The organism is Terriglobus albidus, from assembly GCF_008000815.1.
GTDB lineage: Bacteria > Acidobacteriota > Terriglobia > Terriglobales > Acidobacteriaceae > Terriglobus > Terriglobus albidus_A.
In genome coordinates, this window is sequence record NZ_CP042806.1 from 5296463 (window position 1) to 5354133 (window position 57671).

45 protein-coding genes (1 of these 45 cut by a window edge) are annotated in these 57671 nt (G+C 57.5%); 14 read left to right on the top strand and 31 right to left on the bottom strand.

Features of this window, described 5'->3' with window-relative positions; translation table 11 throughout:
• Positions 1-99 precede the first annotated feature (99 nt).
• From FTW19_RS21250 to FTW19_RS21260, 3 genes are all read left to right on the top strand, one after another.
• The gene (locus tag FTW19_RS21250) at positions 100-876 is read left to right on the top strand and encodes an SDR family NAD(P)-dependent oxidoreductase (RefSeq protein WP_246153430.1); all 777 of its coding nucleotides are present in this window, start codon (positions 100-102) and stop codon (positions 874-876) included.
• Positions 877-1007: 131 nt separating this feature from the next.
• Positions 1008-1412 carry an OsmC family protein gene (locus FTW19_RS21255; RefSeq protein ID WP_147649553.1) on the top strand — a complete coding sequence of 135 codons (405 nt, stop codon included), beginning with the start codon at positions 1008-1010 and terminating at the stop codon, positions 1410-1412.
• A 40-nt stretch (positions 1413-1452) separates the two neighbouring features.
• Positions 1453-2397, top strand: coding sequence for a TIGR03435 family protein (locus FTW19_RS21260; RefSeq protein WP_147649554.1), 945 nt, complete (start codon positions 1453-1455; stop codon positions 2395-2397).
• A 429-nt stretch (positions 2398-2826) separates the two neighbouring features.
• Here the strand turns inward: FTW19_RS21260 and FTW19_RS21265 are convergent, their stop codons facing one another.
• On the bottom strand, positions 2827-4338 hold the full coding sequence (locus FTW19_RS21265; protein ID WP_187143094.1) for a sialate O-acetylesterase: 1512 nt from the start codon (positions 4336-4338) through the stop codon (positions 2827-2829).
• A 216-nt stretch (positions 4339-4554) separates the two neighbouring features.
• Here FTW19_RS21265 and FTW19_RS21270 point away from each other — a divergent pair, with 216 nt between their 5' ends.
• Entirely contained in the window at positions 4555-5991 is a 1437-nt protein-coding gene (locus FTW19_RS21270; RefSeq protein WP_187143095.1) for an alpha-L-fucosidase, read from the top strand.
• A gap of 175 nt (positions 5992-6166) precedes the next feature.
• On the opposite strand, the gene FTW19_RS21275 is transcribed toward FTW19_RS21270, so the two are convergent.
• From FTW19_RS21275 to FTW19_RS21285, 3 genes are all read right to left on the bottom strand, one after another.
• Positions 6167-6568: a VOC family protein gene (locus FTW19_RS21275; RefSeq protein WP_147649557.1), complete on the bottom strand. Its 402-nt coding sequence runs from the start codon at positions 6566-6568 to the stop codon at positions 6167-6169.
• 255 nt (positions 6569-6823) lie between these two features.
• Positions 6824-9010 carry a TIM-barrel domain-containing protein gene (locus tag FTW19_RS21280; protein ID WP_187143096.1) on the bottom strand — a complete coding sequence of 729 codons (2187 nt, stop codon included), beginning with the start codon at positions 9008-9010 and terminating at the stop codon, positions 6824-6826.
• Between the two features lie 59 nt (positions 9011-9069).
• Positions 9070-12555 (bottom strand): carboxypeptidase regulatory-like domain-containing protein, encoded by a 3486-nt coding sequence (locus FTW19_RS21285; protein WP_147649559.1) that lies wholly within the window; start codon positions 12553-12555, stop codon positions 9070-9072.
• Between the two features lie 167 nt (positions 12556-12722).
• Here FTW19_RS21285 and FTW19_RS21290 point away from each other — a divergent pair, with 167 nt between their 5' ends.
• The 3 genes from FTW19_RS21290 to FTW19_RS21300 all read left to right on the top strand — a co-directional run bounded on the left by FTW19_RS21290 (position 12723) and on the right by FTW19_RS21300 (position 17090).
• Positions 12723-13409, top strand: coding sequence for a GDSL-type esterase/lipase family protein (locus tag FTW19_RS21290; protein WP_187143097.1), 687 nt, complete (start codon positions 12723-12725; stop codon positions 13407-13409).
• A 180-nt stretch (positions 13410-13589) separates the two neighbouring features.
• Positions 13590-15836, top strand: coding sequence for an FAD-dependent oxidoreductase (locus FTW19_RS21295; protein ID WP_222705488.1), 2247 nt, complete (start codon positions 13590-13592; stop codon positions 15834-15836).
• Between the two features lie 6 nt (positions 15837-15842).
• Positions 15843-17090 carry an MFS transporter gene (locus FTW19_RS21300; RefSeq protein WP_147649562.1) on the top strand — a complete coding sequence of 416 codons (1248 nt, stop codon included), beginning with the start codon at positions 15843-15845 and terminating at the stop codon, positions 17088-17090.
• A gap of 464 nt (positions 17091-17554) precedes the next feature.
• Here FTW19_RS21300 and FTW19_RS21305 read toward each other — a convergent pair whose 3' ends face one another.
• The 5 genes from FTW19_RS21305 to FTW19_RS21325 all read right to left on the bottom strand — a co-directional run bounded on the left by FTW19_RS21305 (position 17555) and on the right by FTW19_RS21325 (position 25206).
• Positions 17555-19267: a glycoside hydrolase family 2 protein gene (locus tag FTW19_RS21305; RefSeq protein ID WP_147649563.1), complete on the bottom strand. Its 1713-nt coding sequence runs from the start codon at positions 19265-19267 to the stop codon at positions 17555-17557.
• A gap of 154 nt (positions 19268-19421) precedes the next feature.
• Positions 19422-20456, bottom strand: a complete 1035-nt coding sequence (locus tag FTW19_RS21310) for a LacI family DNA-binding transcriptional regulator (RefSeq protein ID WP_147649564.1) — start codon at positions 20454-20456, stop codon at positions 19422-19424.
• A 133-nt stretch (positions 20457-20589) separates the two neighbouring features.
• Entirely contained in the window at positions 20590-21291 is a 702-nt protein-coding gene (qhpE, locus tag FTW19_RS21315; protein WP_147649565.1) for a subtilisin-like serine protease QhpE, read from the bottom strand.
• 254 nt (positions 21292-21545) lie between these two features.
• Entirely contained in the window at positions 21546-22916 is a 1371-nt protein-coding gene (locus FTW19_RS21320) for a glycoside hydrolase family 27 protein (protein ID WP_246153432.1), read from the bottom strand.
• A gap of 157 nt (positions 22917-23073) precedes the next feature.
• Complete coding sequence (locus tag FTW19_RS21325) at positions 23074-25206, bottom strand: PQQ-binding-like beta-propeller repeat protein (protein WP_246153433.1); 2133 nt, start codon at positions 25204-25206, stop codon at positions 23074-23076.
• A 524-nt stretch (positions 25207-25730) separates the two neighbouring features.
• Here FTW19_RS21325 and FTW19_RS21330 point away from each other — a divergent pair.
• Positions 25731-27236: a sialate O-acetylesterase gene (locus tag FTW19_RS21330; protein ID WP_147649566.1), complete on the top strand. Its 1506-nt coding sequence runs from the start codon at positions 25731-25733 to the stop codon at positions 27234-27236.
• 376 nt (positions 27237-27612) lie between these two features.
• On the opposite strand, the gene FTW19_RS21335 is transcribed toward FTW19_RS21330, so the two are convergent.
• From FTW19_RS21335 to FTW19_RS21350, 4 genes are all read right to left on the bottom strand, one after another.
• The gene (locus FTW19_RS21335; RefSeq protein WP_187143098.1) at positions 27613-28527 is read right to left on the bottom strand and encodes a dihydrodipicolinate synthase family protein; all 915 of its coding nucleotides are present in this window, start codon (positions 28525-28527) and stop codon (positions 27613-27615) included.
• 81 nt (positions 28528-28608) lie between these two features.
• Complete coding sequence (locus tag FTW19_RS21340) at positions 28609-29319, bottom strand: GntR family transcriptional regulator (RefSeq protein ID WP_187143099.1); 711 nt, start codon at positions 29317-29319, stop codon at positions 28609-28611.
• Positions 29316-30488 (bottom strand): sialidase family protein, encoded by a 1173-nt coding sequence (locus FTW19_RS21345; RefSeq protein WP_187143100.1) that lies wholly within the window; start codon positions 30486-30488, stop codon positions 29316-29318. Before FTW19_RS21345 ends, FTW19_RS21340 begins: the two co-directional genes overlap by 4 nt.
• A gap of 16 nt (positions 30489-30504) precedes the next feature.
• On the bottom strand, positions 30505-33945 hold the full coding sequence (locus FTW19_RS21350; protein ID WP_147649570.1) for a TonB-dependent receptor: 3441 nt from the start codon (positions 33943-33945) through the stop codon (positions 30505-30507).
• A 252-nt stretch (positions 33946-34197) separates the two neighbouring features.
• On the opposite strand from FTW19_RS21350, the gene FTW19_RS21355 reads away from it, so the two are divergent.
• Entirely contained in the window at positions 34198-35103 is a 906-nt protein-coding gene (locus FTW19_RS21355; RefSeq protein ID WP_147649571.1) for an MBL fold metallo-hydrolase, read from the top strand.
• Between the two features lie 180 nt (positions 35104-35283).
• Here FTW19_RS21355 and FTW19_RS21360 read toward each other — a convergent pair whose 3' ends face one another.
• The 3 genes from FTW19_RS21360 to FTW19_RS21370 all read right to left on the bottom strand — a co-directional run bounded on the left by FTW19_RS21360 (position 35284) and on the right by FTW19_RS21370 (position 38303).
• Positions 35284-36510, bottom strand: coding sequence for an MFS transporter (locus FTW19_RS21360; RefSeq protein WP_147649572.1), 1227 nt, complete (start codon positions 36508-36510; stop codon positions 35284-35286).
• A gap of 119 nt (positions 36511-36629) precedes the next feature.
• On the bottom strand, positions 36630-37028 hold the full coding sequence (locus FTW19_RS21365) for a (R)-mandelonitrile lyase (protein ID WP_147649573.1): 399 nt from the start codon (positions 37026-37028) through the stop codon (positions 36630-36632).
• Between the two features lie 39 nt (positions 37029-37067).
• Positions 37068-38303, bottom strand: a complete 1236-nt coding sequence (locus FTW19_RS21370) for a TolC family protein (RefSeq protein WP_187143101.1) — start codon at positions 38301-38303, stop codon at positions 37068-37070.
• A gap of 167 nt (positions 38304-38470) precedes the next feature.
• Here FTW19_RS21370 and FTW19_RS21375 point away from each other — a divergent pair, with 167 nt between their 5' ends.
• Genes FTW19_RS21375 through FTW19_RS25935 form a run of 3 tightly spaced genes read left to right on the top strand, consistent with a single transcriptional unit; the run spans position 38471 to position 41972 of the window.
• Complete coding sequence (locus tag FTW19_RS21375; RefSeq protein ID WP_187143102.1) at positions 38471-39472, top strand: efflux RND transporter periplasmic adaptor subunit; 1002 nt, start codon at positions 38471-38473, stop codon at positions 39470-39472.
• 29 nt (positions 39473-39501) lie between these two features.
• Positions 39502-40635 (top strand): ABC transporter permease DevC, encoded by a 1134-nt coding sequence (gene devC / locus FTW19_RS21380; protein ID WP_187143103.1) that lies wholly within the window; start codon positions 39502-39504, stop codon positions 40633-40635.
• Between the two features lie 2 nt (positions 40636-40637).
• Complete coding sequence (locus tag FTW19_RS25935; protein ID WP_222705489.1) at positions 40638-41972, top strand: ATP-binding cassette domain-containing protein; 1335 nt, start codon at positions 40638-40640, stop codon at positions 41970-41972.
• Between the two features lie 123 nt (positions 41973-42095).
• Here the strand turns inward: FTW19_RS25935 and FTW19_RS21390 are convergent, their stop codons facing one another.
• The 9 genes from FTW19_RS21390 to FTW19_RS21430 form a co-directional block, all read right to left on the bottom strand.
• A complete protein-coding gene (locus tag FTW19_RS21390) occupies positions 42096-42467 on the bottom strand; it encodes a DUF2255 family protein (RefSeq protein ID WP_147649577.1) in 372 nt (123 codons plus the stop codon).
• 125 nt (positions 42468-42592) lie between these two features.
• Complete coding sequence (locus tag FTW19_RS21395; RefSeq protein ID WP_147649578.1) at positions 42593-42823, bottom strand: tautomerase family protein; 231 nt, start codon at positions 42821-42823, stop codon at positions 42593-42595.
• A gap of 268 nt (positions 42824-43091) precedes the next feature.
• A complete protein-coding gene (locus FTW19_RS21400; protein ID WP_147649579.1) occupies positions 43092-43853 on the bottom strand; it encodes an SDR family oxidoreductase in 762 nt (253 codons plus the stop codon).
• Positions 43854-43867: 14 nt separating this feature from the next.
• On the bottom strand, positions 43868-44887 hold the full coding sequence (locus FTW19_RS21405; RefSeq protein WP_147649580.1) for an L-idonate 5-dehydrogenase: 1020 nt from the start codon (positions 44885-44887) through the stop codon (positions 43868-43870).
• Positions 44856-46097: an MFS transporter gene (locus FTW19_RS21410; protein WP_281292460.1), complete on the bottom strand. Its 1242-nt coding sequence runs from the start codon at positions 46095-46097 to the stop codon at positions 44856-44858. Before FTW19_RS21410 ends, FTW19_RS21405 begins: the two co-directional genes overlap by 32 nt.
• Positions 46098-46237: 140 nt before the next feature.
• Positions 46238-46918: a FadR/GntR family transcriptional regulator gene (locus FTW19_RS21415; RefSeq protein ID WP_187143105.1), complete on the bottom strand. Its 681-nt coding sequence runs from the start codon at positions 46916-46918 to the stop codon at positions 46238-46240.
• A 137-nt stretch (positions 46919-47055) separates the two neighbouring features.
• On the bottom strand, positions 47056-47679 hold the full coding sequence (locus FTW19_RS21420; protein ID WP_147649583.1) for a response regulator: 624 nt from the start codon (positions 47677-47679) through the stop codon (positions 47056-47058).
• A gap of 338 nt (positions 47680-48017) precedes the next feature.
• Complete coding sequence (locus FTW19_RS21425; protein WP_147649584.1) at positions 48018-49394, bottom strand: FAD-containing oxidoreductase; 1377 nt, start codon at positions 49392-49394, stop codon at positions 48018-48020.
• On the bottom strand, positions 49391-49852 hold the full coding sequence (locus tag FTW19_RS21430) for a DUF4126 family protein (protein WP_147649585.1): 462 nt from the start codon (positions 49850-49852) through the stop codon (positions 49391-49393). Before FTW19_RS21430 ends, FTW19_RS21425 begins: the two co-directional genes overlap by 4 nt.
• Positions 49853-50159: 307 nt before the next feature.
• On the opposite strand from FTW19_RS21430, the gene FTW19_RS21435 reads away from it, so the two are divergent.
• Both FTW19_RS21435 and FTW19_RS21440 read left to right on the top strand, forming a co-directional pair.
• Entirely contained in the window at positions 50160-50942 is a 783-nt protein-coding gene (locus FTW19_RS21435) for a hypothetical protein (RefSeq protein ID WP_147649586.1), read from the top strand.
• A gap of 26 nt (positions 50943-50968) precedes the next feature.
• Positions 50969-52090, top strand: a complete 1122-nt coding sequence (locus FTW19_RS21440; protein WP_187143106.1) for a glycosyltransferase — start codon at positions 50969-50971, stop codon at positions 52088-52090.
• Positions 52091-52251: 161 nt separating this feature from the next.
• On the opposite strand, the gene FTW19_RS21445 is transcribed toward FTW19_RS21440, so the two are convergent.
• The 6 genes from FTW19_RS21445 to FTW19_RS21465 form a co-directional block, all read right to left on the bottom strand.
• Positions 52252-52584, bottom strand: coding sequence for a hypothetical protein (locus tag FTW19_RS21445; protein ID WP_147649588.1), 333 nt, complete (start codon positions 52582-52584; stop codon positions 52252-52254).
• Between the two features lie 171 nt (positions 52585-52755).
• Positions 52756-53550 carry an AraC family transcriptional regulator gene (locus FTW19_RS21450; protein ID WP_187143107.1) on the bottom strand — a complete coding sequence of 265 codons (795 nt, stop codon included), beginning with the start codon at positions 53548-53550 and terminating at the stop codon, positions 52756-52758.
• A complete protein-coding gene (locus FTW19_RS25940; protein WP_187143108.1) occupies positions 53547-53870 on the bottom strand; it encodes a hypothetical protein in 324 nt (107 codons plus the stop codon). The genes FTW19_RS21450 and FTW19_RS25940 overlap by 4 nt, the downstream gene beginning before the upstream one ends.
• A 608-nt stretch (positions 53871-54478) precedes the next feature.
• Positions 54479-56710 (bottom strand): hypothetical protein, encoded by a 2232-nt coding sequence (locus FTW19_RS21455; protein ID WP_147649590.1) that lies wholly within the window; start codon positions 56708-56710, stop codon positions 54479-54481.
• On the bottom strand, positions 56707-57306 hold the full coding sequence (locus FTW19_RS21460) for a hypothetical protein (protein ID WP_147649591.1): 600 nt from the start codon (positions 57304-57306) through the stop codon (positions 56707-56709). The genes FTW19_RS21455 and FTW19_RS21460 overlap by 4 nt, the downstream gene beginning before the upstream one ends.
• 59 nt (positions 57307-57365) lie before the next feature.
• On the bottom strand, positions 57366-57671 hold the 3' portion of the coding sequence (locus FTW19_RS21465) for an IPT/TIG domain-containing protein (RefSeq protein ID WP_147649592.1). 363 nt of this gene lie beyond the right edge of the window; 306 of the gene's 669 nt are visible here — the last part of the coding sequence; its start codon lies beyond the right edge, outside the window — the gene reads right to left on this strand; the stop codon is at positions 57366-57368.

The following is a 57671-nucleotide window of genomic DNA, read 5'->3' on the forward strand; positions in this document are numbered from 1 at the left end:
CTTGCTTATTACGACGACGAATACTAGCAACGCGTCGTCAGCATCGTCAAGGAAGAATCTGCCATCGCGGCTTGCGTTCGCCTCTGATGGCGTTGCACCATGAGTGATCGAGCGGCAATGACGCTCATGGAGAACAGCTTGACCGGGAAGCCACTGTACGGAAGAACTGCACTCATCACCGGAGGATCGCGAGGGATTGGCCGAGCCATCGCCCTGCGATTTGCGGAGGCGGGATGCGCTGTCGCGATCAACTACCTGCACGCAAAGGACGAGGCCGAGGAAGCAGTAAGCATGATTACGACGCAGGGCGGAAACGCAATTGCGGTGCAGGCCGACGTTTCACGGGAAGGCGATGTACAGCACCTGGTCTCAGTCAGCGAAGAAGCCCTGGGACCGATCGATATCCTGGTCAACAATGCAGGCATCCTGCATCGCGTACCGCTCCAGGACCTCGATCTTGCGGAATGGAATTACACGATCCAGGTAAACCTCACCTCTTCGTTTCTGATGTCGCAGACGGTACTCGCAGGCATGCGGCGGCGCAAATGGGGACGCCTGATCTTTCTGTCGTCGATTGCGGCGCAGACTGGCGGAGTGGTCGGCCCGCACTATGCCGCCAGCAAGGCGGGCATGCTTGGCCTGATGCACAGCTATGCCAGCCTGCTGGTGAAAGAAGGTATTACCTCCAATGCCATTGCACCGGCGCTGATCGATACCGACATGATTCGCAAAGGAACCGCTGTCCAGCCGGACCTGATCCCGATGGGCCGCTTCGGCACATCGGACGAGATAGCACAGGCGGCTCTCTTCCTCGCCACCACCGAGTACGTCACCGGCCAGACGATCAACCTGAACGGCGGGTGGTATCCCAGTTAGAGCGTTTTCCCTGTTGCCAGGTGTCCCGGAAGAAGCGTGCAGCGGCGTTTCATTGCGGAAAACGGCCATAGATGCTGAAGCCCTACATGACACCCACAGGGAAAATGCTCAAGGGATTGCTACCATGACCTATGAGCGAGACCGTAGTTCACTATCAGGGCGGCCTGCGCTGCCGGGCGGAACATGTCGAGTCCGGCACCGTCGTCATCACCGATGCGCCGAAGGACAATCACGGCAAGGGTGAGAGCTTCTCTCCGAGCGAGATGCTGTCCGTCTCTCTGGGTAGCTGCATCCTGAGCATTATGGCCATCGCTGCTCAGTCGATGGATCTCGATATCACTGGCGCGACAGCGACAGTCGAAAAGGAGATGGCGAACGCTCCGCGACGGTTCTCGAAGCTCACGGTAACCGTGCATGTCCCCTATGCTCTGAACGAAGAGCAGATCAGAAGACTGGAGCGCGCCGCGCATGCCTGCCCGGTACACAACATCCTGAAACCTGAGATCGACGCTGCGATCACCTTCCGCTGGGGATAGTCACCTCTCATCGAGAAGATGACAACGCTATAGTGTTCCTGTGGGTAGACATACTCCTCCTTCAGCTTGCCGCTGGGCTCTTATCGCGCTCTCCGCACTCCCATTGGTTCTGCTTCATCAAGAAGGACGAGCGCAATCTCCGAGCGCAGCGAAACAAAACGACGCGCTTCGCTTCGACGTCGCTTCTATCCGAGAAAATAAGTCGCCTGACGGCATCAGCTCCAACGTGCCTCTCGGTCCTGGAAATGTCTACTCTCCAACCGGAGGTCTTTTTCTTGGGAAGAACATTCCGCTGCTGTCGTACATAGCATTTGCCTACAGGATGACTGACGGCCAGTTGACATCGTTCCGGGCCATGGCGCCGGAGTGGGTGAGGAATGACCGATTCGACATCCAGGCACGCACCGACAAGAACGACGTGACGAAAGACGAACTGCGACTGATGATGCGCTCACTGCTGAAGGAGAGATTCAACCTGGCGGTCCACTATGAGAGCAGAGAAGTCACCGTCTATGCGCTCAAGCAGGTGAAACCTGGGCAGACTGGCCCGAAGCTGCAGCCACACCCGGCGAACTCACCCTGCCCGACAACCCTGCCGGATAAAGAACCTACTCCTCCTTCCGCGGGCAACGACGGACTTCCAGAGACCTGCGGCGGCATCCTGCTTCTGCCGGCAAGTGCACCTCATCGCTTCAACCTCGGCGGCCGCAATGTCCCGATCAGCCTGCTGGCAAACTCCTTCACAGGCTGGGGAGCGCTGGATCATCCCGTCGTTGATCAAACAGGCCTTAGCGGTGGATACGATTTCACGCTGGAGTACACGCCGGACCCGACGCAGAGTGCAACGTCTCAAAATGCGGCGGAAGATTCAGGCCCCATGTTTCGCGAAGCACTCAAACAGCAGCTTGGATTGAAGCTGGAGTCCGAAAAAAGCGACATACAGGTCATCATTCTGGACCATATTGATCACGTAACCGATAACTAAAACTTTTCGCCGAAATGAGTCTCCCAGCACTGTGGAATGGGATCCAAACCGTGTAGATGACTGTTGGAATTTCTGTTCGAAATGGAGTATTATTTGTGGCCTAAGAAAAGCTGTTAGCTTTCAGGTGACCACGGTCACTGCGTCCCCAACCCAAGCATTTCATGATGGAAAGACGGGTGCAGCCATGATTCAACCATCGCTTTCTGCCGATAACCGCGTTTCTTCGGAGATGACGGTTCTCCTTGAGGAACCACCCTCTCAACAGGCGCAGGCCCCGCCTCGGTTTGGGCCTCGCAGAGTCCCTGTCGAGGAGTATGTGTTCTGGCATAGAAGCCGCCTGGAAACCGTAGACGCGTTTCCGCCATCCCAAAAACGGGTAGCGTAACGAAGCTACGCTCTCGCAAAAACTTTAACGCATAAGCGTGCTTTTTAGCGCGTGCGAAATGGCGATGCCGGCAATCCTGCGGCGTTGTAGAGAGTGCAGGTTGGGTTATCCAGCCATGCATATCTTGCCTGTAACGGATGTGGAACATCAGGGGAACGAAGAATCAGCGTCCCGTTCTCAATCGATGCCTTTGCCGGATGAAAGACCTTGTCCGCGCCTGCGACCTCAAAGAAAGACGCGTTTGCGTCTTTGAGCATGAGTCCTTCCCCATGTTCGAACCAGATCCTCACCTGGTCCCCGGTAACAATGGAGCTGCGATAGATCGGCCCTGAGAACTCGATATCCTCTCCGTAAGCGACCTTGCGCGCTACGCGGGAGAGACGGTCTGCAACGTCCTGTTTATTGCGTGGGTGAACATTAGCGGCTTCACCGATATCGGCGGTCACAGCCATTCCGGTGTTCTTAAAAGTTAGTGTCTGCATCTGTGCCTCGCGGATCTCAGCCCACTTGTTCGCCGGAGACGATGCCTTGACATTCGCGATCTGGACAAAGAGGAACGGGAGGTCTCCCAGCTTCCACTGCGCTCGCCAATCCTCGATCATCGCCCGAAAGAGTGGAGCGTAGTAGGCGTAGTTCCATTCCGAGGTATTTGCTTCGCCCTGATACCAGAGCGCGCCTTTGATGGGAAATGGCGTCAGCGGAGCGATCATGGCGTTGAAGAGATAGGCAGGGTGCCATGCATTGAGATCGCGCGGAGCGGGCGCCGGCTTCTGCCCTGCTGCCGGGTTCTTTTGCGTTTGCGTAAACCGGAGTTCCTCTTCGGTGCGGCCTTCCAGGATCTTCGCCCAGGCGGCCAGGGCCGGCGTTAATTCAGGAGAGGCTGTAAGGGTACGCAAGCTGGTCCAGGCCTCTGCCGGAGTTCCTCCCCACGAAGATTCGATGATTCCGACCGGAACGTGCTGGCTGTCTTCGATCTTGCGTGCAAAGAGATAAGCCACTGCCGAAAAGTTCAGGAGGTTGTTCTCGTCCGCCTTTGCCCAGGAGACGCCCTCTTTCAGATTTGAGAGCGGAAACTCGGAGTAGGCATGGCCAACGTTAACGATCCGGATGTCGTACTGGCTGGCCTTTCTGAGCTCGACCTCCGAGTTGGCCACGGTCTTCATGCCGAACTCCATGTTGGACTGGCCGGAGGCTACCCAGACGTCGCCGATCATCACATCCTGCAGGCGAACCTCATTCCTGCCGCGAACCACGACCTCAAAAGGGCCCCCGGCCTTTCTGGAAGGGAGATAGACGCTCCATCGCCCAAGGTCGTCCGCTACCGCCTCGGCGGAAGCATCCTGCAGTTGCGCATGAATCTGCTCTCCCGGCTCCGCCATTCCCCAGAGATGGATCGGAAGGTCTCGCTGCAGCACCATGTGGTCGCTGAAGATGTGTGCAAGTTCGACCTCCGCGAGGCATTGCGGGACAACGGTGCAGGCAGCAAGAAGAGCCATCCCCGCGAACAGCGTCTTCCGTTCCGCGGAGGGAAAATAGCTGTGCGTCGTCAGCCTCATGAGCGTCATCTCCTTGCGGGATCTTCGGCAAATTAATCGGTTAACTAAAACCATGTCAAGACGTATTACCTGTAAAACATAGTTTTCGCATATACACGAACTCCTCGACAAAACCCGGGGGAATCCCCTAATGTTGTTCCGTCGAGCGGAGGCCATATTTCCTGTTCCGAACGGCCGCCGCATTACCAACAAGGCTCAACCATGAGGATGATACCTATGAACTCTTTTGTCCTGCGCCTGGCGCTTGGTGCATGCGTTCTCTCTTCCGTATCCGCATACGGCCAACTGGAAGGGCATGCGATCGAATCGTCCGCCACTCCCCATCCCGTGCCTGCCATCCAGGACAAGGAGACTCCGGCCCAGCATGATGCCCGCATGGCATGGTGGCGCGAGGCACGTTTCGGCATGTTCATCCACTGGGGCCTGTACGCCGTTCCCGCGGGTGAGTGGCATGGGCAGCGCACTACGCATATTGGGGAATGGATCATGAACGATCTTTCCATTCCGGTCGCCGACTACAAACAGTTCGCAACCAACTTCAATCCCACCGGCTTCTCCGCGCACGACATTGTTGCGCTGGCGAAGGATGCGGGTATGAAGTACATCGTGATCACCTCGAAGCATCACGACGGATTTGCGATGTTCGACTCCAAGACCGATCCGTTCAACATCGTCGCCGCCACGCCCTTCAAGAAGGATCCCCTTCGTGAACTCGCAGAGGAGTGCCACAAGGCCGGCATCCGTCTCGGCTTCTACTATTCGCAGGCACAGGACTGGACCGCTCCCGGTGGTGCGGCGGCCGTTCGCGGTACCCACAACAAAGAAACAGGCCACTGGGATCCGGCGCAGGATGGAAGCTTCGATGACTACCTGAAGACCAAGGCGATTCCTCAGATCAAGGAGCTGCTCTCGAACTACAAGACCGCGCCCGACATCATCTGGTTCGATACCCCGACCAGCAGGATGACTCCGGAGCGCGCCGCCGAAGTCGTGAAGGTGCTGAACCAGTATCCGAAGCTGATCTGGAATAACCGCCTGGGCGGCGGATACAAGGGCGACACCGAAACTCCGGAGCAGTACATCCCGGCGCAGGGATATCCGGGGCGCGACTGGGAGTCGTGCATGACCATCAACGACACCTGGGGCTACAAGTCGTTTGACACCAACTTCAAGTCGACCGAGACGCTGCTGCGTAACCTGATCGATATCACCAGCAAGGGCGGCAACTACCTGCTGAACATTGGACCGGATGCCCAGGGCAAGGTTCCCGAGCCCGAGGTCGAGCGCCTGCACGCTATGGGCAAGTGGCTGGCCGTCAATGGCGAGGCTGTCTATGGAGCCAAGGCCACGCTCTTCGGAGCCGAGGCAGGATCGTTTGCTCCGGCAGAAGGCAATGCCAAGCCGAAGTTTGTTCCCGCGTGGGAGTGGCGTTCGACGACTAAGGCCAACCGCATCTACATCCATCTTTTCGCCTGGCCGAAGGGGAGCTTCCACGTAGAGAAGGTTCCGCGCACCATCACCAAGGCGTACCTGCTGGCGGACTCGTCTCACAAGGCGCTGAAGTTTACACAGAGGGATGGAGTGCTTGATGTCTCCCTGCCTGAGAAGGCGCTTGATCCGATTGCGACTGTCCTGGTTCTGGAATCGAAGTAAGCGATGCAAACAACAAGGCGCCGGAGTGATCCTGCGGCGCCTTGTTGTTTGATCATTCGCTGTTTTAGGTTGTCATCCTTCGCTATTTCTCGGTTCAGTTAAGCGAAAAACAGTCGCGCTCCGCGCGATACCCCACCCTTTGCCTTTGGCAAAGAATGGGGCAACGAGTATCGCGTTAAACTTGCTCCTTCCTTAACTCCCAGGAGAAGTCGTAGAACACCCGCAGCTGATTCCCATCGAGATCGGCGACCCTGAACTCACGCAGGTTCCAAGGTTTGTCTTCCGGCTCAGCCAGAATCTGGGCTCCGGCCTCCAGCCAGCGATGGTAGAGCTCATCGACCTCCTGCTTGCTCTCCAGGTTCAGCCAGACGATGACTCTTTCTCCATTGCCGTACTCCTCGCGGAACGGCGCATTCGTCAGGAACATGCGGCACGCTCCCTGCGAGATGCCACCGATGCCGCCGTGGTCACTCCCCCAATCGAGCTGGAAGCCAAGCACGTTGACGTAATATGCGGCCGCCGCATCGACGTTGCTGACCGGAATCTCAGGAACCGCCATGGGAAAGTGCGTAAGCATAGTGCCAACCAGCTTACGCCAGATGAGAGAACCGGTGGGAGCCGTGGGCTTTTAGCCCACGGTTTACCGGCTTTGAAATGAATGGGCTTTGGCCCTGGGCCTTTTCTACCTGTGGGGCAAAAGCCCAGGGCTAAAGCCCTTCTACTTTTGGTCCTTAACCAGCGGGCTGAAGGCCGCTGCTCCCACCGTTTCGAGCTTCGCTCGAATTGTCTGACTCGCTCCATTTATCTGGTGCGCACGATGGAGTGACTCTCATCATTCGCCTCCCGTCAGAACATAGCTCGCGCCGGCGCGTGGCACGAAGGTGATGGCATGGCCATCCGTTCGCGTTGCAACAGCAGCGCCGGAGCTAGTCACCTTCACCGTCGCGATCGAGCGGATTGCCGGCACCTTCACCGCAATCACCTGCTCGCTCTCCGGTAAGGTGAGCTGCACGGTCGATGCTTTCGCGATGGGATAGACACAGATGCGTGTCTCACCGTTGATCTTCTCCAGGGTGACTCCTGATCCCCCAATAAAGACCGGAGTCTTTTTCGCCGGCATCTCGAAGTCCTTGAGGGTCTGCTTCCCTTCATAGATCTTGCCGGTGTCGTAGTCCATCCAGCGGCCTTCGGGGAGATAGATATCACGTGTCGTCGCCGAGAGATAGTCATCGCCATAGAGAGGCGCGGCCAGCATGGCATCACCGATCAGCCACTCGTAGCCACGGGTGGTGGAGTTCTCACGGCCATGGACATTGGCATCGCTCGGGAAGGCGATGGGCAGCGGTGTCATCGTCCATGGGTAGCCGTCCGCATTTGCTTTGCGGGCGTTGCTGTAGAGATAAGGCACGATTCGGGCGTGGAACTGAGCCGAAGCCAGCATCACATCCGAGACCTCCTTGCGGAAGCTCCACGGCGGCTCGCCCATACCCATGGAAGCGTGCAGCGAGGCCCAGCGGGCATTGCGCATCATGTATGCCTCCATCTTCGGCGTGCGGTTGGTGCTGAAGTGATTCTCGCCGAAGGTGCCGCCGACGATATCGGGGTAGACATACGGGAAGCCGCTGTATGCGAAGGCGAGCGCATTGACCGGTCCACGGTCCTGCTGCTGGTTGTAGTTGAAGTCGTTGATGCGGTGCAGGTCGCCGTTGGAGGAGAGATATCCGTTACGCTCGATGATCAACTGCTTCTGCGCAAACAGACGGCCATTGGTGGGATCGACCTTATCGTCGCGCAGGTCTTCGTATCCGCCGTACCCGTAGAAATCTTCCTTCCATCCGTTGATGCCGTAGTCCTGCCACTTCTTCACCAAACCCATGTACCAATCCAGCGCCGCCGGATTGTGGGCATCAAGCAGGTAATACGGTAGCTTCGGCCAGCCGCCCTTATAGACCTTTGCCTGCCCATTCTCGGTAAGGAAGTAACCATGCTTTACGCCTTCGTCCGAGTAAGGTCCGCCGACAATAAAGGTGATACGCAGGCCGAGCATGACGGCCAGTCCCTCATCGCGGAAGTGCTGAATCAACGCCTTCGGATCGGGATACTTCGTCTTATCCCAATAGCCAAAGCTGGTGGTCTCATGCATGGTGTCTGGCTCGGCGGGCCAGAAGCCTGAACCGATCACCATCCAGGTCAACGGATAGCCGTCTTTCAGGTAACGGTCTACGCTGTCGCGGACGGTGTTTGTGTTGGTCTCCCAACCGAGAGCGCCGAAGGCCTCCCAACCCACACCGAAGGCCTGATACTTCGGCATCTCTACCTTGTATCCAGCCGCTCGGCGGACACGCAGATACTCCGCATAAATAGCGTGCGGATCGCCGAAGAAGTAATAGAGGTGCACCTTCGCCGGCGCGCGCTTCACACCCTGGACAATCTGCTGTGCTGAGGTGTGAACGATCTTTGTCGTTGGATCGATCAGCAGCTCGGCGAACTGCTGCTTCGGATAGATGACAAAGTTACTAACCAGCCGCGAGATTCCCTGCCCGGAGAGAAACGCGTCATCCGAGAATCCGGTCACATCCGTGGTGAACCACTGGCCGCCTGCCTTCTCATACTTCGCCCGATATACCGCATGGTCCGCCAATCCATAGGCTGGGCTGGCGCCGGAGGTTTGGAAGCGAAGCTCGGCCCCCGGCTCTGCGACACTTGCTTCAAGATCGGCACAGTGAGCGGAGAACGTCACCTTCAGGGACATGTGCTTCCCCGAGGGCGTACCTCCCTCGAGCGATACCGTGCTGGACGTAGCGTTCACCCGCTTGAAGCGGACTGGTTCCCCGCCAAGCAGGACGCCTGCGCTGGAGTCCGGCAACACGATATCGCCGGCTCCTGCGGCAAAGCCGTAGCGGCCTGACGACTCATCGAGATGAAAGGTCAGGCCCTGATGCTGGAGGCGGGTCTCCGCATAAAGACACGACGCACACGCGATCGCGGAGACACAAAGAAGACTGGCCAGGCGTTGCATAGTTCTCCCTGAAACAAAACATTGCTGAGTGCCCGGCCTTGCGGCCGGGCACTCGCACATTAGAAGTGGAGCTTCGCACCCAACTGTAACGTACGGGCTGCGTACGATGTAGTGATGACACCCATATTGTTATTTGTGTTTACGCTGGTACCGGAGTAGGAGGTATTTGGCGCACCGAGGTTGACATGGTTCAAGGCGTTATACGCCTCAAGACGCAACTCCAGCGAGGTTCCCTCGGTGATGCGAGTCGTTTTGAAGACCGACATGTCGAAGTTGACCACGCCAGGCGCGCGCAACTTCGAGTAGAAGCGAGGCGCGTTGCCGTAGGTGTAGGCCGCCGGGTTGGTAAAGGCGAGATAGTTGAACCGGCGATATTTGCCCAGCGTATAACCGGTGGGATTCTGCATCAGCAAGGACTCGTTCAGGTCAGGCCGTGTGGCCGCGGAGTTATTCGCACCGCTGAAATTCAACGGGCGGCCTGACTCCAGCGTCATGGTGGTATTGAATTGCAGACCACCCACCAGGCGATCCATCCATCCGCCTTTGTTCAGATAACGGCGATTACGCCCAAAGGGCAGATCGTAAAGCACTGCCACGATACCGCGGTGGGTGACGTCGATGGCGTCTACGCTGTAATCGCCATCCAGATTGCGTGGATTCTGAATACCGTTCCCTGTCTGCGTAATGCCAGTGGTGGTAGCGATATCCGTATAGATCGGCAGGCTCATCAGCTTGCCGTACGTATACGATCCCTGAAACTGTAACCCCTCAGCCGCGCGACGCTGCAGGGTGACATACATGAAGTTGCCATCGAAATGTGCCGAGCGCGGAAAGCTCTGCAGCACGCTGGACATATACGGATAGGGGCGCAGGAGGTTCGCGCGCGAGATGGTTGCGCCGTTCAGAGCAGAGTTTTCAGGAACCTTCCCGGCGTAAGGATTCGGCACCAGGGCATTGAGATACGCTGCTCCCTGGGAGGCGTAGCTGGGATCGAGGGTATTGATGTTCAACGTACCCAGGTTGAAGTAGCGGCCATGGTTGCCCAGGTACGAGATATCCATCACCATCTTGAACGGCAACTGGCGCGACAGCGTCAGGGTGTACTGCATGCTCTGCGGTGTCCTTGCACGAGGCACGATGTAATAGCCGGTCTGGCCGCGGAAGGAGATCTGGCCAAGCGATGAACCCAACGGTTGCAGCGCAGGTGATGGCACACCGTTCTTGAACAGGAAGGCGGTTCCATAGGTGGTGGCGGCGTTGTAGCTGGTGGTAATGCGACCGAAACCGTTTGAACTTCCAGCAGCTTCGTCATACGAAGCCTGAGCCGTGGTGGGATAGTACATCGCATAACCGCCACGTAGGACCGTCTTGTTGTCATTCGTCAGCACGAGAGCGAAACCAAGACGCGGTCCCCAGTCGTTCCAGTTCTGGTGTACAAAGTTACGGCCTTCCCCATTCAGCCCGGCAAACCGAACTGCTCCGAGATATCCGGTAACAGGGTTGACCTGCGTAATGTCGAAGTCGCCCATGCCGTTCTTCTTCTCGTACGGCTGCTGCTGGAAGTCCCAGCGGAGGCCGAGATTGAGCGTGAGACGTTGGTTGGCGTGCCAGTCGTCCTGTACATATCCGGCGATCTGGAGCTGACGGAAGGCGATGCCGCGCGCCAACTGCGTGCTCGCCGACGAGACATTGCCGGCAAGAAAGGTGGCAAAGCTGCTACCTACATTGCCATTGGTGGTAATCAGAACGGTGTCGGAGCCCTCCGCTGTGCTGTTCGAGCTGAAGCCATAGGAGCCGGACGCATTACCCGACTGAAGGTTGAAGCCCTCAACCCAACGGCCATCAAAGCCGAAGTGCATTGTGTGCGCGCCCAGGGTCTTGGTCAGATCGTCCAGCAATTCAAAGGTCGTGGAGGCACGGAAACCGACCGTTCCGTTAAGCGACGGAACGCCGGAGATACTCAGGATTGGGGCAACGTCTCCACCAACGCCAGGGAGACCGATCTTCTGCGCGTAGTTCTGGTTCGCAGTCGCTGCCTGGAACGGGAAGTCAGAGCGCAAACCTGAGAGACGGAGATCGTTCACCAATGTCGGCGAGAAGATGTGCGTCTCAGCCAGCATCGCCGTAAAGTTCGAGAGCGTATCGTTGCGGTAATACAGCGGGCCAAACCCTTGCGAACCGTTGTTTGTGTAGTTCTGATAATAGGCATACCGTGCGATGACGCTATCCCTGTCGCTCAACCGGTAGTCGGCACGTCCAAGGATCGTGCGCTCGGTCGAGACCAGCTTCGGGTTCGCCAGATAGTTGTTCGCATTGGTGCAGCTATCGTAAGCGCCGACGGAGTTGTTCGGCGCGGGAATGAAGAGGTTCATCGCCGCGATGGAAACCGGGTCCTGACGCGAGGCTGAGATCTGATTATTGGGGAAGGCCTGACGCTGTGTCGTTGCCGAGCCCGTATTGGGATCGAAGATCTTGAAGGCGGTGCAGGTCCCATTCACAACACGGCGCAGATCACTGAAGTTGCCACCGCGCTCCTGCACCGTCGGGACTGAGTAGTTGATCGCCGAACCGGTGACGAACCGGTACTCTTCGTAGTTACCGAAGAAGAACGCCTTATCCCGGATAATGGGTCCGCCAAAGGTACCACCGTAGTTATTGAAGCGAAGCTCCGGTTTCGTCGTCTTTGGCAGCGCGAGCGTGGCATCGAGATAGTCGTTCCGGAAGAACTCATACGCCGAACCATGAAACTGATTCGCGCCGGAACGGGTAACGACGTTGATGACGCCGCCCGAGGTGTAGCCGAACTGCGCCGGGATAACACCCGTCATGATGCGGAACTCCTGCACCGAGTCGGCCTTGATGTTGATGGCCACCTCGCCCAGGTAGTTCTGCAGATTGCTGGTGCCATCGAGCAGATTGTTATTGCCGCCCGGAACACCGCCCGAGATGCGGATCGCCGAAGCCTGCGTGCCGCGATTGGTGAATCCCTGATTCGTCGCGCCGGCTGCGGAGACAACACCCGGACTCAATGTGGCCAGCGCAAGCACGCTGCGCCCGTTCACCGGAAGCTCCTGCACGGCACGCGTATCGATGGTGTTACTGATCTGGGCATCGACGATGTTCAACGCCGGCGGTGTCGACTCGACCACAATGCTGCTGTCGACAGTGCCAACCTGGAGCTGCGCGTTGGTCGTCACGTGAGCGGCTGCGTCCACGACAACATTGCGTGTCGTCATCGTAGAGAATCCGGCAAGACCGATCGTGACACTGTAGGTTCCCGGAGGCAGCGGTTGCGACTGGTAGAAACCATTCTCGTTGGTCGTGGCCTCGTACTTCAGACCAGTGGCGTCATTGGTAACCGTGATTTTTGCATTCGGAACAACGCTTCCGGTCGGGTCGACCACCGTTCCTCCGATGGTTCCAACGTCCTGTTGTGCGCGGCCGGTCATGGGTAGCGCCAGAAGGAGCAGGAAGGTTATCGCAATCCAGAAGCGCCTTGTAATTGTTCTCTGGCGGCGCAGGGAGAGTCGTATTTGTCTGGTCATATTCGTCAGGCCTCGTTACATCAAACGTTTAACTTCTAGGATTCGGCGAATACCTGGGGGAGAGCTTTCGTCGGAACGCCAGAATCCTAAGTTCGTCAGAGAAATCTTGTCAACCGTTTAATCTTCAGGCAAGATTCATTTTGTTCCGTTTGAGAGGAGTCCCTTTCGTGCACCGTCTGTCTCTGCTCTGTCTGCTATTAGGCACAGCCTGTATTGCGCAAACTTCCCCGCCCGCGCCATCGAACTCCGCGGAGGCAGATTTTGCGCAGGCAGCGCGCTACCGCCACGCCAATGAACAACTCTCCGCGGAGGTCGTTTTTCTGGGCGACTCCATCCTGGACTACTGGGGATCGCGAGAGGGAACCTGGTTCACCTACCCCGGCTGGATCAACCGCGGCATCGGCGGCCAGACAACACAGCAGATGCTGCTGCGCGAGCGGCACGATGCACTCAATCTCCATCCGAAGGCGATCGTGCTCGAGGGCGGCGGAAACGACATGCGCCTTGGTTTTTCGCCGGAGGAGATCCGGGATAACTTCCTCACCATGGGGGAGTTAGCGGCATCGCACGGCATCCGCGTCTACGTTGCAGAGATGACTCCCGTCTGCGACTGCGTGCGCCCTCTGACCGGCCTGCGGACGGTCGCACGGATTCGGCAACTGAACGATCTGCTGGCCGCCATGTGCAAAGAAAAGCATTGGGATTTGCTTCGTTTCAATGCGCCGCTGGCCGATGCGAACGGTTTGATGCGGGCGGAGCTGACGGTAGATGGCGTACACCCGAAGGCCGCCGGCTATGCGCTGCTGGCGCCCATTGTGGAACAGGCCCTGGCGGGCTACCGCAAGAGTCGCTAGAGCACTTTCGCTGTGGGTGTAGTTAGGGCTTCCGCATCTACGGGCGTTTTCCGCAATGAAAACGCCGCTGCACTCTCTACCGGGATACCCAGCAACAGGGAAAATGCTCTAGACAACTTAAACGATTAACCTATAGTGTTTCTCTGGCACGGTTCATACCGATGAGGGCAGGGTGAAGTGGTGAGAAGTCTTACGCACGTAGAAGAACGTAGCGATCTGGTCGTCGTTGGTGGCGGCCTCTCCGGCGTCTGCTGCGCTGTTACTGCGGCACGCAAGGGAATCAATGTTCTGCTGGTGCAGGACCGCCCTGTCCTGGGCGGCAATGCCTCGAGCGAAGTACGGCTGTGGGTGCTGGGTGCGACCTCCCACATGGGCAACAACAATCGCTGGGCCCGTGAGGGCGGCGTCATTGACGAGTTGCTCGTGGAGAACATGTGGCGCAATCCCGAGGGCAACCCCATCCTCTTCGACTCCATCCTGCTTGAGACCGTCAAACGCGAACCGAAGATCACCCTGCTGTTGAATACGGCCATCTATGAGCTCGACATGGATGGCGGCTCCATCGCGGGGGTACGTGGTTATAACAGTCAGAACCAGACGGCCTACACGCTGGAGGCACCGCTCTTCGTCGATGCTTCTGGCGATGGCATTCTGGGCTTTCTCGCAGGCGCCGAGTTCCGCATGGGCGCAGAAGCCCGTTCAGAGTTCAACGAAGGTATGGCTCCGGAGAACGAAGAGCATACGCTGCTTGGGCACTCGCTCTACTTCTATAGCCGCGATACCGGGCAGCCGGTAAAGTATGTGCCGCCGACATTTGCTCTACAGGACATCACACGCATTCCGCGCTTCCGGGATATCCGTGTCTCTGATAGCGGCTGCCGTCTGTGGTGGCTGGAGTACGGCGGAGCTTTAGATACAGTAGGCCAGACAGAAGAGATCAAGTGGGAGCTATGGGCTGTAGCGTACGGTGTGTGGAACTACATCAAGAACTCCGGTGAGTTTCCCGACGCGGAGAATCTCACGCTGGAGTGGATGGGAACCATCCCCGGCAAACGCGAGAGCCGCCGCTTTATCGGTGATGTCATCCTGACGCAAAATGACCTCGTGCAGCAGAAGGGTTTTCCCGATGCAGTATCGTTCGGCGGATGGGCGATTGACCTGCATCCTTCCGACGGAGTCTTCAGTGCAAAACCCGGATGCACGCAATATCACGCCAAGGGCGTCTACCAGATTCCGTTCCGCAGCATGTACAGCCGCAATGTTCCCAACCTGCTGCTGACAGGCCGCCTGATCAGCACCACGCATATTGCATTCGGTTCTACTCGCGTGATGGCGACCTGCGCCAGCAACGGACAAGCCGTCGGCATGGCTGCCGTGCTCTGCACTGAGGACGGCGTGCAGCCGCGCGACCTGCTTGAGCCTGCCCGTCTGCATCGGCTGCAGCAGGATCTGCTGGCGGCAGGACAGCATATTCCTGGCATCGCCTTTCAGGCAGAAAACGATCTCTCCCGCCAGACGACGGTATCCGCGTCCAGTGAACTTTTATTGGAGGAGCTGCCATCCTGCGGTGAGCTTGCGGAAGAACGCTCTTACGCTCTTCTGGTCCCATTCCAGGATGGTCCTAGCCCGGCACTGTCGCTCTATGGTGATGTAGCGCATCCCATGACACTGCGTGCGGAGCTGTGGACCTCAGCGCATTGCGGAAACACCACTCCGGATGTGCTTGTCGCTACGCTTGACGTTTCAGTAGAAGCCGGTGATGGGGTAGAGATTCCGCTCGACTTCAAGGCACAACTGCCGGCCGTCGCCCATTACTTTGTCATGGTTCCGGTGCAACCCGGTGTTCGCCTTCATCTCAGCACAGCACAGATGCCGGGAGTCCTCACTGTCTCGCAGAAGATGAATGCCGCTGTTGCGAAGAGCCTGGTGCAAACTCCGCCTGAGGGTTCCGGCATCGACACCTTTGCCTTCTGGCTTCCGGAACGGCGGCCGAAGGCGCGCAATCTCGCTGCAAAGTTCCATCGCCCTCTCGAACTTTATCGTCCGGCCAATGTGACGAACGGTCTAAACCGGCCATGGCGTAGCACCAATGCGTGGGCTCCGGCACTGGACGACAACGCACCGGCACTCACGCTGTGCTGGGAAGAACCTGTCGAGGTACAGAAGGTGTCCATCACCTTTGACACTGACTTTGACCATCCCATGGAGTCGGTGCTGATGACACACCCGGAGCGGATTATGCCGGGATGCATCCGAGCCTTCCGCGTCTCCACGGCTGAGGGTGTAAGGTTGGCAGAGGTAACCGAGAATCATCAGACACAGTGGACTCTGGAGCTGCCGGCAGCAGTCACCACTTCAGGCCTGCATATCGATGTTCTGGAACATGGAGAAGCTCCGCCTGCAATCTTCAACGTGTCCTGCTTCTGAGGCGATATGACCAAACGCGCGAATCCGTGGAGTATCGTTGCCCTGCTCTTCGCGGTAGCGGTTCTTAATTATTTTGACCGCCAAAGTCTTTCCGTCGTCGCTCCACGGATGCAGGCGGAGCTGCATCTCTCCGACGTTGGTTACGGGCATGTAGTCAGCCTCTTCCTTCTGGCTTCTGCTTTTGCGTATGCGCTCTCAGGCTTCGTCTGCGACGCTCTGGGCACGCGCCGCTCCATGGCGTTGTTCGTAGCCTTCTGGTCAGCAGCGGAAGCGGCGACGGCGTTTGCCTCCTCCGTGCTTCTTCTCGGAATCGCACGCTTCTGCCTTGGACTCGGAGAACCCGGACTGTGGGTGGCCGCCCCAAAAGCCGTGGGCGAGGTTCTGGATAGGACCCGGCGCAGTCTTGCCGTGGGCATCTATACGGCCGGTGCGACGATGGGCGCAATTATCGCCATCCCCGCTATCCTGGCCATCACGACGCATCTTCCCTGGCGCAGTATCTTTCTGATTGACGGAGCCATGGGACTGCTGTGGGTTCCTGTCTGGTTGTGGATCTATCGTGAGCATCCACGTAGCGAGACCATCGCCCCAGCCGCAACGAATGTCTTTCGCGATGTGATCGCGCAACCGCAGATGTGGCAGCTGCTGATCGCTCGCGGCATGACCGATCCGGTCTGGTACTTCTATCTCTTCTGGTTTCCCAAATATCTGCTGAGTGACCGTCATCTCACTGCGAGCCAGATGGCTCACTTCGGCTGGATGGTCTATCTGGCCGGCGGCATCGGCACCATCGTCGGCGGATCGCTCTCCGGTGCGTTCATCCGCCGCGGCCTCGACCCAGGGATTGCCTATCGCCGCACCATGCTCTTCTCGGCATTCGCTGTACTGGTGAGCCCACTCGCTTATCTGAGCCCCGGGATTGGCATGACGATGCTGTTTGCCTCAGTCGTCGCCATGGCGCATATGTCGTGGCTCACGAACCTTACTTCGACGCTGCTGGAGGTCTTCTCGCCGCAGCAGTTAGGACGCGCGGCGGGATTGATCGCCGCTGGCAGCGCCTTCGGAGGCATGCTTTCGAGCGAGATCATCGCCTACTGCCTGACGCATGGGGGATATCGTCCGGTGTTTATCGCGATGGGCCTGATGCATCCAATTGCGATCGTACTGTTATGGACGGCCTTCCGGGCGAAGCCTCGGGGTGAGATGCAGGTGCCGGTTGTAGGAGAAGCGCTTGTTGCGGGCGACGCGAATTAGGGCGAGCTGAGGCATCAACGGCAGCCCAAGTTCCCACTATCTTTTCTATTTTGATTTCAACCGGTTGGTTATCGATTCTTCGCGGTCTCACCGCGAAGAATCGAATATCGCGCTACGCGCGATCGTCTTGCTTAAGGGCACGGCTTCAGCCGCGCCAAAACAGTGCTTGAAAGATTTGCGGCTTTAGCCGCTGAGGGTGGTCAATCAGATCAGGTACCTCAGCGGCTAAAGCCGCAATCTTTACTGATGCCATTACGGGACGGCTGAAGCCGTCCCCTTAAGCAAGGCATTCGCGTTGCGCGAACGAAAACGCGGCAGTGCCGTACCTTAAATTCTCTCAAGCAATCCTTCACTTCACGGCTCCAACCACGAAGACAAAGCAGGTCCTTCGCTGACCCACCCCAGCCAGCGAAGCTGGCTGGGGGCCCCGTCCGCTCAGGATGACAACAAAGACGGATTGTTGTTTATGGCAGGTCCGTCTCAAAGAGCTTCTGAACGACCTTCCAGCTATCGCGGCGTTCCCGCTCGGTATTCACCACACCCCAGCGGCGGATGCCATCAGCCGGTGTTCCACGAATAAATGACCGGTAGTCGTTCCATGTCCACAGCGAACCCCCGATCATGTATGGCCGCTGCTTTATCGCCGTCATCGCCTCCGTGATATCCGCAATGCGCTGTGGATCGTGGATGCCGGGCTCGCCCATCTTGCCGAACTCCGTCACGAAGATGGGCTTGTCCGGAAAGAGCTCATGGGCACGGTCGAAGCGCCTGGCATAGTCGCCATAGACATTGATGGAGACAAAGTCGCAGTACTGGCTTGCCTCATCGGTACCGGTCTTCACCGCGGCATCGCCGGTGTAGCGCGAGGCGAAAGTGATCAGGCGTGTTGCATCCAGACCGAGCGTGAAGGCGCGCATGTCGCGAGTCCAGTCGCGGCCTTCCTGCGTGTATGACTCATACTCGTTGCCGACGCTCCAGGCGACGACCGAGGGATGATTCCAGTCCTGCTCCATCATCTCCTGCATCTGCTGCTTCCAGCGTGCGCGGATACCGGCGTCGCCCATCTGCCATGCGCTGAAGTTCCAGTTCCCTGCTTCGGGGATCAACAGCATGCCGTGACGATCCGCAAAGTCGAGCACGGCCTGCGTCTGCGGATAGTGCGCGATGCGCATCATGCGCATGTTGTCCGCCAGCATATCGCTCAGGTCCCGCTCCACAATCGCATCCGACTCGCGGAGACCTTCCTTCATGTCTTCCGAGACACGGTTGGCCCCGTTCAGATGCACCTCTTTTCCGTTCAACAGCAGACGCGTTCCGCTGACCTGAACCTTGCGGACACCGACGTGTGCGGTGAACTCATCGTCAGCTACCTGCAGCTTCGCGTCATACAGAAATGGATCGCGGACACTCCACAGATGAGCGCTGTTGAGCGTTCCCTTCCAGGTGACACTGGCATCACCGTTCGCCGGGACGTTGACGGCGCGAAAGCCTGCAGTCAGGCCGGCAGCTTCTCCTTTGACGGTTGCCGATGCTGCCCGCTCGCCCGCATTGTGCAAGGTTGCCCGGACAGTGATGGTCGCCGCACCCGTCTTCAAATCGGGATCGGCGTCGACCTTCACACTACGGAAGTACACCGGGTCACCGATCTCGATGTGGACCGGACGGACGATGCCGCCGTACGGCAGCCAGCCCACGATCGTTGCCTTGCCCACGCCGTCCGGCGTGAACTTGTCCGTCGATGGATGGCCGGTCGCCAGCGCCGGAATCGAAGTAAAAGTAGGCGTGTTATCGACGTCCACGACGACGAAGTTCTTACCGGGATGCACCAGGCGCGTGATGTCCAGGTCGAAGGCGGTGTAGCCACCTTCATGCGTTCCCGCGAGTTTGCCGTTCACCCAGACCTGGGCGACATCGTAGACCGCATCGAAGTGCAGCCGGGCGATCTTTCCCGCAGGAAGTGCCGGCATATCGAAGTCGCGGTGATACATGGCATGGCCGATGTACTTCTCGTGTCCTTCGTCGACCAGCCAGGAGTGCGGCACGCTCACCGGCTTCCATTGTTCCTCCAGGGTGGTGCGGAAGCTCCAGCCGGCGCCATCGAGGTCAATCTTTGTTGTGGCATGTACAAAGCGGCAGGAAAGGAACAGGGTCAAGGCAAGCAGGGCGATACGCTTCACGAAAAACCTCCGAGAGGGTGAGGTTAACCGTTTAATTATTCGAAGGAACTATTGTCAAGTGTCTTTGTTCCCTGATCGTCAATAGAACGGTCGCGCGTAGCGCGATACCCCACATAAGCTTCGCGTATGTGGGGCACCCGGATCTGTGCACTATTCAGGCGGTGCTGCCGGGGATGAGTTCGTAGGGGAGGAAGACTCGCTGCGGCAGAACCCCGGCATTTTCGATCGTGTCGATCAGAAGATCTGCTGCCAGTTCGCCCATGCGGAAGGTGGGGATGGTGAACGTCGTCGGACGCGGGCGGAGATGATCGCTCGAGCCCGTGTTGCCGCGGTTTAACACGGCAATGTCTCCAGGAATCGAGATGCCGCGCATCTCGGCGTAGTCATAAAAGTCCAGCAGAAGCTGGTCATCGGCGGTAAAGATGGCCGTTGGTCGTTTGCGTTTGGTGGAGAACCAGGTATCCAGAATGCGGATCCCCTCGGCCCGTTCGTAACCAGTACAGCCGATCCGCTCCTGCGGCAGGTCGAGCCCATAGCCCGCGAGTCCTTTGCGCAGGCCTGCGACCAGCCGCTGATGCCCGGGCAGCGTTGCCGATCCGCTGAAGAAGGCAACCTGCCGGTGTCCGTGCTCCGCGAGATATTCGGCAGCGGCCTGGCCAATGGCGGCATCATCTACGCCGACATAGTTGATGGGCGCCTTACCGTAATAGGAGTTGATCATCGAGAACTTGATCTGGGCCCGCTGCAGCTCATCGATGGTCTTGTTCACATCCTGAGACGTACAGGAACGCGTGTTGATGAAGATAATGCCGTCCGTAAAGCGGCTCTCCAGCATCTGATCGCGGGTCTCGCGCCCCGGTTTGCCGGTCGGCGAAAAGATCAGCAGGTTATAGCCCCGGCGCATGAGGGCGCTCTGTATACCTGAGAGCGCCTGCGCGATGAACTGGTTAAAAAAGATGGGGTCGCGCATGGGCACAACCAACCCAAGCAGCCTGGTCCGCTTTTCCGCAAGCGCCCGCGCCAGCTCATTGGGCTTATAACCCATCTCGCGAGCGATCTGGATAATACGCTCGCGCAGCTGCGCACTTACGCGCGGTGAGCCGGTCTTATTAAGGGCGATGGAAACAGCAGCAATCGAGACACCTGCAGCCTTGGCAATATCTGCAAGCTTTGGGGCCGACGATCTCATTCAGAAATTGTATGGTCTGGTCTGCGTTTTGGGCCAGAAAGAGTTTAGACAGACCAGTTACATATAGTGCAGGAAACACCTCCAGGTGCAACACCTACAGGGGCAACACCTTCAGGTATCGCCGTCCAAAGCTCTATCGGGGTTCGTCAGGACGCTGCGTTCTGGCGTGTTGAATGCTCGGGCTGAAAAACATGCCCTGTTCTACCGGTTCGCCGGCTCTTCGACTGGGCCAGACGCGTGCGAGATAGGCCGAAACACGTGCCACAGAGAAACTGACGCCATTGAGATTCAACTCCGGAGAAGCGCCTGGAATTTCGCGTGGATAGGGCTGTGCACCGAAGACGACCTTGGAATTCATCTGCTTCACCGTACATGCCGCATCGCCGCACGCCGTATCAGCGACGACACCGACAACTCCCGGAAGCGTGCCCGGCAGCAGAAGCTTCTCCTCAATCGCGTAGGGCGCGACCAACACGGCCCCTGCTGCGGCGATACGCGCAACGGCCCTCTCGAAAGGTTCACGGTGATCTTCGTCGGCTGTTCCCAGGCTGAGATTAATAATCTGGATGGAATTGGCCGCACACCATTCCAGAGCACGCACAAGCATCGGTAGATTGGTCGAGAGCGTTTTATCGAAGATGCGTACCGGCACAATCGTTGCCTCGGGAGCCAGTGCATGAATAAGCGCTGCCACGGAAGTTCCATACCCAAGGAGGTCAAGCGTGTCCTCAACTTTACCTTCAGCAGCCAGGTTCACACCTGCCGCGAGACAACCGACATGAGAGTGCAGCGGGTTGACACCACTATCGAGAACCGCGATCCGGAGACTGCTCATACCAGCACCGCCTCATCGACGGGTGTGAGCACGGGTTCGGTTTGGCGGCCTTGCATGTGCGCATCGCACTTGCACCAGGCCGTCAGGCGTCCCCACTCGACGATTCGCCCGCCAGCATCACAATAACCCTATCTGCCCATTCGAGCAATGCCTGACTGGTGAATAACGATCAGCGGTAATGCAAAAGACAAAAGCCGGACCGCGAGCGATTTCTCTCGCGGTCCCGCTTTCCTTATAAACAACAAAGGAATGTTTCAGTTCCGCTGCAATACAAATACTGCCGTAGAGTGCGGGTCGAGCGTTACATCGATCTTTGAGGCTCCGAGCTCTTCGCTTCCCTGCCAGGCGTTGCGCAGATGGAACTTGCCTGCGGGTAGCTGCAGTGCGGTCAGCTCTCGCTGGAAGGATACGGGGGAATCTCCGACGTTGAAGACGCCGACCGCATACTGTCCACCGGGAAGGTCCGCGGTCCAGACAATCGTGGCGCCTTCATGCAGCACCTGTCTGCTTGCCATCGCGGTCTGGTCAATGCGGAGAATCTCCTTATTCGTCAGAAGGCTCACCGTCGCGTCATCGAGCAGTGTGAGGTTCGCACCAACAATCAGCGGACTGCGCGCAAAGGCCCAGAGGCTCAGGTGCGTTCTCTGTTCCGCAGGAGTCAAACGGGTGTGACGTGGACCGGGGCCGACATCCGGGGATGGACGCAGCTCTCCCACCGGCAGCATGTCGGCATCGGGCCAGTGACCGGGCCCAGCAAACTTGCTCCACTGCGCCGCCAGCGCGAACTGATCTTTGACAGTGCGTGGGAACGATGCCTTGGTCTCCCATACATCCCAGATGTCATTCGAGATGCGCCACATCTGTGAGAGCGAGATCACCTCTTCGGCGTGCTCGATCGCTGTAGGTCCCGGCGAGAGGCTGAGGACGATGGGGCGTCCGCTCCTTTGAATCGCCAGTTTGATCTGTTTGATCTCGCTCACCTTGTACGGATGATCGGAGATGCAGTCGACCTTCAGGAAATCGACACCCCATGAGGCATACTGCTTCAACAACGCGTCGTACCAGGCCTGACCGGCGGGCGTGTCTTTCACGCCCCAGTTGGTCGGATCCCAGGGGCAGGCATCCGTCTGGTCAGCAGCGTCGGTCACGGTAAACTTCGAGCCCTCGATAGGAAGGTTCTGTTTCACGCTCTCGCGCGGAATACCGCGCACGATGTGGATACCGAACTTCAGACCCTGGCTATGAACCCAGCGTCCTACGGGCGTGAAGCCGACGTTCTTTCCGTTGACGAGCGCGGAGGGAAACCGTGCCGGCACCGGGATATAGCGGCCGTTGGCATCCAGTTCATACTGCAGCAGCTCAGGATGCGGACGCGATTCCGGGTTCTTCAGGAACCAGCCCTCGTCGATGACGGCGTAGTCGTATCCGGCAGGTTTGAGCTTACTCACCAGCGAGGAAACGTTTTCTCGAAACTGCTGTTCATTGACGCGCAGGCCATACGAGTCCCAACTGTTCCAACCCATCGGCGGACGCGGTGCAAGCTTTGGCGCTGCCGCATGCTGGGCCTGCGACAACGGCGCCAGGGCGAGACCGATGCCGAACACAATCATCTTTGTGAGTTTCAAAATCGACAACCTCCAGAGAACGTTTCCAACGGACTCAACCAGCTTAGAGCATTTTTCCCTGTTGCTGGGCATTCCGAAGGTGAGGTGAAGCGGCGTTTTCATTGCGGAAAACGCCCATAGATGCAGAAGCCCTACTCTACACCTACAGGGAAATGCTCTACGGCAAAGCGAAGGCAATATACGCGGCACCCTGTGGACCTGACTTGTCACGGGCACCGCTCGCCGCAATCACGACGTACTGTTTGCCGTTCACCGAGTAGGTTGCCGGAGTCGCGGCGCCGGCATACGGCAGCTCCGCGGACCACAGCAGCTTACCTGTCCTGGCACCGAAGGCTCGGAACTTCCGGTCATAAATCGTCGCCCCGATGAAGACAATGCCTCCCGCCGTAACCACCGGGCCTCCGTATCCTTCCGATCCTGTATTCGGCATTCCCTGCTTTACCAACTCGGGATACTCGCCCAGCGGAACCCGCCAGAGATACTTGCCCGTGTTCAGGTCGATGGCATTTAGCGTTCCCCATGGCGGCTGCACCGCTGGATAGCCATCCTTGTCCTGGAACTTCCGGTAGCCGGTGAACTGATACGGCGCATCATCTACCCCCTTGCTTGCCAATTCTCGCCCGGATCCAGGAGACTTCGTATCTTCCGTTCCGGTCAGATATCCGACCAGCGCGCGGAGCTTCTCTCCCGTCAGCCCTGGAAACGATGGCATGCGTCCGGAGCCGCCGTGAATCCGCTGCTCGATCTCGCGCACGGATATGCGGCCGCCAATGTCGACCAGTGATGGAAACTCCGGCGGATTTCCCTGCCGTTCTTTGCCGTGACAGAACGCGCATTGGCTTTGATAGACCGTCTCGCCCGGGCTAGCGTTGGCTTTGGCCTTCGTCAGTCCCCCCGTCCAGGGGATATCGTTGGAGTTCAGGATGAGCACACCCGCCGGGGTGACCGCAGAACCGCCCCACTCCACGCCGCCATCGAAACCGGGAAAGACGATCGTCTGCTTATCCATGCTCATGGGAACAAAAAGCCCGCCCCCCTTCATGGCACGGAACTCTTTCAACACCTGCTCGTGCACCTCGGGTGTGCGTGTGCTGAGGATCGACTCCGTCAGTACCTGCCGAGCATACGGCGCGGGCATTGTCGATACTGGCTGCGTCGGCGAGGTGGTCTCCCCCTCAACGTCCGAAGTTGGGAAGCCGCGTTCTTCAATAGGAAAGACGGGCTTGCCGGTTACGCGGTCCAGCACGAAGAGGAAGCCCTGCTTCGTCGGCTGAGCAATGGCATCGATCTTCTTTCCGTCATGGACAACGGTCAGCAGCGTGGACGGCGACGGAAAATCACGGTCCCAGATGTCGTGATGCACACCCTGGAAGTGCCACAGCAGTTTGCCCGTCGCAGCATCCAGCGCGAGCAGCGTATTCGCGTACAGGTTCTTGCCGGCGCGGTCGGCTCCGTAGAAATCTGACGCGGCCGACCCGGTAGGCACATAGACGATGCCCCGCTTCTCATCGAGAGCCATGCCGCTCCAGTTATTCGCGGCTCCGGCTTTCTGCCATGCTCCAGCAGGCCAGGTCTCGTAGCCGGGCTCACCAGGATGAGGAATGGTGTGGAAGCTCCACTGCAGCTTTCCTGTCTTCACGTCATAGGCACGGATATCGCCGCGCGCTGCAGGCTTTGTCTCGGCGGTGCGAAAGCCAACGATCAACAGATTTCGGAAGATCACTCCCGGAGTCGTCGCCACCACCGGCAATTCTTGAAAATCGTCCGTTCCTAGTCCTTTCCTGAGATCGATTCGTCCCTGCTCTCCGAAGGATGGAATGGGCTTCCCATCCTCTGGATTGAGCACATACACATAATTCATGATGAAGGCGTAGAGGCGCTTCTCTCGGCCATCGCTCCACCAGGAGAACCCTCGGCTCGGCTGCGCCGCCGTAATGCCAGAGTCGAAACTCCACTGCTTCTCGCCTGTAGCAGCATTCAAAGCCACGACCCGAAGCGCGGGTGTATAGGCATATAGCGTGCCATCGACTACTAGCGGATTCGTCTGTAGCCCACCGCTGGTACCGGCGTCGAAGCGCCACACCTGCTTCAACTGAGAGACATTCTCCGGCGTGATTTGTGTCAGGGGAGAGTAGTGCGCATTGTCTTTCCCGCCGTTATAGGCGAGCCAGCCCACCTGTTTTTGCGCCGTGCCGGCTGCCGAAACTGTATGGAGGCCAGAGGTCCTTAGTAAGAGAAAGCCTGCACCTGCCATAGCGAACAGGACACCCAGCCGGCTGGTTCGTTGCACGATACTCCACCTCCGATGGCCAATGGATCGACACAGAGATTGTCTACTGCGTGCGGTCTATTTGGGAATGGAGAAGTGTTCTGCTATGGAAGCGAGCACCTGAGTATCGACAAATTCGCCTTTCGCTGAAGAACTATAGGGCGGGCCTTCAGCCCTTGGACTTCCAACCGGCCTGATACCTGGGGCGTTGCCCGGCTGGTATAGAACGCGCCTTTCCACCCCAATGAACAAAGTTCATTGGGGACCCCGGCCTTCAGCGCTGAGACCCATGGCAAGCTTTGTTTGTCATTTCGTAGCGCAGCGGAGAAATCTGCTTTTCCACTTTTTCTACCGGGGTCCCCAACGAACTGTGTTCGTTGGGGTGAATGCTCGCAACGCCAGGATGGGTGAGGAATACCCTAAATTCCTAACAAGCTACAGAATGAATCTTTCCATCTGCTCTAAGTGGACGCGACTATGCCCACTCCGCTTATGCTTATCCTGCTATCTTGATCCCCCATCCGACACTCTTGTGGAGCTTTTGAATGAATCGCAATACCCTCGTCTCCTTTGCGCTGCTCTCGCTTGGCAGTCTCTCTGCGGCTGCGGAGGTTCGCCTCCCCAACGTGCTCTCTGACCATGCTGTACTGCAACGCAGCCGCCCGATCCACATCTGGGGAACAGGCGCAACACAGGAAACCGTTACCGTCACCTTTCATGGACAAACAGCAACGGCGACGGCAAACGCCGATGGGAACTGGGAACTGTGGCTGCGTCCTGAAGAGGCAGGTGGGCCCTATGAGCTAACGGTGACAGGATCGCAGAGCAGTGTGCCCGTCAAAAGAACAGACCTGCTGATCGGCGATGTATGGTTCGCCTCCGGCCAGTCGAATATGGAGTTCCCCCTCAAGGGTTTCACCGGTGCCCCGCTGCTGAATGGCGATAAGGAGATCGCGGCGTCGACGCAGCCGAAGATCCGCCTTCTCCGTGAAAGGAAGCGCACCTCCACTGTGGTTCAGAGCGATGCGCAGGATACATGGACATTGTGCACACCGGAGACGGCGAAGGACTTCTCCGCCGTGGGTTACTTCTTCAGCCGAGAACTCACACAGGAAGAACACGTCCCGATTGGCGTCATCGATTCAACCTGGGGTGGCACACCGGCCCATGCCTGGATGAGCGGTGAGGGTATCGCCTATGCGAACCTGCCATCAGTCGCCGCGGACGCAGCGCGAATCGCAATCGATCAAGGCCGCGCCGACACGCTGAAAGCGCGGTACGCAGCCGAGGATGCAGCGTTGAAGGAAGCCGGCAAGGAAGTGCCAACGCATGCTCGCCTTTCCTATGACCACTCCGGCAGTTGGACTCCGTCGACGCTGTACAACGGCATGGTGGCGCCCTTTACCAAGTTCGGGATCAAAGGCGTGATCTGGTACCAGGGAGAGACGGATACAGCACCGGAACGAGCGCCTTACTATGCGCGCGTCTTCCCCGCCATGATTCAAGACTGGCGACGCCAGTGGGGCCAGGGAACTTTCCCCTTTCTCTATGTGCAGATCTCGAACTTCGGCCATGTTAACGATGGCTGGGGCCAAGTGCGGGAGGCCCAACGGAGGACGCTCGAGCTGGGGCAGACTGGCATGGCCGTTACCCTCGATGTCGGCAATCACGACAACGTACACCCATCCGATAAACAGACCGTAGCTCATCGCCTGGCGATGGTCGCGCGTGAGTCAGTTTATGGCGAGAAAGTCCAGGGCGAGTCTCCTACGTTTGTGCAGGCGACACAGGAAGGCGGAACGATGCGGGTATGGCTTGCCCATGCAACCGGCCTTCACAGTGAGATGAATCCGCTGAGCGAATTCGAAGTTGCCGGAGAGGATCACAAGTTCTCTCCGGCAGAGGCGACGATTGATGGTGAAACCATCGTCGTGAAAGCGGCCGCAGTGGCCACACCCCGTTATGTTCGGTATGCCTGGAATGGCGGGGTTGATTGCTATGTGTACAACGGAAAAGGATTGCCATTGGGGACGTTCACGTCAGAGCGATAGGTTTGCCTCAGAACATTCCCTATGTAGGATTGGGTAGGAGCAGCGGGCTTTAAGCTCGCTCCTACCTAATCGAAACGTTCGGAGAATAAGTCGCCTCGGCAAATTCGTTTCATTGCAGAACTATAGAGCGGGCTTTCAGCCCTTTAAGATCTTTGTAGACCTTGAACCTGGGGCCTTGCCCCAGGCTGATATAGAACGCGCCTTCAGCGCTCAGAGCTATGGCACCTTTTGCTTTGTCATTTCGAAGCGTAGCGGAGAAATCTGCTTTCTCGTCTCAGCCTGGGTGCCCCGCCCTCGCAACGCTAAGGTGGGTGAGGAATAACCCCAAATTCTCAACAAAACACAAAGTGAATTTATTGATACTCGTACCTATTGGTCACCGTCCGCTCGCGACCGGCCACTGGATACGATGCAATATCCCCTTCGGTAGATTGGCATCCATGTCCTCAATAAAGGCCTGGCGCTGGGCATCCGAGGCGAAGGCCTCGCCACTGGCCATCGGCCCACAATCGATGCCCATGTGGCGGACAGCCTCGCGTACCGCGGGAAAGAATGGATAGCGGAAGAGAATATCGAGCACCGCATTGGCGTCGTATTGCAGGGTGCGCGCTGTCTCCCAGTCTCCTTGTTGCACGGCGCGGTAGATATCGAGATACACCGGCCCCAGCAGGTTATAGGTAGTTCCAATACCTCCCTGAGCCCCCATCAGCAGCCCAGCGGCCAGCGCCTCGTCATAACCGTTGAAGACCAGCTTGCCCCGCTTCGCCAGTGAATTCAGCAGGTACATATTGAAGTCCGTGAACTTAACTCCGAGGACATTGGGAAGATCGCAGATCTCCAGTAGCTCCTGCGGCTTCTGAAAGGCGAGCGGAGCAGCTTTGGGGAAGTAATAGACCAACAGCGGCAACGGCGAGTGCTGTGCCAGCTCCTTGTAGAAAGCCATCACCTGTTGTGAGTCCAGTGCAGGAGGTAGGCTGCTGATGGCGTGTGCCCCTTTTTCGGCCGCGTGCTCAGCGAGCTTGATGGCATCGCGCACATCCGGAGTTCCCACATGCACAAAGATCCGCTTCCCTGCCGGCAGAACCTCCATCACCGTCTCCACCAGTTCCTTGCGGGTCTCCATGGAGAGACGCATACCCTCGCCGGTGGTTCCCGCGACATACGCTCCATCCAGCCCCTGGGAGGTCAGCTCGAGCAGAAGCTTTTGCACAGCCGGAGCGTTCAACCGGCCATCCGGGGTTAGCGGTGTGAGCAATGCGGCGTAGATGCCGGCGAATGGATGGAGTGACAAGGGGCCTCCCGAAGCAATTAGCGATTATTGATAATGTATCATCCCAAACGGAGACATCGTGAAAGAGAAGCAATCTCTTGCTTAGTCGGCGACTGTATCGGGAATCGTGGTGGAGCTGATGTGCTCGTTCACCGCTGCGGTGATGCGCTTCTCATCGCGCGACAGCAGGTCTTCCAGTAGCTTGCGGTGCGACTTTACCGCGGACTTGAGAGTCTCTCCTGCTGCTGCACGCTTCAGACTGACGAAGGCATACATCGCAACGCAGAGGCGTTCCAGGGTCTGCTCCAGCACCTCATTACCCGAGGCACGCCACACTGTGCGGTGGAAGGCGAAGTCTTCCTCGGCCACTGCGAAATGATCGCCGTCGGCCACCATCTCCTGCATGCGCCGCAGATGGCGCTTCAATTCGAGCACTACATCATCGGTCAGATGCTCCGCTGCCAGATGAAAGGCCATCACTTCAAGGTGCCGCCGCACTTCCATCATCTGCTGGATCTCACGACGGGTGAGCTTAGTGACGGTTGTGCCGCGATCCTGGACCCGGACCACCAGGCCGAGATGCTCAAGCTGCAGCAGCGCCTCACGCACCGGAACCTGGCTGACATTGAGCTGTTTGGCGATATGGGCTTCGCGTAACGGCGTTCCCGGAGCCAGGTCACCAGAGCAGATCGCCTGCCGCAATTCCTCAAACACTCCGCGTGATTTGCTGAGCGTTCGGATTGGGTTCAGTTCCTTGGTGGGCACAGCGATGATGCTACTAGATGCCGAGCCGCAATTGGAAGCACCACTCATTCCGGCGAGCTCCATGGCTTGGGTTGTGGCCCCTGCATCAACCACGACTTTGTTACCCGCGCTACAGAAACATGGTCAGGCTTGGTCTGCGAACCCTGTAAAGATCCGGACTCATAGATGACATAAAGCTCCTCTTTCCCTGAGGCGAGATCGCTGTATCCGCTCACCCCGGGATCAAGGACGCGCTCATGCGACCATGTCTGTCCGTTATCCTCGCTGACCTTTAGGGTCAGGTTTTCGCGCACACGCCACTTGCGGTCCTTTGCTCCGGGCACGTCCCGGGCATCCGGGTTCGAGAAGTACACTCGCTTCTCTGCGGCATCCGTCAGTATGCCCGCATCGCAGGTAGGGTCGAAGAGCTGTGCGTCGAAGCGCGGCTTCGACCATCCGGAGATACCATCCCCGCTCGTCGATACGGCGCGCAGATGTTCCGCGCCTCCGCTGCGAATGTTCAACATCACTTTGCCATCGGGTAGCTGAGTAGCCACCGTTTCATTGGGACTGACGATCTCAGCCGAGTCACGCGCCACCAGGGCGCCCCGCTTCCACGTCCGCCCTTGGTCGTCACTATAGACAGTTCCAACGGCAGCGGGACCATGCGCGCGTGTTCCGTCAGGATTCAGTTTGCCATTCGCAATCCAGATCGATGCCAGCAGACGTCCATCGCGAAGTTGAATGCCGTGCCCGGTTCCCGGCGTCACCACGTTCCAGTCATAGTCGTTCTTAAACTGATCGAAGATATCTGTAATCTCCCGCTCCTGCGAGAAGGTTCGGCCATCGTCGCTGCTATCTCTGACGAAGACCTTCGCGTAGTTCTTCTGATACAGAAGATGCACCCCGCCGGTCTTGCCATCCGCGATCATCACCGCGTTATCCGTCAGCTCCTGGCCATTGCCTGCAATCATGCGCGACGGCTCCCACGTGCGGCCGCCATCTGTGCTGCGGCGCAGTAGGATATCTGTCGGCGACCAGTCTCCTTTGGAGAGATCCTTCCGGCCTCCGCAGTAAGCGAGCAGCGTTCCTCGCTTTGTCTTCACGATACCCGGCACACGGTAGGTCGCATACCCGCCAATACCGGCATTCCACAGGTTGACACTCTCCACCTGCGCCCAGGCCGCGCCGCAGCTCAGCAGGATAGCGGCCGCGACCAATCGTAGTCTGTGTTTCATCCCTTCCTCCAAAACCTTAGAACGACACATGGAGCGAGAACTGAAAGTTACGAGGATCATAGCTGGATGTGATCTGCCCGAACGAAGTACTCGATGCATCCGAGTTCGGCATCGCCAGGTTGGTATGGTTGAGCGCATTGAAGGCTTCGGCGCGGAACTGAAGCTGGGCCTCGCGCCAGATTGGAAAGAACCGCTGCAGTCCCATATCGACATTGTTGAACATTGGCCCGCGCAGCCTGGCATCGCGAATGGGCGAGTTGCCGAAGTGACCGTCGGCAATGGCATAGGCCGCAGGATTGATCCACTGGCGGCTGCCATTGGTATTGGTATGCCGGTTTGCCGTAGGATCGCCGATTTTGTCCGGGCGCGCTCCGCCTACTCCAAGCCCATTGGAAGTTGCCTGCGTAACCGCCACCGGCACGCCGGAGACGGAGCGCTCAATAGCTGTCAATTGGAAACCACCCAACAGTGCGGAAAAGAATCCATGCGTGAGGTAGCTCTGTCCGCGCCCGAATGGCAGCGTGTACAGACCGGTAATGGAGAAGGTATGCGTCGAGTCGAAGGCGCTTACAGCCCGCGCGTCGCGAAGGTCATACGGATTCTGGAAGGTTCCCGTGTTGCTCTGCGAGGCAAAGGAGCCGGGCGTCGAGTTGGTGATCAGCTTCGAGAAGGTGTATGCCGCCAGGAAGGTCAGGTTTTTGCTGAAGCGGCGGTCGAGCGTGGTTTGCAGGCTGTGGTAGATGGAGTCGCGATTCCCGAGCAGCACCGTAACATTGCCAAACTGCGGGAAGGCCTCCGATGCGACAGCACGCGTGACCGTGGCGTTCCCAAGCGTTCCCGGAACCTTGCCGGCAAGCGGATTTGTAACCGCGGTATTCAGATACGCTGAAGCCGTTCCGGTCTTGCCGGAGGACTGTTGCATGGCAATCGCTGTATTGATCAGCGACTGGGACGGCAGATTGATGTTCTGCGTGATGAGCAGATGCTGTCCGCGATTTCCGCTGTATAGAAGCTCAAACTTCATCTTCCACGGCATCTGCTGCTGTACCCCAAAGTTCCACTGCACAACGCGGGGAGCGTTCATCTGCCGGTTATAGATGGTCGAAAGTGCCGTACCCAAACCTGCGCTTGCCCCTTGCGGCCCGGTGGGAGCAGAGAGTGTATAGGTGCTCTGTAGCGCCGCGGCCGGTGAGGTCGAATTCGGTTTAATGGGGTTATAGATCGCATTGAACCCTGGCGCGGAGGAGTAGAAGCCATAGATCGGAAACGGACCGTTGTAGACGCCGATGCCTCCGCGGATAACAATCTTGCCATCCCAGGCCGCAGGGGTATAGGCGAACCCGAGTCGCGGAGCGTACTGGCCAGAGTCCCCCTGGGTAAAGCCACGCGGATTGCCGCCGACATTCGCATACTGCATGACGCCCGGGAGATTCACGATCGGATTTATCGTCGTGGGATCGAACCAGCCTACGGAGTTGGCGCGCTCCAGAAAGTCTGTACTGAACTGATAACGGAAGCCCAGATTGAGCATAAAGTGCGGTGTCACCTTCCAGTCATCAGCAAGGAAGAAGGCCGGCGTCGTCAGCACGGCTGAGGCATTCGGCTCCTGGTCGAAGTTGATCGTGTCCGGGAGCCCAAGCAGCAGCGAGGCAAAAGCGCTTCCCGTGGTGGAGCTTCCATTGCTAGTCTGCAGTGCATTGAACCCGAAGGCGCCGGTTGGCGAACCGGAGGTCACGAGTCCCGATGCCTTGTAAATGCGGATATCCGCACCCGCACGCAGGAAGTGGCGCCCGCGTGTCATGGAGAGGATCTGGCTCAGCTCGCGGATCGTCGTATAGCGGTCCTGAGGCGTGCCTGTTCCAACGGAGTTGAACAAGCTTACCGAAGCCGACGGCCTGACATTGACTGCAGAGCCGCTCGGCAACGCCGGAGAGACACTATAGCCGAAGTACTGCGTGCCGATCGTGTTATCGGTAGGATCGGCAAAGTAACGGTGGAACCACGTGTAACCCGCAACCGCCGTGTACAGGATGTTCGGCGTAACGGCGTAGTTGTACGACGCCGTGTAGTTCCGCGTCGGGATCTTCACATTCTGCGTCCCACCATCGTTCACGCCAATCCCGGATGTTGCCGGTGAGTTGTACTCGTCGCGCGTCCACTTCAGGCTCAGCCGGTGCTTCTGCCCGATGTACTGATCGCCCCGCAGCGTAAAGGTATCGGTGGTCTGGTAGTTCTTCGAGACCGTGACGTAGTTATTCGAAACACCCGTAGTCGTCGGCATGGGATAGAGCGCCATTACGGTTTTGCCGAAGTCGGTAAAGCGTTGCGATGGTATCTTCTGCCCCGCGAATGGCGTACGCGAGGCAGCTGCGTTACCGGTGCTGGGGTCGTAGACCGTGGTCGTAATCTCGGTGAAGATGCCCTGGCGCATCAGGACAGTAGGCACAGACGCGGTTGAGTTCGATCGTGCTGCCCAGCGCAGCCCCTCATAGTCGACGAAGAAGAAGCTGCGTTTGCGCCCGTCATAGATCTTCGGAATCCACACAGGCCCGCCGATGTTGCCACCGTACTGATTGTAGTTATTCAGGGGCTTCGGCGAACCGTAGGGCAAGGCTGGCGTTGCATTGAGATGCGTACCGCGGTAGTCCTCAAAGATCATGCCGTGCAGTGTGCGCGACCCGCTTTTGGTGACGTAATTAATCACACCGCCGACTGTTGCTCCGAACTCAGCTGACATCGCACCCGACTGTACCTGGAACTCCTGGACGGTTCCGGCCGAGGGCAGCGCAATGATAGTGCCGTCACGAGGATTGGTCATGGTAACCCCATCTACCAGGTACTCCGAGAATCCGCCGAAGTTGGTGCGGACGCCGCCATTGACCTGATAACCGGAAGAGGCCACGCTGCTGTCGCTTCCGCCGCGATTCGCTGCGGAGTTGCCGAGCGCAGTCTGCACGCCGGGAGTAAGCACCATCAGCGAAAGCGGATTCCGTGTCGGCAGCGGAAGCTCTTCGATCTGCTTCTGCTCAATGATCTGGCCCTTGTATCCGTTGTCGACATCGAGCGCGTTGCTCTGCGCCGCCACCACGACCTGCTCAGTAACGCTGGAGACCTGCAGCACGATATCCACATGCGCCGTCTGGCTGACACCAACGTTGATACTCTTGACCGCCTGCTGACCAAAGCCGGGTGAGATCGCCGTAAGCGTGTATCTGCCGGGGTTGAGCTGAGGAAAGACAAAGATGCCGGCGCCATTGGATACTCTCCGAACGGCTGTTCCCGTCGCCTCATTCGAAAGCGTGAGAGCCACATTCGGCACAACGGCGCGCGAAGCGTCGGTAGTTGTGCCGGCGATCTCGCCGAAGGCCTGCGCCAGGACACGAGAAGCCGGGCTCAGAACGGCAACAACGAGAACAAGCCAGCGAAGCCGGGAAGGGACCTGGGAAACAAACGGCATAGGGCACTCCGAAAGTCGATCTGTTCAGAACGGAGGGCAGACTATCGAAGAGCGCCAAATGATGTCAATAGTATTTTATTGATAATCTATTGAACGAACAAAGCAATCGATGAGTTCGATTCCATCGACCTGCGATTCCGATCAGGGCCTCGTTCTTGAGTGCCATCGAAGGTTGAATCACAGTCCGCCCGTAACCGGAACTTCTCGGTGATTTCCCGGTTGAAGAATGGAGCAAGAGCTTACAATCCGTCCATGCCTCGCTCACCCATCGCTCTTGTGCTCACGCTGCTGATTGGTCTCGCTTCTCCTGTTGCGGCGCAAAATGTGGCGACGGGCAACCAGATCACCATCCTCTACGATGCATTCTCTGACAAGCCCGGCCTCGCGCTCGATTGGGGCTATGCCGCACTGGTGGAGTTCGATGGCAAGCGAATCCTATTCGACACGGGCAACAATGCAGCGATGTTTGCAGCCAACATCAAACGCCTGCATGTCGACTTGTCGAAGATCGACCTCGTGGTACTGTCGCATCGCCACGGCGATCATACGTCCGGGTTGAGCTATGTGCTTTCGGTGAATCCGAATGTGCCGGTGTATGTACCCGGCGACGAAACGTTCCTGCAGACGACGCCGGTGAGTTTTTTCGCGCCTGCCACCGAGGATACTTCCTTACCAGCAAAGATGCGGTATTTCGGAGGCAATCCACCTGCGCCACCGCCGTCTCATGGGACGGCGTGGCCTGCGGCCCGATTCCATGCCGTGACAAAGTTCACCGATATCACGCCTCATATTCATCTGATCAGTACGATGTCGGAGACTCCGGGCTTTCGCGACATGCCCGAGACGTCGCTGATTCTGGACACGCCGCAGGGACCTATCGTGATCGTGGGGTGCTCGCATCCGAGCATTGAAGCCATTCTCGCAAATGTAGTGGCCCAGACGCATGCGGGCTCGATTTTTGAACTGGTCGGAGGATTGCACATGGTCGTTTCAACGCCAGGCCAGGTCGACCACACTGTCTCCGCGCTGCTGGATACATATCACCTGCAACGGACGGTGCTTGGTCACTGCACTGGCGAGAAGACGTTCGCGATCTTGCGGAAGCGTCTTGGAGAAAATTATCGCTATGCTGGCGTAGGTGAAGTATTGGGACTTTAGGTGCGAACCCACTTATGCACTAGTACCCCCAAGCGCGCTTCTTGGCAATCAAACGGTTGATACCTACAGCATTAATCCTGATAAATAAATGCGCATCTCGTCAGGAATGCGTACTTTGGGCCGACCCTGCTGTAGTAGGCGTGCGTTGAAGGACGAGGAGTGGGAAGGAGAGCTCGTAGACTAGATCGGCTCCGCACTCAAAGGGCGCATACGAATCTGAGCTGTAATGCCTGCCGCGGCCAGCATCAGAAGACCGCAACCGAGGAAGGTTCCATTCAGTCCAATCGTTGCTTTCAGTGCGCCGGCGATCAGAGCTACAGCTCCGCCAAGCATTGTGCCCGCAAAGTTCAGGAATCCGAATGCCGTGGCTCTCATCTCCGGCGGGATGCCTTCGCAGAGCACCGGCATGGTATTGCCGTCGTACATTCCCTTCCCCAGCCCAAACAACAGCATGGAGGCGCACAACAGCGAGACGTTTCCAGTTACGCTGCTGACGATCAGGCATGGCGCACCCAGCCCCAGGCCCACCGTCTGCGTCCAGACGCGCCCGCGTGCCGTCCGGCGTGCCCAGGAGTCGGCAAGAAAACCGCCGCAGAGCAGGCCGATGAAGCCTCCAGCACGGATCCAAAAGGTCGCTGTAAACCCCGCACTCGTCAGAGAGAAGTGGAAGCGTTCGTACAGATACAACGGAAACCATGTATAGATCGCCCAGTCGCAGATGGAGGCAATGCCAAAGACAGTCAACAGCGATCGGTACCCGGGAGTGCGCAGAATCACTGAGGCCGACTCCTTGAGCCCCTTCCCCGGCACCGGCGGCTCTTCCGCCTGTGTTTCAGCGGACGGGTTCCGAAGCAGATTCATCAGCAGAAAGGCATAGAGCACACCAACACCGCCGAAGATATTGAAGACGCTGCGCCATCCATGACGTGAGCCGATCCATCCGCCCAGCGTTCCACCAAGCACTGTCCCCAGATAGGTGCCGCTGTAGTGCAGGCTTACGGCTCTCGATCGTGTTCGCGTGCCGTGGTAAGCGGCGATCATGGCCAGGCCTGCCGGTAGATAGCAGGCCTCACTGATGCCCATCAGCGACCGCATCGCCACCAGTTGCCCGTATCCCCGCACATGACCGGTCAGCAGCGTGATCAACGACCATACCAGCAGGCTGAAACAGATCATCCGCTTGCTGCCGAAGCGATCTGCAAGATGCCCCGCCAGCGGACTACTGAAGGCATACACCCACAGGAACGAAGTCCCCAGCAGCCCAAGCTGCACCGTGGAGATATGAAGCTCCGCCTGCAGTAACGGGAAGATGGAGAAGATGACCTGCCGGTCCAGATAGTTGAACATCCAGACAAACAACAGCAGGACAACGACGAGCCACGGGTATGCGGACTTCCAAACCTTCACGGGAACCTTTCGCCACGCTAGATTATTGATAATCGATTTCAATCGTCAAGCGTAGAGAAAACGAATACCGTAAAGGCATACAGAAAAGGTCCTGCCGGTAGAGGCAGGACCTTCTCTTTTTATGCCTTGCGGTACTCCTCGTCGGTGACATGTTCGAACCAGTCCACGACCTTATCGCCCTGGCGCTCGTGAACGGCAATGTGGGTCATGGCTATCGTCGGCGATGCGCCGTGCCAGTGTTTCTCGCCGGGTTCGATCCACACCACGTCTCCGGGATGAATCTCCTGTACGGGCCCACCGTCACGCTGCACCCATCCACAGCCTGCGGTGACGATCAATGTCTGGCCCAACGGATGACTATGCCAGGCTGTCCGCGCTCCCGGCTCGAAGGTGACGCTTGCACCATTCACACGAGCCGGTTCCGGCGCCTGAAAGAGCGGATCGATACGGACAGTGCCGGTAAACCAGTCAGCCGGTCCCTTTGTCGATACCTGCGTTCCTACCTTCTTGATCTCCATCTCTTACTCCTTTGTCCGAATCCTGATCTTTCGATGTTGTTAGTTAAGCGTAAATGCCGTCATTGTGCCGGTAGCCCTTGCCAGGTCGATGCGCCCCTGATTCCAGGTAAAGAGTGCGCCAATGCAGTCATCCTGTGCCCGCGCGCGCTTTGCCTGGGCCTCTGCCAGCTCGGCATTGCCTGTTACTCCCGCCTCGAACCTCCGGCGCGCCTCAGCCACCTCATCCGCTGCAAGCGTCAGGGCCATCTGGCACTCTTCGACCTGACCCGCTGCGGAGTGTAGATCCGCATGGGCACGGCGAACTTCGAGTTCGATCTTTCGGCGCAGATCCCGTTCTTGAATCTCACTCTGACGCACGATGGCCTGTGTCTCGGCGTGCCTGGCGCGGATACGGCCTCCGTCAAAGACCGGAATCTTTGCGCTCACGCCAACGGTGTGTGTGACCACGCTCGCCAGCGGTCCGACGTCTCCAGATGCAGTAATCAAAGGTATCCGCTCGCCACTGACCGCACTATTGTTATAGCGCGCCTCATCCACATGTTTCTGTGCCACCTGCAGTTCAGGACGTCCCTGAAGAGCCGTTGCCACTGCAGCTTCTATGTCAGGCATAGCATCTGTCTTGCTCAATAAGTGATCCGTCAATTCAACTTTGGTTGCGAAACCAACTCCGAGATCGCTCAAAAGCTGCAGACGTGCCTGAGCAGCCTCGTTCTCAACCGTTGTCAGCTTCCGGCGATCTGTCAGCAACGTCAGCTTTGCCCGCGTAATGTCCAGAGAGGTGGCTTTGCCAACGTCAGCTCGATCCTGTGCCACTTTCAGAAGAGACTCCGATAGAGCAACACCTGCACGGGCAGCCTCCGAAGAGGACTCCGCGCGGAGCACAAGCAGATAGTCATGGGCAACCTGGGCTGCCGTAACTTCACGGCGTACTGTGATATCTGCTTTGGCGGCATCGAGGTTTGCGCGTAAGCCATGCGACCGCCGAATGGCGCCCAGGTCAAAGACCGTGTACGACATGGTGACGCGGGCATCGAAGTTATTGAATGGACCCACCTCGTCAGGGATGGTGAAGTTAGGGACGCCGGTGGGAAAGTTGAATCCCTCGGCGGACAGGTTACGCGTCAGGTTGGATTCCCCGATAGAGGCGTCAATGGCCGGAAAGAGCAGAGACCGGGCATAGGAGACGCGTGCTTTGGAGGCCTGCATGACCGCCTCAGCCGTCTGGACCGACGCACTGCCTTCCGGCGACGTCGCTATTTCAATCGCCTGCTTCATGTTGAGCTGTAATACCTGTTGGGCGGCACACGCTGACGGCAGGCAACAAAAAATTGCCAAGAGACACAGGAGGTCTTTCATAGTAGGTTAGGATAGCTTTCGAATTCATGGAGCCACAATCATCAAAATTCGCGCTGCGAAGACCCGCTCTTCTTGCGTCTGGTGCGATGATTCTCGCGTCGCTGGTCTGGGTTCTCGCTCGTAAACCGGCCGGCGCGGCCGCTCCGGCGGCTGCTATCCCAGCCATACCGGCGACATCCGCCGTATCGGCAAGCGGCCGCATTGAGCCCTCTGAATCCGTAACGCATGTAGCAGCGCCGAATATCAACGGCCGCCCGGCAATCATCGCGAAGCTGAACGTGCGCGAGGGAGAGTCCGTACGGGCGGGCCAGGTCATCGCGGTATTATCCGGAAAGCAACAGCTCGAAGCCGCCGTGCGTCAGGCCGAGGCCCGCATGAATCTGGATCAGGTGAAGCTGGACCAGCTGCGAGCCGCACCGCGAAGCTCCGATCTGGCGATGCAGAATGCCGAAGTCGCGCGCTGGCAGGCCTCGCTGGACAATGCACAGGCGGAGTACAAGCGCTACGAGTCGTTGCAGGCGAACCATGATGTCTCCGTCTCAGAGCTGGATGCGAAACGAGCCGAGATGGAGAACGCCCGTCGCATGACGGAACAGGCGCACGCACGCCTTGCCGGCTTGTCTGAAGTGCGCCCCGATGACATTCGCTTTGCGGAATCGGCACTGGAGGCTTCGCGCGCAGAGCTTGACCGCGCCCGTCTGGATCTCGCCTCGGCCGAACTGCACTCCCCTGCCGATGGTGTTGTGCTGCACGTGCATGCCAAGCCTGGTGAAGAAGTGGGACCGCAGGGTGTTCTGGAACTGGCCAAGACAGCGGAGATGTGCGTCATTGCCGAGGTCTACGAGACGGATATCAGGCGCGTAAAGACCGGGCAAAGCGCGGAAGTTCAAAGCGAACTGTTGCCCGGCAGGACTCTGACCGGAACCGTCGCTTCGATTGGGCATGAGATCGGCCGCGCCGACCTCGCTCCTACTGATCCCGCCACCTTTGCCGACTCCCGCGTGGTTCTTGTCGTCATTCGGCTTACTGATAACAGAGAGGTTGCAGGCCTGATTCACGGAAAGGTATCCGTCGTCATCCAGCCATGAGCAAGTCCGTCATGACAATTGGAAGGTCCATGGCATGGCGGCAGCTCGTAAAAGAGAAGCGCCGCCTGATGGCCGCTCTGGCTGGTATTGCCTTTGCCGTCATCCTGATGCTTGTCCAGCTCGGCTTCGAACAGGCGCTGTTTAAGAGCGTCGGCCTGCTCTATCGGCGCATGAACGCCGAGTTGGTGCTGATCAGCCCGAAATATCGGAATGCGAACTCGAACTCGCCGTTTACCTTGCGACGCCTGGACCAGGCGATGGGGGTACGCGAGGTGGAATGGGCAGCGCCGATGTATCTGAGCGGCGCACCCTGGACGAATCCGGTCGATCACATCCAGCGGGATATCTTCATCATCGCGATTCCGCCCCAGGCCGGCATTCTTGATCTTCCCGGAGTCAATGCGCATATCGCGGAGCTACGCCGGCCATCGACCGTGCTATTTGATTCCAGCTCGCGGCCGGAGTTCGGGCCGATTGCGGACCTTCTCACCCATGGCCCTCTTTCCGTGGAGTTTTCCGGAGTGACGGCCCGCGTAGGCGGAACCTTTCAACTTGGCACATCCTTCGCCAACGACGGCAACCTGATCACCAGCGATGCAAACCTGAAGACGTGGAAGGCAGACCGTGATCCATCGCTGATGGATATCGGAATGATCAAGCTGAAGGCCGGATCGGATCCACAAATCGTTCGCAAAGAATTGCAGGCCATTCTTCCCAACGATGTGCTGGTGCTGACACGCGAAGAGCTTCTGGAGCGCGAAGAGACCTTCTGGGCCAGCAGTACACCCATTGGCTTTGTCTTCCGCCTTGGACTGTTGATGGGACTCATCGTCGGCTCGGTGGTCGTCTATCAGATTCTCTATAACGATGTCTCTGAACACCTGGCTGAATATGCCACGCTCAAAGCCATGGGATATACCGACAGGTTTCTCTTTGGGCTGGTGATCCAGGAATCGCTGATTCTCTCGATCCTTGGATTTCTTCCCGGCCTGGTTCTGTCACAGGTGGTCTACACCATCGCCTATCGGGCAACATTGCTGCCCCTGCGGATGGACCCGATCCGGGTCACCGTGGTGTACCTGCTTACGGCCGGAATGTGCGTCTTTTCCGGAGCATTGGCAATGCGCCGGCTAAGACTGGCGGACCCGGCGGAGATCTTCTAATCATGCCTGAATCGATCATCTCGATTAGGAACGTCGATCACTACTACGGCAAGGGCCACCTTGAAAGGCAGGTGCTCTTTGACGTCTCCGCGGAGATCTATCCCGGGGAGATCGTCTTAGTTACCGGCCCTTCCGGATCAGGCAAGACGACGCTACTCACGCTTGCCGGAGCTTTGCGAGCGGTACAGAAAGGCAGCGTCAAGGTATTCGGTCAGGAGTTGAACGGCGCCCCGAACTCCCGGTTGATTGAAACGCGCGAGAATATCGGCTTCATCTTTCAGAACCACAATCTGCTGGCATCCCATACCGCTATCCAGAATGTAGAGCTGTCGCTCGGCGTAGGAGTACGGGCATCCAAAGCGGACATCCAGGCGCGATGCACCGAAGCGCTGCACACCGTTGGCCTGGGTAAGCACCTGACGCACCATCCCGAGCATCTCTCCGGCGGCCAGAAGCAGCGAGTCGCCATTGCCCGTGCGCTGGTGCGCCAGCCTCGGATCGTTCTGGCGGACGAGCCTACAGCTTCGCTCGATCGCAAATCCGGCCGTGAGGTCGTAGACCTGATGAAATCCCTGGCCAAACAACAAGGCTGCGCGATCCTGATGGTGACCCACGACAACCGAATTCTCGACATCGCCGATCGCATTCTTACGTTGGAAGATGGACGCATCACCAGCTTCGCCGCCGGACTCGCCGCGAATACCGGGCACCTGCTCAATGCGTTTGCCAGGCTGCAACGTAGCGGAGGCCTGATGGACTACGTCCACGACCTTTCAGAGAAGCAGTTCCACGATATCGTCCAGGAAATGACCATAGAGTTCGAACAATTTCTCGAAACTCTCGAATTGGGCAACCGTGATGCCATCGAAGCCCTGCTGGATCAGATACTCGAGGCGGTCACGCTGAAGGTGAAACATATCCTGGGCGCGCACCATGCCTCCATCTTTGTCGTCGACTCCGAACGCAGCACGCTGTATTCGCGTGTTGCGCACACCCTCGGTAGAGACGAAAGAGAGCTGGTGCTCCCGCTGAGCGAAGGCATGGTGGGACATGTCGCACGGACCGGGCAAGGAATCAATGTCCACGACACCAGCGACCACCCGCACTTTGATCTGGCCTTCGGTCATGAGACGGAATACAGAGAACACCGGCTCCTCTGCATGCCGATCCTCGACCGCGAGAAGAACGTACTGGCTGTCGTCCAGATGTTCAAGAAGACGGATGACCCAGTCTTTACTCACGTGGATGAATCCAATTTCCGCGATTTCGTTGAACCGCTGGGACTCATCCTGGAGAGCTCTATCCGTGTAGCGCATCAGTATGTTGGCCGGGCATAAGTAGAGCATTTCTCCTGTTGCTGAGTATCCCGTGAGGAGCGTGCAGCGGCGTTTTCATTGAGGAAAACGCCCATAGATACATAAGCCCCGCACTACACCTACAGGAGAAATGCTGTAGCCCGCTTACCGAGGCACGATCTTTATGGTTGCCGAACGGGCTTGCGCTGCAATCATCGGTTTCAGATAAGGGCTGGTGGCGTACTTCTCCCGATAGGCCTCATCGATCTGTTCCTGAATCGGCCCATCCACCGACTCGAAGGTGACCTCCTTCGTGATCCCTGCCACGCGGATGCGTCCTGCCTTCTGGAGTATCGCAGCCTGATACCAGGTCGAGGACTGTCCGTGATATCCGCGGACATACAGCCCGTGATCGACAACCACCGACCAGATCCATGTCGGCGTGCCGTACGTAACTCCATCTTCACGGAACGGCGAGATATGCAGATCGTCGGTTGCGGCGATGCAGTCCAGTTCGTTGTTCAACCATCGACTCATGGACACACCTCCTTAGAGCATTTCTCCTAATACTGTAGTGTTGGAAAAATCTGCGAATGCCGTTTTCTTCGCGGAAAACGGCGCAAACAGCCAAAACTCCGCTCTACACCTTTAGGAGAAATGCTCTATTCCATCGTGTAGTCAGGCTTCTTGTAGAGCTGATCCCACTTCTGCTCAATCTCGGGATGATAGACCTTGCCCGCCCAGTCGAGCGGTGTAACCTCTTCCACGGCGACTGAGACCGACTCTGCACCGTAGTCGAGCACAGACATGACACTATCGGTGATCTCCATCGCCAACTGCTCTTTTTGTTTTTCAGACTTACCGGGCCATAGCTTCACGACAACATGCGGCATAGAAGTTTCCTTTCCGATGCTTGGGTACGCGAGTTTTAGGTGGACTGAGGGTCATGCACCAGCAAACGTCCAGCGCCCGTACGCCGACCTCGCCATACTGCAAGCAGCCATTGCCGTCGTTGAACGGCGCCAATGCGCAGAGCGAATGCCGCAACCCTCGTAGTTCAAGGTTACCCGGCGAACATCGATCTGCGCTTTCCTATTCCTGCGGACTCTTTGCCTGATTCTGTCTACTTTTTGATGTATGGACCGGATTCGTCGCTTCGCGTCAGAGAACAGCGCTTACGCCGCCATCGACATAGAGCACTTGTCCATTGACGAAAGAGGATGCTTCAGAGGCAAGGAACAAAGCGGCACCAATCAACTCCTCCGGCCGTCCCCAGCGATGAGATGGGGTCCGCTGCAACAGCCAGTTGTTGAATGCTTCATCCTCTTTCAGCGCCCGCGTCATCTCGGTGAGAAAGTAGCCAGGTGCAATCCCATTAATCTGTATATCGAATCGTGCCCAATCGGCGCACATCGCCTGCGTGAGCATCTTCAGGCCTCCTTTGGAGGCGGTATAAGGGCCTGTGGTGGGACGTCCAAAGCCACTCATCAGAGAACAGATGTTAATGATCTTTCCGCCGCGACCGCTCGATAACATTCGCTGGACGACCTCGCGGGCGACCAGAAAGGCACTTGTCAGATTGGTGTGGAGGACGTCATTCCACAATTCCAGGGGCGTCTCATGCAGAGCAGCGCGGCGCTGAATGCCGGCGTTGTTGACGAGTACATCGATGGGTTGAATCCTGTCGATGGCTTCTTGAACCGCACCCTCATCCAACACGTCAAACGCTGCAACCTCGGGATGGAATCCTGCATGGATAAACTCTTGCTGAACCTCGTGGAGGGAATCTTCCGAACGGCCATTCAGAATCACGACCGACCCCGCCCGCAGAAAGCCCTCCGCTAATGTCTTGCCCAGGCCGCGGCTCGAGCCGGTAATCAAAACACGTTTTCCAGCGACGTTGAATAGATCCATTTTGTTCATGAAACCAGGCTCATTCATGGAACCAGACTCACCTTAATCGCACGTCTGCGGTCAGACGCCAGCTCGAATGCATCGCGTGAGTGCTCGAGCGGAACTTCAGCAGTAAGAATTGGCGATAGATCGATACGCTGCGATTCAAGCAGAGCAACGGCCATTCGGTACTCCTCGTAGAACCGGAAGCTTCCCACAAGTTCAATCTCCCGCGTGACAAGTATCGGCAACCGAAGCGGCTCCGTTGTGGCTGCCGGCAAAGATCCGAGTTGGACCACCCGGCCGCCGGGACGGACATGCAGCAAGCATGTTGTGAGAGCCGCGATGGCTCCCGCGGCTTCGATCGCAACATCAAAACCATCCTCCATCAACCGCTCCCGGATGATATTGACGACGTTGGAGGCGCCGAACAGTTGTGCCTTTGAGAGAGGCTCGTCCAATTGATCGGTGACGGTCACCTCAAACGCGCCGGCAAGCCTCGCACATAGAATCGTCAACAGACCGATCGGACCTGCACCTGTAATCAGAACCCGCTTGCCGACCAGATTGCCGGCACGACGGACGGCATGAAGCGAAACAGCGAGCGGCTCCGCGCAGGCAGCCACAGAGAATCGCAGTTGGTCACTGATCGGCACGCACTGTGATTCTTCAGCGACGAAAATCTCGGAGAACGCTCCATCCACATGCGGGAAACGGGCGGCACTTCCATAGAACCTGACATCCGTACATAGGTTCGCCCGGCCGGAAAGACATTCACGACACGCGAGGCAGGGACGTGCGGGGTTCACGGCCACACGGGCGCCCACTTGTAACTCCGTCACACCGTCCCCGACAGCAACTACCGTTCCTGCGACTTCGTGTCCTAACACCATCGGCTGCCGAACCTCGAAACTGCCGACCCGGCCGTCGTGAAAATAGTGGAGATCCGATCCGCAGATGCCGCCTGCGCCGAGCCGTACAGCTACCTGCGACTTCTGCACCTCTGGAATACTTCGCTCCTCAACTCTCAAGTCAAGCGGACCATGGATCACGCAAGCACGCATCACTTACCTCCCCTGTTCGCTCTTGTTCCCAGACCACCGGGCGATCGTCAATACCGAACCAATAGGCCGCCGCCCCGATCAAAAGCACCGTGCTGGCAATGAAGAAGGCAGCGGAAAAACTCGCAGTACGCGACAGGACAACGCCGGTGATCCAGGCTGCCAGTGTGGCCGAAGCATTCGCGAAAAGATTCTGCAGGCTCGTCCATTTTGCGGCTGCATCTTCGCCAGAGAGAGCCTGCGCCAGTGCCCAGTTATTCGACGAGAATAGACCGAGACAAAAGCTGGCGCCAAGAACGAGCAGAAGCCTCAGAGTAACTGGATGCACCTGGGCGGCAGCCAGCAAACAGGCAGCACAACCGATCGAGCCGAGACATACAGTCGCTTTTCTGACACGAATCGGGAGCGAACCCGACCGTATCAGACGATCTGAAACGTATCCGCTCCCTACAGAAGCGACGGTCAGAAGCCAGAACGGCATGGAGCTCATCCATACCAGTTGCTTGCCTGAGAATCCCGAATGCTCGACGAAATATGGCAGCCACACGACAAACAGACTCCAGGCGTAGTTGCCTCCGATGTGGCCAACAGTAGCTCCCCAGAATGAGCCTTTCGAGGCGATCTGCCGATATGCCAGAGAGCGGGAGAAGGCGCTGGGAGAGGCGACTACATCAAGCGAGCGTGTGCTCATAAGCCAGACAGGAAGCCATACCAGGCTTAGCGCCCCGAGCCATAAGAACATCCCTCTCCAGCCGATCGCCAATAAAACTGTCGTACCGAGCATGATGCCGAGCGCCGGCCCGATCTTTGATCCCGCGTCGATCAGGCTGTTTGCCGTGCCCCGCAGGCCTTCCGGAAATAAACTTGTGATCAAAACCGCGGTCGCCGGATATGAGATTGATTCGCCACAGCCGAGTAAGAGTCTCATGCCGAACAGAACATAAAAGCTGCTGATCGATACGCCGAAAACATGAATGTCGTGCGTGAAACCAGTAAACGCAGTCGCACAAGACCATACAAAGAATGCTCCCGCGTAGAGAGTGATGGCGTTCATACGCGCCAGCAGCTTGCCGGCAACGAGTTGCATGACGGTATAGGTCATGAAAAATGCTGAGGCAAGAACCCCCAATTGGGACTCGTCCAGGTGCAGTTCGCGTTTGATGCTCACCAATGCGATCGATAATGTGCCTCGATCGACAAAGCTTATTCCCATTGCAAACGTCAGCAGATAGAGAACCCGCCAACAGGTTTTCGAGGGTGAGCTTATTCCGGGCACAACTGATTCCTTCGGCACAATTGGTTCATCCAATTGTGCCGAAGTCTATCCAAGCGTTCGCAGCAGTGTCAAATGATTTATTTCCGGGACGCGCGGCTGCGCCGCTTGCGAAGCATCACGAACCGGGCGTTTGCATCCTCGAGATGCTCGCGCATAATCGAGCGCGCCGCCTCCGGGTCGTGCGCACGAATCGCACTCGCAATCCGTTCATGAAAATGAAGAGGGCGCTCAAGCTCGATACCGGAGAGGCTCATCATGGAATCCATGGTGACGCGATGCAGACGCTTGAAAAGGATCTGACAGATCCTGTCGCCACTTGCTCTGTAAACCGCATCGTGAAAACTGAGGTCGGCCAGGACTCGCTCCGTGGAGGAGGTACTGGAGCGCAGGTCTTCGATGGCCCGCGCCAGAGCTCCGATATCCCCGGAATCCGCACGTTCCGCGGCACGAGCCGCGAGCTCCGGCTCCATCAGGATCCGGGTCTGAAAGAGCTCCTCGCCGCGAATGTCCTCCAGCAGTAAAAGGAACTCTATTGGTTCATCCAATATATTTTCAGCGGTCAGGCTTAAGTACGTACCATCGCCAACGCGCTGGGTAAGGATACCCATCGTTTCTAGAACCTTCAATACCTGCCTTACCGAAGCGCGATTGACACCGAACTCCTCAGCCAGCTCCCGTTCGGTTGCAAGCCGTTCCCCTGGGCGAAGTCTTCCGTCGGCGATCCGTGACTTTAGATCGGTAATGATTCTTGATGTCACGCGATCGTCTTTTACCGAGGGCCCAGCCTTATCTCTCATGCCAAGCAGTATGACCGATCGATTGGCAGCTTTCCAAGCGTAGCGCTCTGAGCTTCCAATCTGACCGCTCCGCCAGTACCGCGCCGCTCAGGCTTCCCTCACGCTTCCAGGATGCCCCGCTTCAACGCGATGAGCACGGCATGGGTACGATCGTTGGCCTGCAGCTTCGCGAGCACATTCTTCATGTGGCCCTTCACCGTATCCTCAGAGATGCTGAGGCGGTCGGCGACGATCTTGTTCGAACAGCCAGAGGCGACCGCCTGCAGCACCTGGAGCTCGCGTGTGGAGAGCGACTCCGAGCCGAGATGCTCTGCCATGCCGTGAGCAATCTCATCCGAGATGCGTTTGCGTCCCTGATGTGCCGCACGGATGGTGTCGATCAGCTCGGTGCCGAGCATGCTCTTCAGGATGAAGCCCATGGCGCCGGCCTGCAGGGCGCGGGTTGCGTGCACATCACCGGAGTAGGTTGTCAGCACGACGATGCGCGCCTTGGGAAACTCTTCCCGGATCGCCTGAATCGCCTCGATGCCGTTCATGACAGGCATCTGCAGATCCATCAGCGTGACATCCGGACGGTGCTTTCGGTACGCGGCCACGGCCTCGACTCCGTTCGTCGCTTCGGCCACAAGCTCCATGTCAGGCGCCTTCTGCATGATGAAGGCAATACCATCCCTCATCAAAGGATGGTCATCGACAGTGAGTACACGGATCGGGGAGTTCATAAGCAGCCCTCCCTGGGGGGATATAGCAGTAGAGAAACGATATCACCGGCGACGCCCCCTCGCACCACCCCCGAAAGGGTTGGTGGTCCTGGGAAATCCGCTTGCCACCAGAATGCTGGCTTCGAGCCCTGGTTTTTTGTTTGTCATTTCGGAGCGCCAGCGGAGAAATCTGCTTTTCTCCCGATGTTTCTTAGCAGCCACTGAAAAGCAGATCCCTCCGGGATGACAAAACAAACGCGGTCGCGCCTGGCGCAATACCCTACCCTTCGCGATAAAGCCGAGAAGTGAGGCAACGAAAGTGGTGGCTTAACCGAATTTGTCGATTCGCCTGGGCAAGGCTACGCCAAAGGCTTGAGCTCCTGCAGGATGGTGGGGAGCAGTTCAGAGACCGTGGGATGAATATGCACTGCCCTGGCGACAAGATCATAGGTCTGCCGTGAGTACATGCAGGTCAGCAGGCAGTGAATTGCCTCATCGCCGCCGACGCCGAGAATTGTCGCTCCCAGAATGCGGCGCGACTCCGCATCGACCAACACCTTCATAAAGCCGGCAGACTCTCCCTTTTCCACCGCGCGTCCCACACGGGACATCGGGCGCTTGCCGATCAGTGCGGGTTTTCCGCTCTGCCGCACCTCGGTTTCCGTCATTCCGATATGCGCCAGCGGAGGATCGCTGAAAAGCGCATAGGCCGGAATACGATCCGCGGCCGAGCGAGTACCGCCGTCGAGCAGGTTATCGGCGACGATCTCGTAGTCATTCCAGGAAGTGTGCGTGAACGCTCCGCGTCCGTTACAGTCCCCCATCGCCCATACGGTTGGGCTGGCGGTGCGGAGATGCTCATCGGTGATGACGAATCCGTGAGCATCCATCTTCACACCTGCCGCCTGCAGGTTGAGATCGTCTGTATTCGGCCTGCGCCCGGTGGCCAGCAGGACGTGCGATGCTTCAACCTCCGGCTCTCCCTGCTCACAATCGACTGAGACCGTGACGCCGCGCTGGTTACTCCGCAACTGAATGCAGTTGGCGTGTGTCCGGAAACGTATCCCCTCAGCCTCCATAATGGCCCGAAGTTCGGAGCTGGCATCTTCATCCTGCCGGGAGATGATGCGCGGGTTCCGCTCCACAACCGTTACCTCGCTGCCGAAGCGGCGGAACATCTGCGCAAACTCCAGGCCGATGAAGCTGCCGCCGACCACCGCCAGGTGCTGGGGTAGTTCGCGTAGCTGCAGGATCGTCGTGCTGGTCAGCGCGGGCACGCCTTCATGACCCTCCACGGTGGACATCGGCCGTGCGCCCACATTCAGAAAGATACGGGCGCCTTCCAGGAGCCGGTCCCCTACACGGACAGTCGTTGGCGATTCAAAGACCGCCTGCCCCTGGATCAGGGTGCAGCGTTCCATGCTGCCGATCCAGGAGAGCAGCCCCTTACGCGAGGCTTCGACAATGCCGTTTTTCCTGGCCATCACGGCTTCCAGGTCGACACGCACCGTCCCATCCAGCCTGACGCCATAATCGTTCCCCCGGCGGGCGAGGTGGGCCGCGTATGCTGAGGCCACCATCGCCTTGGTGGGCGTGCAGCCCACGTTCACGCAGGTTCCGCCTACAAGCTTGCGCTCGATCAGCGCCACTGTTTGTCCCGCGGCGTTCAGGCGCGACGCGAGAGCCGGGCCGGCCTGGCCGGCCCCGATAATAATGGCGTCATAGCGTTCGGTCATGCAGCCCCCTTGATTGCGGTAACCACCAGCGCGATGGCGAGAGCGTCTTCCAGCAGCGCCGCGCCGATCGCGGACTTCGTCACTTCTGTCAGCTTTTCCCGCAGCCATGCGCCGCCGTAGGTTCCAGCAACAGCTCCAAGGATACCCAGAATCACGCCATAACCGAGCACGCTGTGGGCCGCACCAGCGGTTCCGCCGGCCAGGGCGCCCATCACGATGCGGGCAATGAACTGCGGCGGCACCTTGCGGCTCGGCGTCTTTGGCAGCTTATCGTTGATCAGCTCGGCGATGGCAAGCACGGTGAAAATCAGTACCGTCCACTTCGATGCCATGAAAGCGAGTGATGTTCCGGCTACGGTAAGCATCCCCAGATGCGCTGCCCAGCTTGCGCCCGCCGGGGACGTTAGGGCACGCAGCCCAGAGACAAAACCAAATAGAAAAAGGACGACGATCAGCATCGGCACACCCTCCAGATTTCGTTCAATTCAGGATGAGAGACAGGAGCCCAGCGCCTTCCAAGCTACTCGCACAGAAGGTTCCGGGAAAGCCCCTTTAGGAAAGGAAGGAATGCCACACTTTGGAGTCGGCGAAATAATCTCTTACAAACGCCCGCGATATGCTTAATTGGCATCCATTTATTTCTAGGGCTTGTTCGAACGGATCGCACAGCCCCATTTCACTATCTGCAGCTTGGTCTTGCCCGCCGGGGACTCGGCTGCCCAACACGGCAACGCGTTCAGGGTTCATGTTTCAAACATGTCGCATATGTTCCGCCTTCAACCGAAGGCCTCCGCTGCTTTGATCCTTGGTCATCCCGGCCATGAACTTCGGGTCTATGGATGGATTCGTTTCATCCGTCCTCTCACCTTTGTCATCACAGATGGCTCAGGGGCGTCAGGAATAAGCCGTCTGGATACGACGACCCAGCTTCTCAATCACCTGGGTTCTCCGATCGGAACGGTCTATGGACGATTCACGGACGAAGCTATCTACGAAACGATGCTCGCTCGTTCTCTGGAGCCGTTATGCGAGGTCGTTGAATCTATCGCGTCCGCACTGATCGACGCCGAAATTGAGATAGTGGCGAGTGATGCCAGTGAGGGATACAACCCCACGCACGACATTTGCTTTGAGCTGACACAAGCCGCAGTGGAGCTGGTGCGCAAACGAACCCAGCGCGCGATCCGGCGGTACTCGTTCTGCCTCACAGAGTGGGAAGGATGTGTACCGTCTCAGATAGACGGAGAAGCGATTCATCTGAAACTGGATGATACCTGCCTTAACGAAAAGGTCGAGGCAGCTCGTTCCTATGTTGAGCTGCGAGATGAAGTCGATAGAGCGATCGAATGCAAAGGGATCGAGTATTTCCGGAACGAGGCCCTCATACCTTCGACAGGTTGGACAACCGCACCTGAGGACTATAAGGCCGGTTATGAGCTACGGGGAGAACAGCGGGTGGTTGAAGGCAAATATGCGCAGGTACTGCGATACAACGACCACCTCCTTCCAATCTTCCGCGGCCTGCGTCACTATGTCGATCAGAACTAAATTTTCAGGGAGTTGAAATCTTTCCGGTGAAGATCCTTATCACCAACGCCAGCCTAGATACATCCTCCGGCACAGAGATTGTGGCGCGGGATCTGGCCCAGGCCATCGCACGCGCCGGACACACGCCGATCGTATTTTCCGGAACGCTGGGAGCTATTGCAGAGGAGTTGCGGGCAACTGGAATCCAGGTGACCGACAATCTGGCGCAGATCGATGCCGCTCCAGATATTATTCACGGACATCACCATCAGCCATTGATGGAGGCTCTGCTCTATTTTCCAGAGACGCCTGCCATCTACCTGAGTCACGACGGCAGCAGCATCGTCGATGAACCGATCTATTTCCCACGGATACGTCGCTATTTCGCTGTGGATGAGCGCTGCCGGAACAGGATTCTACAAACCATAGGCCCAGCGGCCGGTGAGGTTTCGCTGATGCTAAATGCGGTCGATCTCGATCGCTTTCTCCCCCGTGCTCCACTGCCCGAAAGACCGCGCCGCGCGTTGCTTTTCAGCAATCACGCCCGTAATGACACCTATCTTCCAGCGGTGAGAAAAGCATGTGCTCGCGCCGGTATCCCCCTGGATGTGATGGGATCTGGAACCGGCACTGCTAGCAGTACCCCCGAAAAAGGGCTCCCCAGCTACGATCTCGTCTTTGCCAAAGCGCGTTGCGCGCTGGAAGCCATGGCAACAGGATGCGCCGTGATTCTTTGTGACTTTGCCGGAGCCGGAGCTTATGTGACCGCGGCAACCTTCGATGAGATGCGCCGCAAGAACTTCGGACGCGCGCTGCTTACACAGCCGATCAAAGCAGAGGTCCTGCTGCGAGAGATTCAGAGATACGATCCTGCCGACGCGGCCGCTGTGAGCCAAAGGGTGCGCTCAGAAGCCGGTCTGGAAGAGGCCGCAAAACAGTGGCTTGCTATCTATGCCGACATCCTGGACGATTTCAGTCTCCACATGATCGATCGTAAGGCGGAAGGCCATGCAGCCTCTCTTTATATCGGGCGGTGGCACTCCCTCCAGCGAATAACTTGGGAAAAGGATCAGGCCGCGAGGCTCAAACGAATTCCCATGATCGGAAATTTCGTACACAGGACCGGGGTTCGGCTACTGCGGCGGTTCAGCAGCGACAGCTCCCTTTAAAAACAAGAAGCGGCGAGTTCCTCTCCGGAAACTCACCGCTCTTCCAAAGAACAGCTACTGCAGGCTAACGGTGCCCACACTGCTGCAAAGCGGGTAGGTGCCGCCAACGTTATTCGCCTTCCGGTTTGTGCCGGTCGAAGCCACAGTTCCATAGGGCGCACTCAGACCGCAGGAGACTGCCAGCGCCGCAATTCGAGGATCACGCCGTAGTGCAGACTAGGGTGAGCCTCTGCTATAGCCTCGGCAGTTTTATCGTCTGCTGCCTCGAACGACACAACGGCCGCAAGGGCAGGATCCTTCGAGGCAGCCTCGGAAGCCACTGCGCCATCCTTCTCGCTGTACGTTCCCACCATCTGGTCCAGGATGCGCGGGTCGAGGTTGATCCCTTTCTGGCGAACCATTGCGACCCAGTTCTGAATCGCAATAGCCCTCTGCTCTAGCTCTGATTCGGTTAACGCTCTGGTTCCACGAAACAACATCATGTAACGATTCATTACATCCCTCCCCGGCTAGAGCATTTTTCCTGTGGGTGTCGTGCAGGGCTTCTGCACCTATGAGCGTTTTCCGCAATGAAAACGCCGCTACACGCCTCTTTCGGGATACCCAGCAACATGGAAAATGCTCTAACAGCCGTACGTCTCAAGCTATCCGGCGGGACAGGCTGCTTACTTGTAAAAAACCGGCAGGTTTCGCGGCTGGCCGCTGCTGAAGATACGGCGAGGACTCGTCCCGGTCAGATCGCGGAAATCTCGCACCATGTGCGGCTGGTCCGTGTATCCGGCGTGTTGCGCCACATCCGTCAGCGAATGCCCGCGATCCCATAGCTCGCACACGTGCTCCAGGCGAGCCAACCGGCTCAGCATCTTGGGCCGGACTCCAACCTCGCGCAGGAATGCGCGCTCCAGGGCACGCTCACTCATGCCAACCGCGCGAGCCAGATGCTCACTTCGCAGCTTCCCACCATGCCGCCGGATCATCGCCGCAGCCGCTGCAATGGGACGCGATATCTCCCCTGCCACGCGAAGATGGTCTGCAAGATGCCGCTCGATCGTATCGAAATATCCCTCGGGTGCCATATGACTCTCCGGCAGGTCTTTGAAGTGAGATCGCGTTTCCTTCGGCAACACATCGAGAAGATCAATGGTTTGATTGGAGAACTGCCCTGCATTCTCACGAAGGAATGCAGCGGCGCCGGCCTCAGTAAAACGCACAATGACTGTCTCTGCCCCACGTGCATGGGCAAGACTCCGGGCGTGATCCTGCACCCCTGAGATCACCATGCCGGGCAACCGTTCTGTCCCTCGGGTGACGGCTCCAGCAACACGCAATGCCAGTGTCATGCCTGACTCCGGAAGAAGAGTCTGCACACGGTCTTCCTCAGACCGGACCCAGAGCATCTCCCTGATGTAGGGACGCAACGGCTCGGCGGGTCTGCGAACGGCGTGACGCGTGGCACTCATCCACATATCGGATGAGGTTGCCGCAAACTCCGATGCAAAGAGACATCGCAAGCTGCAAGCTTGCGAAAGACTGAGTTTCGGAGGACGCGCACTTCGATCAGCTTTGCCCGCAGCCATGCGCCGCCGTAGGTTCCGGCAACAGCTCCAAGGATACCCAGAACCACGCCATAACCGAGCACGCTGTGCGCCGCACCGGCGGTTCCGCCGGCCAGGGCGCCCATCAGGATGCGAGCAATGAACTGCGGCGGCACTTTGCGGCTCGGTGTCTTCGGCAGCTTATCGTTAATCAGCTCACCGATGGCAAGCACAGTGAAAATCAACGCAGTCCATTTCGATCCCACGAAGGCAAGCTAAAGGCACCCGTCTCTCCTTCAAACAGCCACCTGCACATTGATGGTACCCACGCCTCTGCAAAGTAGATAGGTTTCCCCAACATTGATTGCCTTCCGATTTCGAGGACTATGGAACGATACACTCTTGGCGATTAGATGTGACATCCGCACCCTTATGCCGACGAGTGACGGAGATCTTATACTTCTGGCCGGAGACTAATTCGTAGAGCTCATTCAAATCAACATATTCCAGAACTGTGGCATGTGGCCCAATGAGAACCCCTACTCCCCCAACCCGACCGGGACTTGAATCTACGGACATTCCTCTCAATAAGACTCGTCGCCCGTTCATATCCTCGACCTTTAGAGATTCCAATGGTCCGCGCGAATGCGCGCTTGACACTCTCACTAGCTCCTCTGTGTTGTTGGTAATTGATACATGCATGATGAGATGTCCAGCTTCCTTCGCGTTTCCACAAGCCAAGTTGATCGATAGTGGCGCACTCTTACGAGCCGGCTCTTGCGCAACACTGAGTGCATACAGAGGCAACAAAAGCATTGTCGCGGCTGCTAAATGAAATTTCACTTCACACCTCCTAAGGGAAACATTTATAAGCTTGCTCCATTGTTTGGGGGGCAGGCGTCGTTCCTTGCCAATCCGGAAATTCTCGAGATGGGGTGAACGATCCTGCATTTCCGTTGCCGGCAGGGCACTGTAGGAGGTACGTGGTCCCATTGGAGGTAGTTTGTTTCGTGTTAATACCGCAGGCTGACCAATCCCAATTAAGATTCCCAAGCGGCACCGGAATTGAACTGCACGAGTCAGGGTCTCCGGGACTAGGCGTACAGCCGTCCGGTAGAAGGGGGTTCCAAAGGGCGTAAAGTTTGAATGCCATTTTGACGCCAACTTCGCCATCAGTTGCGGGTAACGGACCGACTGTCGGAGCATCACCGAATTTCGATGAAGCTGCTGTCGGATAGAAACCATCAAGTGAAGGAGATGGAGTAGTACTTGGGCAGACGCGGCGCCGCATTACGCCCTCTGTATATCTTTGGAGTGAATCCGATTGGATGATTTGGACCCACCAAAAGGGAGACGCCGTATTCTGTTGTGCAGAGCTGTTATCTGCCTGTATCTCTAATGTGAATCCCAAATCGTAGACGGTTGGATCTTCTGCCGGCACTTTACCTATCCCCATCAGCGTTGTTCCCTCTACAGCTCGAATAGTCACCGGAGAACGTGGATAAAGATCAACTACACGTATGTTCGTGGGACCTTGTACATTGAAATCTGCCGACGCGGCATATGGCTCACCATTGCTCAATGCTGCAGAAAAGTGAACGGACTCTGATCCGTTAATGTTGTGAAAATAGAATTTTATTGAGTTTACATTCGACGTTGCTGGCAATGGGGCTTCCTTCCCGCCGCTTTCGGCGTTAGGATATCCTTTATTCCCATAGTCTATAAACCCGCCGGTAATATCACTTTGATTTATTTGCCATGATTGGTCACTCATAGTGATGCCTTGCGGCGGATGGATTACACAAAGCCATATTTGCTGTCCGGCCTTGACTGTCTTTGAACCACCTCCCGACGAAGCAAGGAGCTCACCGTTTGTACAGTTTGTTGCGTCTGTAGCGTTTGAGACCAGACGCAATTGTCCCGTAGGCGTTTGAGCTAACACCGCCGCATTTGCGATTCCGTTAGGGCTACCACCATTACAGGCCCCGCAAATGAAGGTGGATCCCGTGTATCCCGGGATAACCACAATCTGGACGGGTTCATTTGGAGCATTTATGTCCACATGAACGTGGAAGTGCGTCTGCGTGCCATCAGAGCTTGAATTGTAAGCGACTCCTGACGATACGCCTGGTGCGATAGCCGAAACAGTAGGATTGTCGCCGAATCCGGTGCCCACCACCGTGACATCATAGTCACCGCCAGCAGGCCAACTCGGTGGACTCACGCCCGTCACGACTGCCGGCGGATAGCCAACCGTCAGATCCTTCGGTTCGCTTTCTCCCCAGGTATTCGAAACCGTGAATTGATGTGGGCCGATCGAGGCGGTTCCTGAAACGCTGTAGTTGAGTGATGCAGATGCCGCATCCCCACTCGCCACCGTGACTGTTAGGTCACCGTCACGGGACGAGGCCGTTAGCCTCCCAAGATCGTCTCGAAGATTCTGCCCTTGAACATGAATTGTTCCCGATTTTCCCCGCACAACCGAAGGTGGATCGATGCTTGAGATCGACGGCGGTGCGGTGCCGAACTGGAAGTAGGTATACCCAAGATAAATGATCTCCTCGTCGACATATACCTGGCCGCTGCCGGGATCGTAGCCAGTCCCACTGGGATCGCCGCCGCCAGGTGAAGTGAAAGACGCTCCTGGTGGATATTGGTAAGGATTGTAGTACCCGTCTTCGTAATAGAAGTAGGTTATCAGGTAGTGTTCGCTGTAGATGGTGTAGACACTTCCCTGATGCACTGGCGCTGTAGTTTCTACGCCAGTCCATACAATTGGGGGTGGGATAGGATTCCCATCGCACCTCCAATCCGGCGGGTTCGAATCACATGGATCCAAATACTCTGTCCTGGAAGCCTCAACGTCCTTCTGCGCCTGGCCCTCGTACAGATAACCGATCACCGCTGCGTTGTAATAATACGCACTGCCATAATCTATATCAGTTTCCGACCAACCATCGACTTCGTTTGCATTTGTGGATTCAAGGACTCCAGAGAAACCGACAACCTGAGCGATACCAGCTTTTGCAAAAAGGACACAAAAACAAATTGCGATGAGAGAGGCCCGCCGTATCGATGTCATCATTTCACCCTCCGGGACAGCATGGAAGGCTGGGATATGTGATCAGGTAGAGTTCCTACGGTTACGGCGGGTGCGAAATCCTTTTTCAAGAAGGTTTCAAGCTTCTCTTTATCAGCAGGCGTGAGACTTTTTTGAAGGGTTTCGATCTCTGAGTTGATTGCATCGTCGCGTTCAGCTTGAAGTTCCTTTAAGCGAGGCGGTGGCGGAGGTATTACAAAACCTTTTGGCAGAGGACTTTTGGGAATACCTGCGTGCGCATCTTTGATAATCTTCCGCGCTTCAGCGTCTTTTTCCTGGAGAGCCTTTTCGAGATGTAACGCAGACGTGTGAAGTTTCTCAAATTCCCCGTTCGAGAATCCCAATCGCATCTGGAAGTGAGTCCGAAAATCTTCGCCATTTTTACCAGCCTGCTTAAGCGCATCGGCCCTTCTCTCAAGATGCAACTGATAAGCAAGGAAGTGGCGGTAAAGAACCGGCAGAGTGGGTGGCGTCTTTGTTGGCTGAACCTTTACTATGCCGGAGTCCTGGCCCAATAATGAGGCAGCAGTCATCGTTAGCATTAGCAGCATGATGCTCTTGATTGAATTCTTGCAACGCATTGAGGCCTTCCTGAGAAACGTACCTGGCAGTTGAAGAGCTACTAGGTTCTTGAACGGTTTCAATTGCACGCGAATGGTTTGTCCACTTGAAACTTAGCTGCGCTATTGATCGTCCATGTCGCAGTCGTTACCCCAACATCGTAAAGACCAGGGGCCAGACCATTCGGCACCTGCACCACAACAGAGTCTCGGCTCCAGCTCACAATTACTGCCTGGATACCACCAATCGTCACCGTCCCCTGCACAGCGCCGAAATCTGCTCCAAAGATAGTCAATCCCATCTGCGGCGGCCCGATTGGCAGTAACAAGCTGATCTGCGCAAGCAACCACGTACCACCCCCACCGGCCTGGAAAGAATTGCTCGG

What these genes read in the sequence shown, in the direction of transcription:
- FTW19_RS21400 (WP_147649579.1), bottom strand. Translation starts at nt 43,853, where the DNA reads ATGAACAAAATGGATCTATTCAACGTCGCTGGAAAACGTGTTTTGATT.
- FTW19_RS21460 (WP_147649591.1), bottom strand. Translation starts at nt 57,306, where the DNA reads ATGCGTTGCAAGAATTCAATCAAGAGCATCATGCTGCTAATGCTAACG.
- FTW19_RS21390 (WP_147649577.1), bottom strand. Translation starts at nt 42,467, where the DNA reads ATGAGTCGATGGTTGAACAACGAACTGGACTGCATCGCCGCAACCGAC.
- FTW19_RS21270 (WP_187143095.1), top strand. Translation starts at nt 4,555, where the DNA reads ATGAACTCTTTTGTCCTGCGCCTGGCGCTTGGTGCATGCGTTCTCTCT.
- FTW19_RS21340 (WP_187143099.1), bottom strand. Translation starts at nt 29,319, where the DNA reads ATGAGTGGTGCTTCCAATTGCGGCTCGGCATCTAGTAGCATCATCGCT.
- FTW19_RS21445 (WP_147649588.1), bottom strand. Translation starts at nt 52,584, where the DNA reads ATGAATCGTTACATGATGTTGTTTCGTGGAACCAGAGCGTTAACCGAA.
- FTW19_RS21350 (WP_147649570.1), bottom strand. Translation starts at nt 33,945, where the DNA reads ATGCCGTTTGTTTCCCAGGTCCCTTCCCGGCTTCGCTGGCTTGTTCTC.
- FTW19_RS21395 (WP_147649578.1), bottom strand. Translation starts at nt 42,823, where the DNA reads ATGCCGCATGTTGTCGTGAAGCTATGGCCCGGTAAGTCTGAAAAACAA.
- FTW19_RS21450 (WP_187143107.1), bottom strand. Translation starts at nt 53,550, where the DNA reads ATGAGTGCCACGCGTCACGCCGTTCGCAGACCCGCCGAGCCGTTGCGT.
- FTW19_RS21455 (WP_147649590.1), bottom strand. Translation starts at nt 56,710, where the DNA reads ATGATGACATCGATACGGCGGGCCTCTCTCATCGCAATTTGTTTTTGT.
- FTW19_RS21310 (WP_147649564.1), bottom strand. Translation starts at nt 20,456, where the DNA reads ATGAGATCGTCGGCCCCAAAGCTTGCAGATATTGCCAAGGCTGCAGGT.
- FTW19_RS21345 (WP_187143100.1), bottom strand. Translation starts at nt 30,488, where the DNA reads ATGAAACACAGACTACGATTGGTCGCGGCCGCTATCCTGCTGAGCTGC.
- FTW19_RS21275 (WP_147649557.1), bottom strand. Translation starts at nt 6,568, where the DNA reads ATGCTTACGCACTTTCCCATGGCGGTTCCTGAGATTCCGGTCAGCAAC.
- FTW19_RS21365 (WP_147649573.1), bottom strand. Translation starts at nt 37,028, where the DNA reads ATGGAGATCAAGAAGGTAGGAACGCAGGTATCGACAAAGGGACCGGCT.
- FTW19_RS21375 (WP_187143102.1), top strand. Translation starts at nt 38,471, where the DNA reads ATGATTCTCGCGTCGCTGGTCTGGGTTCTCGCTCGTAAACCGGCCGGC.
- FTW19_RS21425 (WP_147649584.1), bottom strand. Translation starts at nt 49,394, where the DNA reads ATGACCGAACGCTATGACGCCATTATTATCGGGGCCGGCCAGGCCGGC.
- FTW19_RS21330 (WP_147649566.1), top strand. Translation starts at nt 25,731, where the DNA reads ATGAATCGCAATACCCTCGTCTCCTTTGCGCTGCTCTCGCTTGGCAGT.
- devC (WP_187143103.1), top strand. Translation starts at nt 39,502, where the DNA reads ATGGCATGGCGGCAGCTCGTAAAAGAGAAGCGCCGCCTGATGGCCGCT.
- FTW19_RS21285 (WP_147649559.1), bottom strand. Translation starts at nt 12,555, where the DNA reads ATGACCAGACAAATACGACTCTCCCTGCGCCGCCAGAGAACAATTACA.
- FTW19_RS21250 (WP_246153430.1), top strand. Translation starts at nt 100, where the DNA reads ATGAGTGATCGAGCGGCAATGACGCTCATGGAGAACAGCTTGACCGGG.
- FTW19_RS21255 (WP_147649553.1), top strand. Translation starts at nt 1,008, where the DNA reads ATGAGCGAGACCGTAGTTCACTATCAGGGCGGCCTGCGCTGCCGGGCG.
- FTW19_RS21265 (WP_187143094.1), bottom strand. Translation starts at nt 4,338, where the DNA reads ATGAGGCTGACGACGCACAGCTATTTTCCCTCCGCGGAACGGAAGACG.
- FTW19_RS21300 (WP_147649562.1), top strand. Translation starts at nt 15,843, where the DNA reads ATGACCAAACGCGCGAATCCGTGGAGTATCGTTGCCCTGCTCTTCGCG.
- FTW19_RS21435 (WP_147649586.1), top strand. Translation starts at nt 50,160, where the DNA reads ATGTTCCGCCTTCAACCGAAGGCCTCCGCTGCTTTGATCCTTGGTCAT.
- FTW19_RS21405 (WP_147649580.1), bottom strand. Translation starts at nt 44,887, where the DNA reads ATGCGTGCTTGCGTGATCCATGGTCCGCTTGACTTGAGAGTTGAGGAG.
- FTW19_RS21280 (WP_187143096.1), bottom strand. Translation starts at nt 9,010, where the DNA reads ATGCAACGCCTGGCCAGTCTTCTTTGTGTCTCCGCGATCGCGTGTGCG.
- FTW19_RS21355 (WP_147649571.1), top strand. Translation starts at nt 34,198, where the DNA reads ATGCCTCGCTCACCCATCGCTCTTGTGCTCACGCTGCTGATTGGTCTC.
- FTW19_RS21430 (WP_147649585.1), bottom strand. Translation starts at nt 49,852, where the DNA reads ATGCTGATCGTCGTCCTTTTTCTATTTGGTTTTGTCTCTGGGCTGCGT.
- FTW19_RS25935 (WP_222705489.1), top strand. Translation starts at nt 40,638, where the DNA reads ATGCCTGAATCGATCATCTCGATTAGGAACGTCGATCACTACTACGGC.
- FTW19_RS21410 (WP_281292460.1), bottom strand. Translation starts at nt 46,097, where the DNA reads ATGGGAATAAGCTTTGTCGATCGAGGCACATTATCGATCGCATTGGTG.
- qhpE (WP_147649565.1), bottom strand. Translation starts at nt 21,291, where the DNA reads ATGAGCAGTCTCCGGATCGCGGTTCTCGATAGTGGTGTCAACCCGCTG.
- FTW19_RS21420 (WP_147649583.1), bottom strand. Translation starts at nt 47,679, where the DNA reads ATGAACTCCCCGATCCGTGTACTCACTGTCGATGACCATCCTTTGATG.
- FTW19_RS21370 (WP_187143101.1), bottom strand. Translation starts at nt 38,303, where the DNA reads ATGAAGCAGGCGATTGAAATAGCGACGTCGCCGGAAGGCAGTGCGTCG.